Source organism: Pseudarthrobacter sp. 01T43 (genome assembly GCF_056398665.1).
On the sequence record NZ_JBFTPV010000018.1, the window covers coordinates 1 to 57,671 of the forward strand.

The 57,671-nt window shown below is 65.3% G+C and carries 46 protein-coding genes and 1 rRNA gene (1 of these 47 running past the window's edge); 22 read left to right on the forward strand and 25 right to left on the reverse strand.

Features of this window, described 5'->3' with window-relative positions; all coding sequences use genetic code 11:
* Positions 1-170: 170 nt before the first annotated feature.
* On the reverse strand, positions 171-1,805 hold the full coding sequence (locus tag AC1DIM_RS14950) for an IS1634 family transposase (RefSeq protein ID WP_477711284.1): 1,635 nt from the start codon (positions 1,803-1,805) through the stop codon (positions 171-173).
* 329 nt (positions 1,806-2,134) lie between these two features.
* On the opposite strand from AC1DIM_RS14950, the gene rrf reads away from it, so the two are divergent.
* The 4 genes from rrf (at position 2,135) to AC1DIM_RS14970 (ending at position 7,217) form a co-directional block, all read left to right on the forward strand.
* Positions 2,135-2,251, forward strand: a 5S ribosomal RNA gene (rrf, locus tag AC1DIM_RS14955).
* Positions 2,252-2,653: 402 nt separating this feature from the next.
* Complete coding sequence (locus tag AC1DIM_RS14960; protein ID WP_056341443.1) at positions 2,654-2,941, forward strand: HU family DNA-binding protein; 288 nt, start codon at positions 2,654-2,656, stop codon at positions 2,939-2,941.
* Between the two features lie 110 nt (positions 2,942-3,051).
* Positions 3,052-5,199, forward strand: a complete 2,148-nt coding sequence (locus AC1DIM_RS14965) for a bifunctional copper resistance protein CopD/cytochrome c oxidase assembly protein (protein ID WP_477711285.1) — start codon at positions 3,052-3,054, stop codon at positions 5,197-5,199.
* Positions 5,199-7,217 (forward strand): NHL domain-containing thioredoxin family protein, encoded by a 2,019-nt coding sequence (locus AC1DIM_RS14970; protein ID WP_477711286.1) that lies wholly within the window; start codon positions 5,199-5,201, stop codon positions 7,215-7,217. The genes AC1DIM_RS14965 and AC1DIM_RS14970 overlap by 1 nt, the downstream gene beginning before the upstream one ends.
* Before the next feature lie 129 nt (positions 7,218-7,346).
* On the opposite strand, the gene AC1DIM_RS14975 is transcribed toward AC1DIM_RS14970, so the two are convergent.
* From AC1DIM_RS14975 to catA, 4 genes are all read right to left on the reverse strand, one after another.
* Positions 7,347-8,339 carry a hypothetical protein gene (locus tag AC1DIM_RS14975; protein ID WP_477711287.1) on the reverse strand — a complete coding sequence of 331 codons (993 nt, stop codon included), beginning with the start codon at positions 8,337-8,339 and terminating at the stop codon, positions 7,347-7,349.
* A gap of 129 nt (positions 8,340-8,468) precedes the next feature.
* Entirely contained in the window at positions 8,469-10,178 is a 1,710-nt protein-coding gene (locus tag AC1DIM_RS14980) for a helicase HerA-like domain-containing protein (protein ID WP_477711288.1), read from the reverse strand.
* Positions 10,179-10,187: 9 nt separating this feature from the next.
* Positions 10,188-11,525, reverse strand: coding sequence for a benzoate/H(+) symporter BenE family transporter (locus tag AC1DIM_RS14985; RefSeq protein ID WP_477711289.1), 1,338 nt, complete (start codon positions 11,523-11,525; stop codon positions 10,188-10,190).
* Positions 11,526-11,631: 106 nt separating this feature from the next.
* Positions 11,632-12,528, reverse strand: coding sequence for a catechol 1,2-dioxygenase (gene catA / locus AC1DIM_RS14990; protein WP_477711290.1), 897 nt, complete (start codon positions 12,526-12,528; stop codon positions 11,632-11,634).
* Positions 12,529-12,848: 320 nt separating this feature from the next.
* On the opposite strand from catA, the gene benA reads away from it, so the two are divergent.
* The 5 genes from benA to AC1DIM_RS15015 all read left to right on the forward strand — a co-directional run bounded on the left by benA (position 12,849) and on the right by AC1DIM_RS15015 (position 20,218).
* On the forward strand, positions 12,849-14,231 hold the full coding sequence (benA, locus tag AC1DIM_RS14995) for a benzoate 1,2-dioxygenase large subunit (RefSeq protein ID WP_477711291.1): 1,383 nt from the start codon (positions 12,849-12,851) through the stop codon (positions 14,229-14,231).
* A gap of 35 nt (positions 14,232-14,266) precedes the next feature.
* A complete protein-coding gene (gene benB, locus AC1DIM_RS15000; RefSeq protein WP_477711292.1) occupies positions 14,267-14,803 on the forward strand; it encodes a benzoate 1,2-dioxygenase small subunit in 537 nt (178 codons plus the stop codon).
* A 123-nt stretch (positions 14,804-14,926) separates the two neighbouring features.
* Positions 14,927-16,498 carry a benzoate 1,2-dioxygenase electron transfer component BenC gene (gene benC, locus AC1DIM_RS15005; protein ID WP_477711293.1) on the forward strand — a complete coding sequence of 524 codons (1,572 nt, stop codon included), beginning with the start codon at positions 14,927-14,929 and terminating at the stop codon, positions 16,496-16,498.
* The gene (locus tag AC1DIM_RS15010) at positions 16,498-17,325 is read left to right on the forward strand and encodes a 1,6-dihydroxycyclohexa-2,4-diene-1-carboxylate dehydrogenase (protein ID WP_477711294.1); all 828 of its coding nucleotides are present in this window, start codon (positions 16,498-16,500) and stop codon (positions 17,323-17,325) included. The genes benC and AC1DIM_RS15010 overlap by 1 nt, the downstream gene beginning before the upstream one ends.
* Positions 17,326-17,386: 61 nt before the next feature.
* On the forward strand, positions 17,387-20,218 hold the full coding sequence (locus AC1DIM_RS15015; RefSeq protein WP_477711295.1) for an AAA family ATPase: 2,832 nt from the start codon (positions 17,387-17,389) through the stop codon (positions 20,216-20,218).
* Positions 20,219-20,258: 40 nt separating this feature from the next.
* Here the strand turns inward: AC1DIM_RS15015 and catC are convergent, their stop codons facing one another.
* The 4 genes from catC to AC1DIM_RS15035 all read right to left on the reverse strand — a co-directional run bounded on the left by catC (position 20,259) and on the right by AC1DIM_RS15035 (position 24,119).
* Positions 20,259-20,537, reverse strand: coding sequence for a muconolactone Delta-isomerase (gene catC, locus AC1DIM_RS15020; protein WP_477711296.1), 279 nt, complete (start codon positions 20,535-20,537; stop codon positions 20,259-20,261).
* Between the two features lie 24 nt (positions 20,538-20,561).
* Positions 20,562-21,665, reverse strand: a complete 1,104-nt coding sequence (locus AC1DIM_RS15025) for a mandelate racemase/muconate lactonizing enzyme family protein (protein ID WP_477711297.1) — start codon at positions 21,663-21,665, stop codon at positions 20,562-20,564.
* Positions 21,662-22,606: a LysR substrate-binding domain-containing protein gene (locus AC1DIM_RS15030; protein WP_477711298.1), complete on the reverse strand. Its 945-nt coding sequence runs from the start codon at positions 22,604-22,606 to the stop codon at positions 21,662-21,664. Before AC1DIM_RS15030 ends, AC1DIM_RS15025 begins: the two co-directional genes overlap by 4 nt.
* A gap of 127 nt (positions 22,607-22,733) precedes the next feature.
* Positions 22,734-24,119 carry an MFS transporter gene (locus AC1DIM_RS15035; RefSeq protein ID WP_477711299.1) on the reverse strand — a complete coding sequence of 462 codons (1,386 nt, stop codon included), beginning with the start codon at positions 24,117-24,119 and terminating at the stop codon, positions 22,734-22,736.
* A 281-nt stretch (positions 24,120-24,400) separates the two neighbouring features.
* On the opposite strand from AC1DIM_RS15035, the gene AC1DIM_RS15040 reads away from it, so the two are divergent.
* Positions 24,401-25,099 carry a maleylpyruvate isomerase family mycothiol-dependent enzyme gene (locus tag AC1DIM_RS15040; RefSeq protein ID WP_477711300.1) on the forward strand — a complete coding sequence of 233 codons (699 nt, stop codon included), beginning with the start codon at positions 24,401-24,403 and terminating at the stop codon, positions 25,097-25,099.
* Here the strand turns inward: AC1DIM_RS15040 and AC1DIM_RS15045 are convergent.
* Both AC1DIM_RS15045 and AC1DIM_RS15050 read right to left on the reverse strand, forming a co-directional pair.
* Positions 25,085-25,561, reverse strand: a complete 477-nt coding sequence (locus tag AC1DIM_RS15045; RefSeq protein WP_477711336.1) for a GNAT family N-acetyltransferase — start codon at positions 25,559-25,561, stop codon at positions 25,085-25,087. The two genes, AC1DIM_RS15040 and AC1DIM_RS15045, sit on opposite strands and share 15 nt — an antisense overlap.
* 123 nt (positions 25,562-25,684) lie before the next feature.
* Positions 25,685-27,712 carry an FAD/NAD(P)-binding protein gene (locus tag AC1DIM_RS15050; RefSeq protein WP_477711301.1) on the reverse strand — a complete coding sequence of 676 codons (2,028 nt, stop codon included), beginning with the start codon at positions 27,710-27,712 and terminating at the stop codon, positions 25,685-25,687.
* Positions 27,713-28,048: 336 nt separating this feature from the next.
* On the opposite strand from AC1DIM_RS15050, the gene AC1DIM_RS15055 reads away from it, so the two are divergent.
* The 9 genes from AC1DIM_RS15055 to AC1DIM_RS15095 all read left to right on the forward strand — a co-directional run bounded on the left by AC1DIM_RS15055 (position 28,049) and on the right by AC1DIM_RS15095 (position 37,003).
* On the forward strand, positions 28,049-29,197 hold the full coding sequence (locus AC1DIM_RS15055; protein ID WP_477711302.1) for an amino acid ABC transporter permease: 1,149 nt from the start codon (positions 28,049-28,051) through the stop codon (positions 29,195-29,197).
* Positions 29,194-30,051 (forward strand): amino acid ABC transporter ATP-binding protein, encoded by an 858-nt coding sequence (locus AC1DIM_RS15060; RefSeq protein ID WP_477711303.1) that lies wholly within the window; start codon positions 29,194-29,196, stop codon positions 30,049-30,051. The genes AC1DIM_RS15055 and AC1DIM_RS15060 overlap by 4 nt, the downstream gene beginning before the upstream one ends.
* A 10-nt stretch (positions 30,052-30,061) precedes the next feature.
* Positions 30,062-31,150 carry a transporter substrate-binding domain-containing protein gene (locus tag AC1DIM_RS15065; protein ID WP_477711304.1) on the forward strand — a complete coding sequence of 363 codons (1,089 nt, stop codon included), beginning with the start codon at positions 30,062-30,064 and terminating at the stop codon, positions 31,148-31,150.
* Positions 31,147-32,280, forward strand: coding sequence for an LLM class flavin-dependent oxidoreductase (locus AC1DIM_RS15070; protein WP_477711305.1), 1,134 nt, complete (start codon positions 31,147-31,149; stop codon positions 32,278-32,280). Before AC1DIM_RS15065 ends, AC1DIM_RS15070 begins: the two co-directional genes overlap by 4 nt.
* On the forward strand, positions 32,264-33,094 hold the full coding sequence (locus AC1DIM_RS15075; protein WP_477711306.1) for a DUF1684 domain-containing protein: 831 nt from the start codon (positions 32,264-32,266) through the stop codon (positions 33,092-33,094). The genes AC1DIM_RS15070 and AC1DIM_RS15075 overlap by 17 nt, the downstream gene beginning before the upstream one ends.
* Positions 33,091-34,194: an LLM class flavin-dependent oxidoreductase gene (locus AC1DIM_RS15080; protein WP_477711307.1), complete on the forward strand. Its 1,104-nt coding sequence runs from the start codon at positions 33,091-33,093 to the stop codon at positions 34,192-34,194. Before AC1DIM_RS15075 ends, AC1DIM_RS15080 begins: the two co-directional genes overlap by 4 nt.
* 9 nt (positions 34,195-34,203) lie before the next feature.
* Positions 34,204-35,577 (forward strand): NtaA/DmoA family FMN-dependent monooxygenase, encoded by a 1,374-nt coding sequence (locus AC1DIM_RS15085; protein WP_477711308.1) that lies wholly within the window; start codon positions 34,204-34,206, stop codon positions 35,575-35,577.
* Positions 35,577-35,711, forward strand: a complete 135-nt coding sequence (locus AC1DIM_RS15090; protein ID WP_477711309.1) for a hypothetical protein — start codon at positions 35,577-35,579, stop codon at positions 35,709-35,711. The genes AC1DIM_RS15085 and AC1DIM_RS15090 overlap by 1 nt, the downstream gene beginning before the upstream one ends.
* A gap of 527 nt (positions 35,712-36,238) precedes the next feature.
* Positions 36,239-37,003 (forward strand): GntR family transcriptional regulator, encoded by a 765-nt coding sequence (locus AC1DIM_RS15095; RefSeq protein WP_477711310.1) that lies wholly within the window; start codon positions 36,239-36,241, stop codon positions 37,001-37,003.
* A 159-nt stretch (positions 37,004-37,162) separates the two neighbouring features.
* Here the strand turns inward: AC1DIM_RS15095 and AC1DIM_RS15100 are convergent, their stop codons facing one another.
* The 7 genes from AC1DIM_RS15100 to AC1DIM_RS15130 all read right to left on the reverse strand — a co-directional run bounded on the left by AC1DIM_RS15100 (position 37,163) and on the right by AC1DIM_RS15130 (position 44,564).
* Positions 37,163-38,371, reverse strand: a complete 1,209-nt coding sequence (locus AC1DIM_RS15100; RefSeq protein ID WP_477711311.1) for an alpha-hydroxy acid oxidase — start codon at positions 38,369-38,371, stop codon at positions 37,163-37,165.
* Positions 38,372-38,443: 72 nt separating this feature from the next.
* Positions 38,444-39,361, reverse strand: coding sequence for an ABC transporter substrate-binding protein (locus tag AC1DIM_RS15105; RefSeq protein WP_477711312.1), 918 nt, complete (start codon positions 39,359-39,361; stop codon positions 38,444-38,446).
* A 126-nt stretch (positions 39,362-39,487) separates the two neighbouring features.
* Complete coding sequence (locus tag AC1DIM_RS15110; protein ID WP_477711313.1) at positions 39,488-40,639, reverse strand: NAD/NADP octopine/nopaline dehydrogenase family protein; 1,152 nt, start codon at positions 40,637-40,639, stop codon at positions 39,488-39,490.
* 60 nt (positions 40,640-40,699) lie between these two features.
* Complete coding sequence (locus AC1DIM_RS15115; RefSeq protein WP_477711314.1) at positions 40,700-41,878, reverse strand: NAD(P)/FAD-dependent oxidoreductase; 1,179 nt, start codon at positions 41,876-41,878, stop codon at positions 40,700-40,702.
* The gene (locus tag AC1DIM_RS15120) at positions 41,871-42,668 is read right to left on the reverse strand and encodes an amino acid ABC transporter ATP-binding protein (RefSeq protein ID WP_477711315.1); all 798 of its coding nucleotides are present in this window, start codon (positions 42,666-42,668) and stop codon (positions 41,871-41,873) included. The genes AC1DIM_RS15115 and AC1DIM_RS15120 overlap by 8 nt, the downstream gene beginning before the upstream one ends.
* The gene (locus AC1DIM_RS15125; RefSeq protein WP_477711316.1) at positions 42,665-43,636 is read right to left on the reverse strand and encodes an amino acid ABC transporter permease; all 972 of its coding nucleotides are present in this window, start codon (positions 43,634-43,636) and stop codon (positions 42,665-42,667) included. Before AC1DIM_RS15125 ends, AC1DIM_RS15120 begins: the two co-directional genes overlap by 4 nt.
* Positions 43,637-43,646: 10 nt before the next feature.
* A complete protein-coding gene (locus tag AC1DIM_RS15130; protein ID WP_477711317.1) occupies positions 43,647-44,564 on the reverse strand; it encodes an ABC transporter substrate-binding protein in 918 nt (305 codons plus the stop codon).
* 420 nt (positions 44,565-44,984) lie between these two features.
* Here AC1DIM_RS15130 and AC1DIM_RS15135 point away from each other — a divergent pair, with 420 nt between their 5' ends.
* Positions 44,985-45,830 (forward strand): fumarylacetoacetate hydrolase family protein, encoded by an 846-nt coding sequence (locus AC1DIM_RS15135; protein WP_477711318.1) that lies wholly within the window; start codon positions 44,985-44,987, stop codon positions 45,828-45,830.
* 200 nt (positions 45,831-46,030) lie between these two features.
* Here the strand turns inward: AC1DIM_RS15135 and AC1DIM_RS15140 are convergent, their stop codons facing one another.
* From AC1DIM_RS15140 to AC1DIM_RS15170, 7 genes are all read right to left on the reverse strand, one after another.
* Positions 46,031-47,116, reverse strand: coding sequence for a PEP/pyruvate-binding domain-containing protein (locus tag AC1DIM_RS15140; RefSeq protein WP_477711319.1), 1,086 nt, complete (start codon positions 47,114-47,116; stop codon positions 46,031-46,033).
* Between the two features lie 10 nt (positions 47,117-47,126).
* A complete protein-coding gene (locus AC1DIM_RS15145) occupies positions 47,127-49,007 on the reverse strand; it encodes a PEP-utilizing enzyme (protein ID WP_477711320.1) in 1,881 nt (626 codons plus the stop codon).
* Entirely contained in the window at positions 49,004-49,861 is an 858-nt protein-coding gene (locus AC1DIM_RS15150; protein WP_477711321.1) for an HAD-IIA family hydrolase, read from the reverse strand. Before AC1DIM_RS15150 ends, AC1DIM_RS15145 begins: the two co-directional genes overlap by 4 nt.
* Positions 49,858-51,339: a pyruvate/oxaloacetate carboxyltransferase gene (locus AC1DIM_RS15155; protein ID WP_477711322.1), complete on the reverse strand. Its 1,482-nt coding sequence runs from the start codon at positions 51,337-51,339 to the stop codon at positions 49,858-49,860. Before AC1DIM_RS15155 ends, AC1DIM_RS15150 begins: the two co-directional genes overlap by 4 nt.
* Entirely contained in the window at positions 51,336-52,688 is a 1,353-nt protein-coding gene (locus AC1DIM_RS15160; RefSeq protein ID WP_477711323.1) for an acetyl-CoA carboxylase biotin carboxylase subunit, read from the reverse strand. Before AC1DIM_RS15160 ends, AC1DIM_RS15155 begins: the two co-directional genes overlap by 4 nt.
* Positions 52,685-53,254 carry an acetyl-CoA carboxylase biotin carboxyl carrier protein gene (locus AC1DIM_RS15165; RefSeq protein WP_477711324.1) on the reverse strand — a complete coding sequence of 190 codons (570 nt, stop codon included), beginning with the start codon at positions 53,252-53,254 and terminating at the stop codon, positions 52,685-52,687. Before AC1DIM_RS15165 ends, AC1DIM_RS15160 begins: the two co-directional genes overlap by 4 nt.
* 131 nt (positions 53,255-53,385) lie before the next feature.
* On the reverse strand, positions 53,386-54,165 hold the full coding sequence (locus AC1DIM_RS15170; protein WP_477711325.1) for an IclR family transcriptional regulator: 780 nt from the start codon (positions 54,163-54,165) through the stop codon (positions 53,386-53,388).
* 205 nt (positions 54,166-54,370) lie between these two features.
* Between AC1DIM_RS15170 and AC1DIM_RS15175 the strand changes: the two genes are divergently transcribed.
* Positions 54,371-55,723, forward strand: coding sequence for an MFS transporter (locus tag AC1DIM_RS15175; RefSeq protein ID WP_477711326.1), 1,353 nt, complete (start codon positions 54,371-54,373; stop codon positions 55,721-55,723).
* 43 nt (positions 55,724-55,766) lie between these two features.
* Positions 55,767-57,671 carry the 5' portion of an acetoacetate--CoA ligase gene (locus AC1DIM_RS15180; protein ID WP_477711327.1) on the forward strand. Its footprint extends 84 nt past the window's final position, so the window shows 1,905 of its 1,989 coding nt (coding positions 1-1,905); its start codon is at positions 55,767-55,769; the stop codon falls past the right edge of the window.

A 57,671-nucleotide genomic window follows, 5' to 3' on the forward strand; every position in this document is an offset into this window, starting at 1 on the left:
TTCTTCAGGTCGAGACCCCCTGACACACACGTGTCAGGGGGTCTCCCACTTTAACCAGACACACCAAAAACCCAGACCACCACCCAGCCCCACAACACCCACACCCAGCGACGTTCCCGTGGACCTTCACCAAATCCAAGGAACCCTCTGTCCTGACTTGGCTCATTTCGTTAGTGCGTGAGTTTTGGGTTGCGGATGGCGTCGAGAATGGCCTGCTGCTCGGCGGCAATATCGGGGGCGAATGTCTGCGTGGTGCCGTTGATGGCGATGGTCGCTGAGCGTAAGGGCCGGAGTTGTCGGATGACGTTACGCACCGCCAGCCCTGTCCGGTTCTGGACAGTCCGGGAGACCGCAAGCGCGGTGAACACGATGGTCAGGTGCGCCTCGATCGCGTCTCGGGTGCGGTGAAACATTGGCCTGGCGCGCAGGTCAGTTTTGCTCATCCGGAACGACTGCTCGACATGCCACAGGTCGTGGTAGGAGCCGATTACTTCCCCTGCGGGCATGATGTTTGCGGGGATATTTGTCACGTAGCCTTTCAGTCCGACGAGTTGCCGGGCACGCGCTATCGAGGCCTCGTCCAGGCTCGGTTTGCCGCCGGCGGTCTTGACGAACCGTGGGGTCCGGGCTGATTTCTGTCCCTCGATGACCTCCCGTGCCCGGTTCTCCTGGGCCGTGAGCGTTGTGTTGTCATGAACAGCTCTCTTGCGGGAGTAGGCCCACACCGCCCGCCAGGATCCCGGGTGCACGGCAGGGTCCCAGACGGGTTCGGCACGCAGATCAGGGTTGTTCTCGTTCGTGTGGCCGGTCCTGGGGGTGACCGTATCGATCAGCTGCCCGTCGCTGAACGCGTCACCGTGCCAGCGGAAATGTGAGGCCAGGTCATTCGGCGCTTTCGTCATCCGGGACCCGACAATGAACCGCAGGTTCGCCTCGTCCAGCTCGCGCAGATTGCCGGCTGAAAGCATGCCTGCGTCGGCGACGACGACCATGTCGGCCAAGCCGTGGCGGACCTGGAACTGCTTGATAATCGGGATCATGGTTGCCGTCTCGGCCTTGTTGCCTTCGAAGCAGCCGATCTCCAACGGAAACCCGCCGCGATCCACCAGTAGACCGACAACGATCTGGGGATCAACGCGACGTTCCTTGGAGTACCCGACTTTCCGCAGCTCGTCTTCCTTCTCCGCCTCGAAATACAAGGTGGTGACATCGTAGAGGACCAGTGAGACGTCCCCGTCGGTCCTGGCGTGCTCGAAGCACCAGGTCGCGACCCGGTCGCGGTACTTACCCGCAGCTGCCCGGGCAAGGGTCCGCTTCATAGTCGCGTAGCTGGCAGGACTCTGGCCGAGGTCCCGCAGGACTCTGCCGGCATCCAGAAGTGAAGTTGGTTCCACGACCCGGGCGATCACCAGATCCCGGAACACCTCGTCACCGAGGCCATCGAACTTCAACGACGTGAACGCCCAGGCCAACGCATTGAACAGCAACCGGGAGTCCGTGCCCACCACGCGGGCAGGGCCCTCGCGCCCAGGAATTGCTGCCGGGCGGGCAATATCGAACAGGCCCGGATTATCAGCAGGAGCAACCAGATTCTTCACTGGAGGCGTGCGCTCGACACCAAGCTCAAGGACGCCCTGCGCCGGATTCTCCAGCAACTCGCGCGCACGCTCCAGCAGGACACCGAGTTCGGCTTCCGTATGCGCCGAACCGACGTGCTCCACTATCCGCTGACGGCCCCGCACATACTCCGCGATCTGCACACCGGTCGCCCCCGAGGCCGTCCGCACCCTCCTGATGAATGCCACACCGTGACACTAGAACAAATCCCATTAGTGCGTGAAAAACCATGAAGCAGCCCGCATCACCGCAGGTCAGCGCGATACGCTCCCGAAATATCCCGGCCCGTGAGCCAAGTCAGGCGTTTGCACCCAAAGGGGTGGTACAAAGAAACAAGACTGCTTGCGTCCACTATGTGGTTCCCAAACAACAAACCAAAACTGTTGTCACGGAACAAAAAAACACAACACAATAATCAACACCACACCTGCCACAACCTGGCAGGAAGCATGTTGTAACCACAGATTTCCCRCCCGGGACGGTCCTCACAGGCCATACCAGGGTGCGGACATAAGGTTACGGCGGTCATAGCGTGGGGGAAACGCCCGGTCCCATTCCGAACCCGGAAGCTAAGACCCACAGCGCCGATGGTACTGCACCCGGGAGGGTGTGGGAGAGTAGGTCACCGCCGGAACACCATTAAATGGTTGAGAGCCTCCAGACACACTCTGGAGGCTCTCCCACTTTAACCAGACACAAACAGCCGGGCAGCAGCAAACCCCCACGGGGCACCAAACCTACGCACCGCCGTCGAACCCGCACCCTGCCCCGCACCGCCGTCGAACGCCAGCATTCCCCGGAAACCCCGCATTGAGTGCGAGAGCGTTCCCCGGAACCTTGCATCAAGCGAGAGAGCGTCCGCTGTGGGCGCAATTCCCCCGGAAATGCCCCGGAATCCCGTGATTTAAGTCAAAAAGTCGCGGAAACACGCGGAATTTGCGGACCTCGGGGCCCCAAGCTGGTAAGTTTTCGAACAGTGGTTTGCACGCATGCCGCGTTCAGGCTCCAGAAATCGTGACCGTCCAGGAGGACATCAATGGCTAAGAACCGTAGCGAACTTGTTTCAGAGGTAGCAGGCAAGGCCGGCACCAGCCAGGCAGCCGTCAACTCCGTCCTCGATGCACTGTTCGAGGTTTTCGAGACGTCCGTCGCCGCCGGCGAGAAGATCACCATCCCGGGCTGGCTCGCAGTCGAGCGCACCGACCGTGCAGCACGCACCGGCCGTAACCCGCAGACCGGCGAGACCATCCAGATCGCAGCAGGCCACAGCGTCAAGCTGACCGCCGGCTCTAAGCTGAAGGCTGCGGTCGCCAAGAAGAAGTAGTCTTCTTCAGCACCAGCTTAAGGGGCGGCAACCTTCGGGTTGCCGCCCCTTTGCTGTTTCCCGCGGAGGCCGATTCGCCGCCGCGGCGCGGGGTAGCGGACAATGGATAGGTGCCTTCTGCAGCAAAGTCCCGTCCAACAGCGCCCCAGCCGACCCCCGGCAGGGGCGCCAGCACGCCGGGTCCCGGTATCGTGGGGGTTTCCCGGCCCTGGCAGCTTCTGGGTCTCGCAGCGCTGCTCCTGGGTCTCGCTGCAGCCCTCCTCTTCTCCGGCGCCGCAGCAGCCCGTGCGGTCTCCGACCCCGGGGCGCTGGCCCGCTGGGGACTGCCAATCAGCAAGGCCATCCACAACGTATCCCTGGCAACGGTCATCGGCGGGCTGATCTTCGCCGTCGGCATCCTGCCCAGGACCGCTGGTCCACGATCCCGGACCAGTGGCACGGACACTCCTGAGCACCCAGCGTTTGCAAAGGCGCTGGCCATAGCCGCCGCGGCCGGTGCCGTCTGGACGCTGTCGGCGATTGCCGTGCTGGTCCTCACCTACTCCGACGTCGCAGGCCAGGGACTTTCCGGGGACGCAGAGTTCACCCGGGCTCTGGTCTACTTCATGACCGACATCGGCACCGGGCGGGCGTGGCTGGCCGTAACGATTATCGCGGCCGTGGTGACCACCGCGCTGTTTGGCGTCAGGTCCCTCGGCGGCCTGGCGCTCACGCTGGTCCTGGCGCTGGTCGGGCTGGTTCCGGCAGCACTGATCGGACACTCGTCAAGCTCGTCGGACCACTCTGCGGCCGTCAACTCCCTGGGCCTTCACCTGGTGGGCGTGAGCGTCTGGGTGGGCGGCATCATCCTGCTGGCGCTGCTGTCGGGCGTACTGGCCGGATCGAAGCCGGGTACGGGCGCAGACATCACCGAACCGACGCTGCGGCGGTTTTCGGCCCTGGCAGGTTTTGCCTTTGTTCTGGTGTTTGCCTCAGGCGTCATCAACGCCAGCATCCGCGTCACCACCTGGGCTGACCTCGTTGGATCTCCCTATGGCCAGCTCATCCTGGCCAAGGCGGCAGCAACCGTGGTCCTCGGCGGTATCGGTTTTATGCACCGGCAGTGGGTTATCCCGCAGCTGGGCCGCAAAGGCTCGGCACTGTCTTCGCGCCGCGTGCTGTGGCAGCTGGTCATCGTGGAACTCCTCGTCATGGGAGCCACCTCGGGTATCGCCGTCGCCCTGAGCCGTTCGGCGCCGCCCGAGCCCACCACCTTCGCGCCCGACGCATCGCCGGCTTTCATCCTCTCGGGCTACGAGCTGCCGCCGGAACTGACCCCGGAGCGCTGGCTGACGGAGTGGCGCCTCGACTGGCTCTGGGTGGCCGTGGCGCTGTTCGCGCTGGTGGCCTACTTCCTCGGCGTGGCCAAGGTCCGGCGGCGCGGTGACAAATGGCAGTGGTTCCGCTCCGTGAACTGGGTGATCGGACTCCTGGCGCTGACCTACATCACGTCCGGACCGCCGACGGTCTACGGCATGGTGCTGTTCTCCGCCCACATGATGGGCCATATGGCGCTGACCATGGTGGCTCCGCTCTTCCTGGTGCTGGGTGCCCCGGTGACCCTGGCGCTGCGGGCCCTCCCGGCCCGTGCCGACGGCTCCAGGGGACTCCGTGAGTGGGTGCTGGTCTTTGTCCACTCCAAGTTCTCGCAGGTGGTCACGCACCCCCTGTTTGCTGCAGCAAACTTCGCGGGCTCCATTGTGCTGTTCTACTTCTCGGACGCATTCGGCTATGCGATGCGGGACCACGTGGGCCACGAGCTGATGAACCTGCACTTCCTGCTCACCGGCTACATCTTCGTGCTGGGCATGATCGGCACCGATCCGTTGCCGCGCCGCGCGCCGTACCCCATGCGCCTGCTCCTGCTGCTGGCCACCATGGCCTTCCATGCCTTCTTCGGCGTCACGATCATGGGTGGCACCAGCCTGTTGGCGGCGGACTACTTCGGCAACCTCGGCCGCCCCTGGGGACCGTCCGCCCTCCTGGACCAGCAACTGGGTGGTGCGGTGACCTGGGGCATCGGCGAAGTCCCCACCCTGCTGGTGGCTATAGGCGTCGCCATCATGTGGTCCCGCTCAGACGAACGGGAGACGCGCCGCACCGATCGGGCGGCGGACAGGAATAACGACGCCGATCTCACCGCTTACAACGATATGTTTGCCAAATTGGCCGAACGCGACGCCAGATTGGCTGAACGCAACAAGCTGGAAGGACGCTGATGAGCGAAACCGTACGCACCCAACTCCGGGTCCGCGCCTCCGAACTGGTGGGCCGTAACTGGCTCAACACCGGCGGGAAGTCCCTGGACCTCGAAGCCCTGCGCGGCAAGATCGTGCTCCTCGATTTCTGGACTTTTTGCTGCATCAACTGCCTGCATGTCCTCGATGAGCTGCGCCCGCTCGAAGCGAAATATTCCGACGTCCTGGTCACCGTGGGTGTGCACTCGCCCAAGTTCGAGCACGAGGCAGATCCAGTAGCCCTCGCCGCCGCGGTTGAGCGCTACGAGATCCGCCACCCCGTCCTGGACGATCCTGAGCTGGACACCTGGAAGGCCTACACCGCCCGCGCCTGGCCCACCCTGGTGGTCATTGACCCCGAGGGGTACATCGTGGCCCACCTGTCCGGCGAAGGCCACGGCGACGGCCTTGCTGTGCTCATCCCCGAACTGATCGCCGAGCACGAGGCCAAGGGCACCCTGCACCGGGGTTCCGGCCCGTACGTTGCGCCGGAAGCCACGTCGGGCACCCTGCGCTTCCCGGGCAAGGCACTCTTCCTCCCCGCCGGGCGTGGAACCTCCGAGGCGGGCACCCCTGGCGCCGAAGCGTCCGACGCCGAAACGTCCGACGCCGGCACCTGGCTGGTGACGGATACCGGCCACCACCGTCTCGTGGAGCTGGGCACCGACTTCCAGACGGTGCTCCGCACCTACGGCTCGGGCACCAAGGGCTACGCCGACGGCCCCGCAGCGGACGACGGCTCCGTCACGCCGACCGCCCAATTCAACGAACCTCAGGGCCTTGTGCTGCTTCGGGAAGACGTGGCAGCGACGGCGGGCTACGACGTCGTGATTGCCGATTCAGTCAACCACCGGCTGCGCGGGCTGTCGCTCGCCGACGGAACAGCCACGACGATCGCGGGCAACGGCGTCCAGCGGCTGCTGGAGACGGGCCCTGCACGCGTGGACGAAGACGCCGCAGGCTTCACCGGCCAGCTCAGCGGGCACCCGCTCGAGGTCTCGCTCAGCTCGCCGTGGGACGTTGTCTGGTCCACCAAGCTCAAAGCCGTGGTGGTGGCCATGGCCGGCACCCACCAGATCTTCAGCTTCGACCCGCTGACCGGCGCTGTGGCCATCGTGGCCGGCAACGGACTGGAAGGGCTCCTGGACGGCAAGGCCCACGAGGCATGGTTCGCCCAGCCCTCAGGCCTTGCCGAGGACGCCGACGGGAACATCTGGGTTGCGGACTCGGAAACGTCCGCCCTCCGCAAGCTGGCAATTGACGACGCCGGCACGGTCACTGTGGAAACCGCCGTCGGCAAGGGCCTGTTCGACTTCGGTTTCCGGGACGGCGAGGCGGCCGAAGCACGGTTGCAGCACCCCCTGGGCGTCACTGTCCTGCCGGACGGCTCGGTGGCCATCGCGGACACCTACAACGGTGCCGTGCGCCGCTACGACCCCGTGGCCGGTAAGGTCTCCACCCTCGCGAGGGGCCTCTCCGAACCCTCGGACGTGATTGTGGACCACACCCATGTGGCCGGCGCTGAACCGCTCCTGGTGGTGGTTGAGGCAAACAAGCACCAGCTGGTGTACGTGCCGATCCCCAAGGAAGCGCAGCAGGTGGATGAGGGCGCGTCGCAGACCCAGCGGCCCAAGAGCCCGGTGGCCCCCGGCCTGCTGGAGCTGACCGTGCGTTTCAGCGCGCCCACGGGCCAGAAGCTCGATGACCGCTGGGGCGACCCCACCCAGTTGAAGATCTCCTCCACGCCGCCGGAGCTGTTGGTGGCCGGCGGAGGCACCTCTGTGGGCCTGCTCCGGACGCTGGAGCTGGCCTCCGGAATCCCCGAAGGCGTCCTGCACATCACCGCCCGTGCCGCGGCCTGCGACGGCCCCGAAAACGAGGACGGCGAGATTCCGGACCATGCCGCCTGCCACCTGTACCAGCAGGACTGGGGCATTCCGGTCCTGCTGACGGACGACGGCGACACCGAGCTGGTCCTGGACCTGCGCGGCATGGACTAATCACCGCCGTCGCACTTTATTGAAAGGCTGCCTCCCGGGACATTCCGTCACGGGAGGCAGCCTTTTGAGTGAGCGCGGGGGCCGAGAGCAGGCAGGCAGGCGTGCAGCCATCCGACGACCCCCTGCTGCTTAGTAGCTCAGGAGCGGGGTGACCTTGATGGTGTCGCCAGCGACGTCCAGGCGGGTGGTGAAGCTGAAGTCCACCTCTTCGTTCAGCGGGAACCAGGCACCGGTAAAGGAGCTCTGCTGGACGGCCTCCACCTTGGCCTTGCCATCCAGGGGAGCAACCACCCAGCGGCCGCCGAAAGGCTCGATGGAGATTTCCGGGTACTTCGTGATGGTCCATTTGATGGTGCCATCGTCCACGTTGTTGGTGCTGGAGAAATAGAACGGGCAGTCGGGCTGCAGCCGCTGCTGCTTCACGGCTTCGGCGGCGCAGCCGTCCAGGAACTCCTGCACCCGCTGCCCCACGTCCTTCCGGAGCTGGTCGGTGGCCTGGGTCAAGAGGTTCAGCGGGGCCACCGGCGCATCGCGGGAGGTGATGGTGGCGCGGGTGGCGGGAGCGGCGAAGTACTCACCGTTGAGGGAGGCCTCGTATTCGCCGGGGTAGAAAACGGCAAAGGAGTTCCGGCCCGCCGGCATGTTCACCGGGACACCGTTGACGTTTGCTTCGCTGGCGTTCACTACCGTGATGCCCAAAGTGGGCAGCCGTGATGGCACAAAGGCCCAGGTCTTAAAGAACAGCCATTCCGTGCCGGTCTGTTCCAAAAGGAACTCGGTGCGCAGCCGGCTGCCGTCGATCGTGTACTGCACCGGAACCATGACCTGGCCGCCGGGGCGGTCCTCAGGCTCGCCGATGGTGACGTTCGCCAGGCGCGAGGCGGCGGTCTTCAGGGCCGTCCCGTCAAGCATGGCGGCGTTGCTGGGTGGCACGGTGGCCCGCAGCAAACCAAGAGCCTTGCCGCCGTCGCCATCCTGCAGCGCGGCCAGGTATTCGCGGACCGGCTGCTGCGGGCTTGCCGCAGTTTTGTTCACCACGTTCACGCCAACGATGGAAGCAGCCACGGCAAGCATGAGGCCTAGCAGCCACCCGGCCGCTATCCTCACTAACGCTTGACTCATCTGCACGCCCCTTACGTTACCTGCAAGCCCGCTGAACACTGGAGCCGGGGCGGCCGGGAGTGGGGTAGGGCAGCGCCTTCGTTAACGGCCGACGGCGGGCGTACAGCGGGTGGCATCGTCCGGTTTTGCCTACCGGCGGCGCCGGGACGAGGTGCCGAACACGCCGCGGAGCAGCTCGCGGCCGAGCTGCGTGCCCATTGACCGGACCATGCTCTTGAGCCCGCCGCCCAAAGCTCCGCCGAGGGCGCCGGCGAGTTCGCCCGCGATCCCGCCGCCCGCCGGTGCCGCCGGTTCGGGGGCGCGCGGTGCCCGCGCCCGCTCGGGGACGCTGTCCGGGGCGGGGGCAGGACGGCTGCTGGGCCGGCCCAGGATCTCCTCTTCGATCCGGCGGGCCTCCGCGTCGACGTCGGACTGGCTGCCACCTGCCTGGCCTGCGCTGGCGGGAGCGGGCGGCTCACCCGGGGCCACGCCGCCGGTGGGCGCGGCACCCTTGCCGGCGAGTTTCTCGTAGGCGGAGATGTTGTCCACGGCGGTTCCGTACTTGGCGAGCAGCGCTGACCCTGCCACGGTGCTCTTAACGAGGTCGTCCGTGCTGGGGCCCATGACGGACTCCGGGGCGCGCAGGCGGGTGAGGGCAACCGGCGTCGGAGCGCCTTTTTCGTTCATGACGGTGATGACCGCTTCGCCGATCCCGGCGGACGTGAGGGTTTCCTCGAGGTCGTAGTCGCTGACGGGGAAGGTGGAGACAGTGGCTTTCAGTGCCTTGGCATCTTCCGGCGTGAACGCGCGGAGTGCATGCTGTATCCGGTTGGCCAGCTGGCCCAAGACGTCGGCGGGCACGTCTTTGGGGGTCTGGGTGACGAAGAAGATGCCCACACCCTTGGACCGGATCAGCCGGATGGTGGTGGTGATGGCGCTCAGGAAGGCCTTGGACGCGCCGTTGAAGAGGAGGTGGGCCTCGTCCAGGAAGAACACGAGCTTGGGCTTGTCCAGATCGCCGGCTTCCGGGAGATCCTCGAAAAGGTCCGCCAGCAGCCACATCAGGAATGTGGAGAACAACATTGGCTTTGTCTGCAGCGTGGGCAGTTCCAGGCAGGTCACCACGCCGCGGCCGTCCGGGGCGGTCCGGAGCAGCTCGGCCGTATCGAACTCCGGCTCGCCGAAGAACTTCTCCAGGCCCTGGGCCTCAAGGTTCACCAGTTCGCGCAGGATAACGCCGGCGGTGGCTTTGGACAGGCCGCCCAGTTCCGCCAGCTCGTCCTTGCCTTCGTCGGAGGTGAGGAACTGGATGACGGCGCGGAGGTCCTTGAGGTCGATCAGCTCAAGGTTCTTTTGGTCCGCGAAGTGGAAGACCAGCTGCAGGCTGGATTCCTGGGTGTCGTTGAGTTCCATGACACGTGAAAGCAGGATGGGGCCAAAGGACGTGATGGTGGCACGGACGGGAATGCCGTTGCCATCGCCGCCCAGGGCGAGGAACTCCACAGGGTAGGTCTTGCCGGCCCAGGGCTGCCCGATGCTGTCCGTGCGTGCCTTGAGTTTCTCGCTGCCGGCAGCGGCCGTTGCCAGGCCGGAGAGGTCGCCCTTGATATCGGCGAGGAACACCGGAACCCCGGCTGCCGAGAGCTGCTCTGCCATCATGTGCAGCGTGACGGTTTTGCCGGTGCCGGTGGCGCCGGCCACCAGGCCATGCCTGTTCATCATGGACAGCGGCAGCCGGACCTGGGCCTCCTTGTGAAGTTCGCCGTCGACAATGGCGGCACCCAGCTCAATGGTGGCACCTTCCAGGGTGTAGCCCTGCTGGATGGTGGCGAGCTTTTCTGCAGTGGTTTTGTTGGCCATGCCGCTAGCTTAGTTGGCGGATGCCTTGAAAAGTGGTGCAGACGTGCGGCTTTTCAGGTTGCCGTGAGGGCCGGCATGATCCGAGTGCTCCAGCACCCGGGACACCGCGTAGCCGATGACCAGGCCCCAGAACGCCGGATGGATGTTGAAAAGGCTCATGCCGGACATGGTCACCACGAACGTCACCAGGGACCCCAAGGTGAACGTGGTGGCGAAGGCGGTCACAAAGGCCTGCTGGAGGGCCCGCAGCATGGCAATGCCGCCCAGGGCGAGGATGAATTCCGTCGGCGTGGCGAGCATGAGCCGGGTGAGGGCGGGAGCCAGGAGGGCGCAGGCTATGGCCAGGACGCCGAACACCACGGCCGCCGTGTACTGGCGCTGCCTGGTTCCTGAAGACGTCATGAGGGCGTTGGTAGGGCCGGTCACGCACGCCGACACAGCACCGCAGCCCGCATTGAGCAATGAAAAGGCGCCCGAAACGATGGCGAAGACGTTGACCGGCGGATTGTGGCCGGCGGCACGGAGGACGGCGATGCCCTGGCCGTTCTGAACAAAAAGCACGGTGACGGCCAGGGGAACAACGAGCTCGAGCTGGGCAGCCCAGGTGAACTCGGGAAGGGTGAAGACCGGGGTGGCCAGAATCGGTCCGCCCCCGTGGAACGAGAATTGACCGCTTGCCGCCACGGCTAGGCACCCCACCGCAAGGGTGCCGAGCACCGGTGGAAGGAACCTGCCAAGGGCAGGCACGGCCGTGAGGACCAGGAACGCGACCACCATGGGGGCGGCCACCACCGGATTTGCCTGGGACGAGGCGACGATGTCCGTGCCGAATTTAAGGAACACGGCGGCCACCATGGACATCACAATAGGCATCGGAACCACTGCCATGATTCGCCGCACCACTCCGGTGGAGCCCAACGCGAGGACGAGGACGCCTGATGTGAAGAAGGCCCCCACCACTTCCGCAAAGGACAAGTGCTGCAGGGACGGACCCAGGAGCACCGTCCCGGGAATGGACCAGGCGAAGCCCAAAGGCTGCCGATAGAGGAGAGACATGACCAACGTGGCTGCCCCGCCCGAAAAGAGGATGCCAAACACCCAGGACGCGAGCTGGGCTTCGGTAAGTCCTCCCGCCGCGCCCACGGCCAGGGTAACGGCTATCGGGCCCGAGGCGGAGAAGATGAGGCCGATCACCCCGTTGGAAATGTAAGGAAGGCCCAGGTCCCGGAAGACCTGGCGCACGCCTGCGGGGCGGACACCCGGGCGTTCCAGCAGCGGCTGGCGTACCTGGGCCGCAACAGATCCTGCCTGGGGGACGGCGGGCGGGTCCTGACGGGATGGCTGCATTCTGGCTCCTGGGAACGGGTGCAAAAAATACAGGCGCCCCGGAGTTTGCACTCCGGGGCGCCTTTGGTGCCGGGCCGGGGCGCCGGCACCTGATGAGCGGTGCTTTTTACTTGTGCTGGCCCTCTTTGGCGAGAACGTAGTCATAGACCACTTCTTCGCCTGCCCCGCCGTCGGTGCGCGTCGAGGGATCGAGCATGAGCTCGGGCTTGACTGCCGAGGCGATGTCGTCCGCGTTGTGCGGGTCGCCGGGGAAGTACAGCTGCTGGGTGACGGGCTGGAAGCCGGGCGCTGAGACCTTGATGTGGATGTGCGCCGGACGCCAGGCGTGCCAGCCTGCGGCGTCGATCAGCTGCCCGCAGGCCCCGTCCGTGGGAATCTGGTAGGGCGCCGGGCGCATCGTGTTGATTTCGAAGCGGCCGTCGTCATCTGCCTTGACCGTGGCCCGGAAGAGCCAGTCGGGCAGGCCCGGCGCGTACTGGGAGTAGAACCCTGCGCTGTCGGCGTGCCAGATTTCCACCTGGGCGTTCTGGATCGGGTTACCGTCCGTATCGGTGAAGCGGCCGGTGAAGTGCAGCGGGGTGCCCTCCTCGTCCTCACGCATTTCGACGGTGCCCGGGGTCTGGAGCACCGGGGAGTCCGGCACGTAGTAGGGCCCTTCGATGGTGCCCACGGTGCCGGGGCGGTCCTGGGAGTTGACGTCCTCCACGGTGTGTTCCAGCCACACGTCGAGGAACAGCGGCCATTCCCCGTCAGTACCTACCTTGATGAGCCACGCTTTGAGTGCGTTGTATTCCTCGTAGGTGACCTGGTGCTCGACAACGATGTCGTTGGCGGCTTTGATGAGTGCCCCCGCCAGCAGGCTCACTCTTTCCTTCGGCACATCCAGGCGGGCGAGCTTGCCGGAGGCGGCGAAGCGTTCGGTGGCCTTGGAGCCGGCTTCAACGGCAGTGCCCTCGTCCTCTTGGCGGGTGTCTGCTTGGGTCTCGGTCATGGTGATGTCCATACTCCTCTTTGAATAGGGGACAGGAACTGCTCCTGAACCCGTGCGAACCGGTGGAGGGGCAGGATCTGAACCTGTCGCGACGCAGTTCGCGTGATGACCGTCTCATCGTAGGCCGCAAATAAGGACGCTACAAATATCGATTTGGCCTGTTTTCAGTCATGAAGAAGACATAAAGGCACCCTTGGCCAAACCTAGGTGTTTGCCTGATGTGAGAGCGATCACGGTAGGGAAGACTGACGTGACAACGTCCCCCTGGGCACCGCGGGTTGGCCCGGACCTCCCGCTCATCCGTCCAGCACCCTCCAATGAAGGAGTACGCCATGACCGAGAACCTGGCCCATGTCCGCGAGGTCCTTGCCGACGCCGTGATCGACGACCGTGAGAACGGCGTCATCCGTGCCAAACGCGAAATTTTCACCAATGAAGAGATCTTCGAACTTGAAATGAAGCACATCTTCGAAGGCAACTGGGTTTACCTCGCACACGAATCCCAGATCCCCAATGTGGGGGACTACTTCACCACCACCATCGGCCGCACGCCCGTGATGATCACCCGGGACAAGGACGAAAACCTCAACTGCCTCGTCAACGCCTGCTCACACCGGGGCGCCATGCTGTGCCGCCGCAAGACGGACAACCGCACCACCTTCACCTGCCCGTTCCACGGCTGGACGTTCAAGAACTCCGGTGAGCTGCTGAAGGTGAAGGACTCACGCAATGCGGGCTACCCGGAGACCTTCAACAAGGAGGGCTCCCACGACCTCACCAAAGTGGCCCGCTTTGAGTCCTACCGCGGCTTCCTCTTTGGGTCCCTGAAGGCTGACGTGCTCCCGCTCGAAGAGCACCTGGGTGATGCCACCAAGGTGATCGACTCGATCGTGGACCAGTCCCCGGAGGGACTTGAGGTGCTGCGCGGCTCCTCCACCTACACCTACGACGGTAACTGGAAGGTGCAGGCCGAAAACGGCGCAGACGGTTACCACGTCACCGCCGTGCACTGGAACTATGCGGCCACCACGGCCCGCCGCACCGCCGGCGACTCCGCCAACAAGACCAAGGCCATGGACGCCGGCAAGTGGGGCAAGGTCAAGGGCGGTTTCTATTCCTACGACCACGGGCACCTGCTGCTGTGGCAGGAATGGACCAACCCGGAGGACCGCCCGCTGTGGGACCGCCGTGACGAGCTCGTCGCGAAGTATGGCGAGGAGATGGCCAACTTCATGATCAACATCTCGCGGAACCTCTGCCTGTACCCGAATGTCTACATCATGGACCAGTTCTCTTCGCAGATCCGCCATTTCCGGCCCATCTCCGCGGACCAGACCGAGGTGACCATTTACTGCATCGCGCCCAAGGGTGAATCGCAGGAGAACCGGTCCAAGCGGATCCGCCAGTACGAGGACTTCTTCAACGCCACCGGCATGGCCACCCCGGATGACCTCGAAGAGTTCCGCTCCTGCAACAAAACCTACTGGGCCACCTCGGCACCCTGGAACGACATGACACGCGGGTCCACCCATGAGATCGCCGGCCCCGACGAGCAGGCCAAGGCACTGGGGATGACCAAGGTCATCGCGTCCGGGGTGCGCACCGAGGACGAGGGGCTCTACCCCATTCAGCACGGGTACTGGAAGGAAGTCATGGACCAGGCATTGGCGGAGGCGGAGACCTCCGCGCTGGACTCTATTCCAGTCACAGCCTGACCCGTCCACGTGGAACCAGAGAGAGTGCAGAACCCATGACCAACCTGACAAAGCCTGCTGTGGCGCTCAAGAGCGCCGAGGAGATCGCCACCCTCGAAACCGTCCGCGCCTTCCTTTATAAGGAGGCCCGCCTGCTGGATGACCGCCAGTTCGATGAGTGGCTTCAGTGCTACCACCCGGACTCCGAGTTCTGGATGCCCGCATGGGACGTCGATGACCGGCTGACCGAGGACCCGCAGAACGAGATCTCGCTTATTTACTATGACAACCGCGGTGGCATCGAGGACCGTGTCTTCCGGATCAAGACGGACCGGTCCTCGGCCACGTCCCTGCCGGAGCCCCGGACCGGGCACAACATCACCGACGTCGAGATCATGGAGCACAACGGCGACCAGGTGAAGGTGCGCTTCAACTGGTTCACCCTGTACTTCCGCTACAACACCACGGACACGTACTTCGGGACCAGCCACTACACGATCGACCTCGCCGGCAGCGAGCCGGTCATCATGAAAAAGAAGGTTGTCCTCAAGAACGACTACATCCACCACGTAGTGGACGTCTACATGATCTGACGGACCCGCGCCGGTGCCCGGCTTTTGCCCGGCACCGGCCTTGGCCGTTTCACAACCCGTGCCCGTCGGGCACATCCGCACTACCCCGGGTCGCGTCGACGCGACCCCAGCCAGGAGGAAACCATGGGCCACAAAGTAGCCCTCAGCTTCGAGGACGGCGTCACCAAAGTCATCAAGGTCGGCGATTACGAAACCGTGATGGACGCCGCGTACAAGGCACGCATTAACATTCCGTCGGACTGCCGGGACGGTGCGTGCGGCACCTGTAAGGCCTTCTGCGATTCCGGCTCCTTCGATCCGGGCGATTACATTGACGACGCGATGACGGAGGAGGAGCTCGAAAAGGGCTACCTGCTCACCTGCCAGGCGGTTCCGGAATCGGATCTGGCCATTCAGATTCCCGCCACGTCCGAATCCGCGAAAACCTCCGCCACCACCTTCACCTCCACCATGAAGGAACTCAACAAGCATTCGGAAACGACGGTTTCCTTCACCCTGGAGGCGGAAAACCGGGACGCCCTGGCCTTCCTCCCGGGCCAGTACGTCAACATCAAGGTCCCCGGAACCGACGCGGAGCGCTCCTACTCGTTCAGCAGCGGCCCCGAGGTGCAGGAGGCATCGTTCATGGTGCGGGTGACGCCGCAGGGTGCGATGTCCGAATACCTGCGCGACCGGGCGGCGGTGGGCGACACCATCGAGTTCACCGGCCCCTACGGCTCGTTCTTCCTCCGCGAGCCTAAGCGGCCCCTGCTCCTCCTCGCGGGCGGCACGGGCCTGGCCCCGCTCCTGTCCATCCTCGAGAAGCTTGCCGAGAACCCGCCGGCCGTGCCGGTCCATCTGATCTACGGCCTGACCAGGGAGGCGGACATTGTCGGCCTGGACTGGCTGCGCGAGTACGAGGCGAAGCTGCCCGCCTTCACGTGGGATTACATTGCCTCCGAACCGGGGACGTCCGCCCCCCACACGGGCTATGTCACCCAGATCATCGAGCCAAAGCACCTGAACGACGGCGACGTTGACATTTACCTCTGCGGCCCGCCTCCCATGGTCAACGCCGTGTCGAAGTGGCTGGATGCTGAGGGCATCAAGCCCGCCAACTTCTACTTCGAGCGCTTTGCCCCGAAGGAAACCACCGGCGGCGACGCGGAAACAGGGGCACCCGCACCCGCAGAAAAGATTGAAGCCGAAGGCGACACGATGAGCCGCAGCGAGGCGGTCTCCTCCCTGGAGACCGGCCGGCTGGACTTCCGCAAGGAGGACAGCTTCGCCCAGCTGGATGCGCGCATGGGCCTGGAACTCGCGGTGAGCGAGCTGATGCTGGGCCGCCTCAGCGAGGAACAGTTGCACCAGTTCCGCCGGCTCGCCGAAGCCACCACCGGCTCAGTAGCTGCCGGCAGCATCCAGGAACCGGACGAGTTCGCGCGCACCAACGAGGAATTCCACGAATACCTCTTCTTGGTCTGCGACAATCCCATGCTGCTTGAGTCCTACCGCCGGCTCGACGTCCACGCGCAGATGGCTGCGGCCTTCGAAGCAGGGACTCCGATCTTCGAGCGGGTCACACAGGACCATCTTGATGTGGTTGACGCCTTTGAGCGCCAGGACAAGGCGCGGGTGCGGGAGGTCATCATGGCCCATGCGCACGATGCCAAAGAAACCATGGCCGGAGCGATCGACGCCAAGGCGGCCCGCTGATGACGCAGCCATATGCCGGACAGTTCGTTACACCGGGCCGGTACGCCGGCAAGGTGGCGCTGGTGACCGGTTCCGCCCAGGGCATTGGCCAGAAGGTGGCGGAGCGCATCGCGGCCGAGGGCGGCGCCGTCGTCCTCGTAGACCGGGCCGAGTTGGTCCATGAGGTGGCACAGGGGATCCAGGAGGCCGCGCAGGCTACCGGTTCAGGAGGCTCGGCCACTTCCGTGACCGCAGACCTTGAGACATTCGCCGGTGCACAGCAGGCAGTGGAAGCAGCCCTGGCCGCGCACGGTCGCGTTGACGTGCTGGTAAATAATGTCGGCGGCACCATCTGGGCCCGCCCCTACGAAGAGTATGACGAGGAAAAGATCGAGAAAGAGATCCGGCGCTCGCTCTTCCCCACCCTCTGGACGTGCCGCGCCGTGCTGCCGGCCATGCTGGAACAGGGTTCGGGCACCATCGTCAACGTTTCCTCCGTGGCCACCCGCGGCATGCACCGCGTGCCGTATGCGGCGGCGAAGGGCGGGGTCAACGCCCTGACCCAGTCCTTGGCGATGGAGGTGGGCGGCCGCGGAATCCGCGTGGTGGCCGCAGCCCCCGGCGGCACCGAGGCGCCGCCGCGCAGGGTTAAGCGGGGCCCGGAGGTCGAATCGACCACGGAAAAGGCCTGGTACCAGGTGATCGTTGACCAAACCGTGGATTCGTCCTTTATGAAGCGTTACGGGACCCTGGACGAACAGGCCGCACCCATCGTGTTCCTCGGATCTGATGAAGCGTCCTACATCACCGGCAGCATCCTTCCGGTCGCGGGCGGGGACCTGGGCTGAGGACGCCGTGATGGACGGCAGCCGCCGGGTCCGGCAGGCTGGCTCCGGTAGAGTTGCGGCCATGACGGCGGCCTCCATACACGGTGACATGGCGGAGGACTTACCGCTGGTCGGCCGGTCGGGGGTCTTTGAGGAGCTGTTGGGGATTTTCCGGACCGTCCGCAAGGGCAAAGTGGGTGCTGTGGTGCTTACCGGCCCCTCCGGGTCCGGGAAGACAGCGGTGCTGGAGTTCTTTCTTGAGCACTGCCGGACCGGGGCCCGTGGTGTCCGGGTGCTGTCCGCCATGGGCGATGAATGGGAAGCGCAGTTTCCCCTCGCCGGCTACTCCCAGCTCATGCTCACGTCGCCGCTGCGTTCGGTAAAGGACCACGACGGCGGCCCGGTGCTCCCCGCGGGTCCCGTCGCGGCTCTTACCCCCGACCAGGTTGTTAATTACGCTTCCACCCTCAGCAGCCACCTGGAAGGGTTGCAGTCCCACGGCAGCGTTGTTGTCGCCGTGGATGACGTCCACAGACTCGACGTGGAGAGCCTGCGCATCCTCACCTTCGTGATGCGCCGGCTGCACGGAAAACGGATTCTGTTTGTGCTCACCCTTAACCCCGACGACGCCTTACGCGTCCCGACGGGTGCGTTGGACTTCCTGACGGGCCACCAGGTGGCCACGATCCCGCTGGATCCTCTCAGCCCGCAGCAGGTGCAGGTCCTCGCCAGGCGGATGCTCGGCGTTGATCTGAGTGCGACGGCAGCCCACGGCCTGGTCCGGCACACCGGAGGGCTCGCGCAACCGATCGTGGAGTTGCTCCATGAGCTGCCGGCGGAAACCTGGCAGACGTGGTTTCCCTCCCTCCCGCCGACATCCCGGGTGCGCGCCCGGGTGCGTAGTGTCCTGGGGGCAGCGTCCCCCGCGCTGGTGGCCGTCGCGGAGGCCGCGTCATTGCTCGGCAGTGCCGCAAGCATGGCAGAGGTTTCCGAGGTCAGCGGGGTGGGGTCCGTCATGGCGGCCCTCGATGAGGGACACCGTGCCGGGCTGCTGGGGTTGACCGTTGACCAGGCGCGCTCCGCCGTCGTGTTCTTTGAACCAGGCACCGCAGAGGCCATCTACGAGCAAATCGTTCCCAGCCGGCGCATTGCGCTTCATCGGCTGGCCGCCAAAGCGGTGCAGCCCGAGGGTGAACGGCTCGGTCACCTCGTCTCCGCCACACCAGGTGCTGACGAGGCCCTGGCGGAGGAATTGGAGGAATTCGCCCGGCGCCAGGCCAGGGTAGGAGTGTGGCAGGATGCTTCAACAGCTTTGTTCTCCGCATCCCGGCTTTCCCTGGACATCCGTTCCCGGAACGACAGGCTCCTGAGGGCCGTGGATGCACTGGTGGGTTCCGGCAACATTGCCCAGGCCCAGATGTGGACTGCAGCGGTGGACGCCTTGCCGCCGTCGCCGCTTCGCTCGTCCGTCCTGGGCTACCTTTCCACCGCGTCGGGACAGAACGACAGCGCACAGTCGCAGTTGGAGATGGCCTGGCGCACCTCCAACCCCCAGCGTGATCCGGGCGCCGCCGCGCAGGTGGCGCAGCGCTTCGTCCTGCACGGGGTAGCGTCCTGGGACGGACCCATGATCACCACCTGGGCAGAACGGGCCATGGCACTTACGCAGCCGGAATCCCCTGCCCACATTGAATCAGAAGCCATTTACGGCCTGGGCCTGTATGCACAGGGCCGGATTTCGGAGGCGGAGGCCTCCTATCACCGGGCCTTCGAACATGCTGCCGAGAACGCGCAGAAACAGCGGGTCCAGATGGGCGCTGGCTGGCTGGCACTGCGCCTGGACAACGTTGAGACGGCGCTGGTGAACTTCGAGTCCGCGGCTCCCACCGAATACCGGGGAGGCTCGATGCGGATTTCCCTCTGGGCCGAAGCCTGGCTGGCGCGCACCCACCTGGTACTCGGCAATTGGGATGCTGCGGCCGCCACCGTGGCGCGCGCATCCGTGCGGCTCGAGACCTCGCGAATGCCGCTGATCCGCCCGCTGCTTTACTGGACTGCGGCGGAGCTCTGGTCCATGCGGGGAGACTGGGAGCGGGCCCGGTATTACGTCTCCCAGGCCGCAGTGCAGCCCGGAACGTACCGCGCCATGCAGGTGCCGGCGAGCCTCGCCCGTGCCCGCTTCCACGAGGCAAGAGCCGACTACGAAGGCGCCTTGGCTGTCCTGCAGCCGCTGACGGAGCTGGACCCGTGGACCGAGCACCGGGTGTCCTTCTGGCCCTGGCAGGACACCTACGTCAACGCCCTGGTGATGACCGACCAGCTCGACGCCGCCGATTCGTTCCTGACGGCGTTCGAGCGTGTGCCGCGCGAACGGGAAATACCCTCGGATATGGCGAGGATGGCCTGGGCGCGGGGCCGGCTCGTGGCCGCGCAGGGAGACCCGGACACTGCCCGGGAACATTTTGAGGCGTCCTTGGGCCACCTCAGGGGGCTCAACCGGCCGTATCTGCGGGCACGGGTCAGTTTCGCGTTCGGGCAGAGTATGCGCCGGGCAGGCAAACGGCGCTTGGCGTCGACCGTCCTGCGCGCGGCCCGCGACTTATACGACTCCCTGGGCGCAGCGACCTACGTGGAACGGTGCGACCGGGAGCTCAAGGCGACAGGGCTCGACGTCGGGAACGTGCCGGACCCTGCCGACCCGGTGCTCACCGCCGTCAGCAACCACCACCTCCAGCTCACAGCGCAGGAACGGGCGGTGGCCGAACTGGTTGCGGGGGGCGCCACCAACAAGGAGGCGGCCCGGGCGCTGTTCCTGGCGGAGAAGACGGTGCAGTACCACCTGACCCGGCTTTACCGGAAAATGGGAATCCGCTCCCGCAGCGAGCTCGCGGCCGTGTTCCGGGCCAAGGACTGACCCCGTACACGGCCGGCCCTCAGGTCTTTTACGCCGGTGTTTACTTGACGTCCGAGGGGTGCTTTGCGAGCGGCACCACCGAGATGTCCATGTAGGGGAACAGCGGCAGGTTCTGCAGGAGCTCATGGAGTTCGTCGTTCGAATCGACGTCGAAGATCGAGTAGTTGGCGTATTCGCCCACCACCCGCCAGATTTCCGGCCACTTGCCGGAGCGCTGCAGCTCCTGCGAGTAGGCCTTCTCCGTGGCCTTGATCTCCGCGGCTTCATGGGCAGGCAGGTCGGCGGGCAGGTTTACGTCCATGTGGACCAGGTACTTCATGAATGTCCTTTCGGTAAAGCGTTGCTATCTGTCGGTGCGGTAGAGGGCGAGCTTGTCTTCGTCAACTGCGGTACCGACGCCGGGGCCCTCAGGAACGTGGATCCGTCCGCCGGTGATGACCAAAGGCTCAGCCAGCAGGTCGTCGGTCATGTCCAGGTAGTTGGAAAGCTCCGCTGCACGTTTGGCTGTGTGGGCGAACGCGGCGCCGAAGGTCACCGAGGCAGCCGTGCCGACCTGGGTGTCGATCTGGTTGCCGATGTAAACATCAATGCCCATGCCCTCGGCCATCCCGACGATTTTGGCCGCCTCGGTGAAGCCGGACCGCGCCGTCTTCACTGCCAGGAGGTTGGCGCCGCCGGTGAGGATTTCCCGTGCGGCCTCACCGAGGTTGGCGGCAGATTCGTCTGCGGCGATGGGGATGGGGGAGTTCGCCACCAGGCGGCGTCGGCCCAGGACCTCACGCGCGTCGTCGGGCTCTTCAAGGAACTGCAGACCCAGATCCGCCGTGCGGCGAAGCACTTCAGCCGCCTCGTTGGCAGACCAGCCCCGGTTGGCGTCCATGTAGAGCTCGGCATCCTCGCCCAGGCCCTCACGCAAGACCCGGGCGGCCTCGACGTCGAGGTGGAGGGGACGGCGGCCGGTCTTGAGCTTGAATGTGTTGATGCCGTATGTCTGGCGGAACTCCAGCGCCAAGGCCAGCAATTCCTGTGCGGGTTTGAAGCCGAGCATGTGGGAGACACGCAGCGAGTCCGTGTAACCGCCCAGCAGTTTTGTCACCGGCTGCCCGAGGGTCTTGCCGATGACGTCCCAGAGGGCGATGTCCACAGCCCCCTTGGCGGTCTGGTTGTGCACCGTCCGGTACAGGATTGCCTGGACCTTTTCGCGGTCAAAAATGTCGACGCCGACGAGCTGCGGAGCAAAAATGTCCTCCACCACCGCGACGATCGACTTCTGCGTCTCGCCGTAGGTGTAGGGACGCGGCGGGGTGTCAGCGATGCCCACTACGCCCTCATCCGTGCGAAGCCTGATGAGCACATGGTCTGCCTCGTGCACGGAACCGGACGCGAAGTGAAGGGGATGAAGGTAAGGGATCGAGTAGGGAATCGCCTCAATGGCTGCGATCTTCATGCGTGGGTAAGCCTTTCATCAAGGGGAAACGGCGCAGGGCCGGGGGCCGGTGCAGGCGCCGCGGCTCCCGCAGTTGCGGTCACCACGACCTCCAGGAAGTTGTGCAGCAGCGCGGATTGATGCCCGCGCAGCCAGGCGACAGCGAGTTCGACTTCAGGGACGTTTTCAATCTCCCGGTAGGCCACGCCTTCAAGCTGGAAGGCCTGCACGCTGGACGGCATGACCGCCACCCCGCCGCCCGCGGCGACGAACGCCAGCATCGTCGAGGTTTCCCCGACCACCTGGGTGATGCGCGGCTGGAAACCCGCCTGGCGGCAAAGGTCTGCGGTGGTGCGGTAGAGCACAGAGTCGGGCCCGTAGGCGATGAAGTCCTGGTCCTGCAGTTCGTGCATTGCCACGGGCCGGTCCACGGCCAGGGCGCTGAACGAGGGAAGCGCGACAACGAGCGGCTCCCGGGTCACAGTCTTGTAGTCGATGTCCTGCGAAGCGACCGGGGGGCGCAGCAACGCTGCGTCCAGGGTGCCGTCCCGCAGCCCCGCCTCCATGGATGGCGTGAGTAGTTCGCCATGCAGCGCAAGGGACAGGCCCGGCAGGACCTGTTTCGCAAGGCGGGCGATCCGGGGCATGACACCGTACGTGGCGGACCCGGAGAAGCCCACCCGCAAGACGCCGGTGGCGCCCCGGCCCACCTGATAGACATCGGCCTGAAGCGTCGCGACGTCGTTGACGATCTGCCGTCCGCGGTCCAGCAGGAGTTGGCCCGCCGCTGTGAGGTCAACCCTGCGGGTGGTCCGGTTGAGCAGCTTGACTCCAAGCTGATCTTCCAACTGGCGGATCTGCTGCGAGAGAGGTGGCTGCGCCATATGCAGGCGCTTGGCGGCGCGGCCGAAGTGCCGCTCCTCAGCAACCGCGATGAAATAGTTCAACTGGCGGATGTCCAAGCTGGCCCCGTCCTTCCGCTAACCGGCGCCGATGCTGCCCCGGGCTCGTGATTGATTCAAAGAATAACCATAATAAGCCCTACTAGGATAATTTACAGGCGTAATATGCCCGGGGCAGCTGTACGGACTATTTGAGCTGCTCAGCCGGAATGCTGTTCTCTGCGCGGCCTTCGGCGAGCTCCTCGACCTTGTATTCGGCCTCCTCCAGCTTGCGCTGGCGGGGCACCAGGACGGTGACCAGGGCACCGACCAGGGCTACGGCCCCGTAGATATAGAAGGCCGTGGATCCGCCGATGCCCGCGGCGGCCAGCCACCCGCCGATGATCGGACCGAGAACCCCGCCCAGCCGCCCCACGCTGGCGCACCATGCAACGCCCGCGGCCCGGGCATTGGTGGTGAAGTAATTGGACTGGAACCCGTAGATCAGTACCTGGGTTCCCAGGGTGCCCACGCCTGCGAGGGCGATGAAAGCAAACAGCAACGGCAACGGAAAGCTGAAGGTCATCAGCGCCAGTGAAATGGTCGCCAGTGCGAAAGTGGCCGCGATGACCCGTTGGGGGCCGCTCTTGTCCGCCAGGCGGGACGCGAGCAGGCCGCCCGCCACTGCGCCGAGGTTCAGCGCCAGTGGGAAGAACAGGGAATACGTCCGCCCGTAGCCGTAGCCTTCCATGATTTTGGGCAGCCAGGTGTTGAGGCCGTACGTCAGCAGAAGACCGCAGAAGGACATCAGGCCCAGCAGAATGGCTGCCACGGCGAACTGGCGGGAAAACACGGCGGCAAAGCCTGATTTCTGCGGCGCGGCGCCAGCCTGCATGATGACCTGTTCTTCGACGAGCGGGACGCCGGTACGCTGTGCGGCGGCCAGGGCCTCCTCTTCACGGCCCCGGGACAGCAGCCACCGCGGCGATTCGGGCAGCTTGCGCCAGGCAATCGGCAGGAGAATGACCAGCGGCAGGGAGCCGATGATGAACAGCCCGCGCCAGCCGATGCTGTCGAGGAAAAGGATGCCCAGGATGGAGGCCAGGACGCCGCCTGCCGGGATGCCCGAATACACAATGGCGTTGTAGAACTGCCGCCGTCCCGCGGGTGCGAATTCAGCCATGGTGGCACCGGCGCTGGCGATGACAATGCCCAGGCCGAGTCCGGTCGCAAACCGCAGGGCACCGAACGCAGGGACACTGGCGGCGAATGCGGTGGCGAACATGCCGACGGAGAACCAGGCTATGCCCAGGAGCATCAGCCGGCGGCGGCCGAAGAAGTCACCGATAGCGCCGCAAACCAGTGAGCCTACAAGCACCCCGATGAGGGCCCATGATCCGAGGAGGCCGGCGGTGACTGCATCAAATGCTCCTATCTGGCCCGGGTCTGCGAGCAATCCTGGCAGGACGGTGCCGTAAATGACGAGATCATACCCATCAAACAAGAGGGCTGCGCAGATGATGAAGGCCACCCAGTTGGCAGTGCGCGCCTCCTTTTGTGGATTTTCGGCGATGACGGCATGCGGTTGTGACATGGGCCCAAGTCCTCTCTGACTTAAGGGGAGGCTTGCGGCACCGGGAGAATCCGAGGGGCCGTCCTCCGAGTGCTTTCAGCCTGACAGAGGTGTGATTCACAACATATGAGGGGAATGCCCGGCTTTCCGCCCGGGGGGTATTCATATGCTGGTGATCTCAAACTGAAGCTTTTGGTAGTTAAGCACTCGGCAGTGCTGCCCGTCTCAGTCGAGACGATCTGGATATGGACTGCGGGGCCGGAACGGTGGTTTGAAAACTGGCCCGTGGGTAGGCTGGCCAAATGATCAACCCTGCACGCCTTCACTCCGACCTGTCCCGCCTCGGCAGGGAAACAGACATGTTCCTGGCCACCGTTGAGTCCCTTGCCGATGACGAGATGACCGTCCCCTCCCTGTGTGAGGGATGGAGCCGGGCCGACGTTATTGCCCACGTCGCCTCCAGCGGCCGTGCCCTGGTTAATCTCATCGACTGGGCAACCTCCGGCCAGGAACGTCCCCTGTACGCCTCGCCTGAGGCGCGCTCGCAGGAGATCGCCGCCTTGGCGGCCCTGCCGCGGCAGGAGCTCATTGGGAAAGTGCGGGAGTCCGCCCGGAACTTTGCCGAACAGGCACAGCGGCTCAGCGGGGAACTCGCGGCCACCGAAGTCCAGGTCGGCGGCAAGGCGGTCCCCGCCACGTCCATCGTGGCGCTCCGGATTGCCGAGGTGGTGGTGCATCACCATGACCTCGACACTGCCTGGACCGTCGAGGAGGCCGATCCCGATTCGCTGCTGAACGCCCTCGAGGCCGTGGTGCGGTCCCTCCGCGCCAAGGGCGCCCCCGGCATGACGCTGGTGACCGAAGAGCGTGATGAGTGGGTGATCGGCGACGGCGGACTGCGCGTTGTGTCCGACCGCGAGGGCCTGCTCCAGTGGCTGGCGCGCGGGGACGCCGAACACATCGATGTTGACGGCCCGGTGCCGGCGCTACCGGCCTGGTGAGCCCGCCGCCGGCAGATTCTTGGTGAAGGCGAGGGCCCCGATGAGTTCGGGGTCCTGGTCCAGATCGAACTGTGGCTCGTATCCCGTGGTGAGGTAGAGGTGTTTGGCTTCGGGCTGGCGCGGACCGGTGGTGAGATAGACGCGCCGGTAGCCCCGTTGGGCGGCCAGTGACTCCAGCTCTGCCAGCACCAGGCGCGCAAACCCGCGGCGGCGGTGTCCCGAGTGGGTCCAGATCCGTTTGAACTCAGCCGTGTCCGCGTTGTACCGGCGGAAGGCGCCGCCGGCCACGGACTCGCCGTTCTCCTGGATTACCAGCAGCGCCCCGCCTTGCCCCTCGAACTCCGACGCCGGGTAGCGGTTGAGTTCCTCGGCCGCGGCACCGCGGCCAAAGCGGTCGCCGTAGCGGGAGTCGTACTCCACGGCCAGCTCGTCCAGGAGGGGACGGACCCGCGGATCGTGCATGGGCAGGAGCAGGACCGCCAGTGCCGCGGGGTGAGGGGCCACTGGGTTAAGTGCCGCGGGGTCGGGCAGCGCCGGCTTCAGCGTCCCGGGACTGACGGTATTGCTGGTTGTCACGTTCATCATTCAGGCCTTTACGACGGCGGCGGGTCCGGCAGGTGCGGCCTGCCCGGTTGAGTGGGTGGACGTTGAGTGGGTGGACGCTGTGTGCGCGGACGCGGAGCAGGAAACTAGTTCCGCCGCCACTTCCAGGACAGTCCTGGCCAGGGCGTCGTTTTCGCGGAACGGGGCGGCGTTGGTGCGGGGCCTGGCAAAGGCCCCGGCACCCCAGCCTGACGTCCCAGGGCCCACGCCGAAGAGCCGGCCGTGTGCCCGGCCCTGCCCGTCCACGAGTTGATGGCCGTCCGTGACGAGCAGCTTCCCGGTCGAATGGATGCCGTCCGCGGTGAGCAGCTGCTGTTCGCTGCCCAGGCCCGAGGTGTGGAGCGATGCCAGCAGCGGGTTGAGCGAACGGGCCACAGACGTTGCCGGCAGCCGCGCTTCAATGAACGCCTTGGCCCGGACGCTGAAGCCGGCCTGTGCGGAGCCGGCCACAAATTCCCCGGTGGACTCGTCCGCCGTGACGCCCAGGCCCGGGCCCAGGAAACGCAGCAGCCCTGCCCGGTGCAGGGCCAGCATCTCGCGCAGCCGGCGCGGGGGCGGCCCGGAGTCCACGAAGCTGAAGAATCCGTGCCACCAGCCGTGGACGGTCTGCTGGGAACCGGCGTTGAGGCGTTCGGCCGGGACCAGCCGGCCAAGATCCATGTACACCTTCAGGAGTGCAATAAAGAGGGCCATCGTCTCGGGGTGGTCCGGACTGTCGCGAAGTTCGAGATCGTGTTCGATGTAGCGAGCCACGGCCGCCTGGATATCGGCCAAGCCCCCGAACGATTCGCCGGCAAACGGCCGGTCCAGGGCTTCGAGGTCGAGGCGTTGGGCAGGGTCGGCGACCGCCGAGGCGACGAGCTCCTCCCGCGCCGCGCTGTACCAGTCCAGCCCGGCGAAGCGGGCGGAAAATTCCGCCCAGCCGGTGCTGACCCGGTCCGGGCTGCCGGTGAACAGCTCCCGGTAATAGCCATACCCGGCTTCCTTAGCGATGAGCGGCCACAAGTGCGCCTGGAAATCCAGCTCGATGTGGCGTTCCAGCAGGGCACCCACGGCTTCGGCAGTAAAGAAGCGCAGCCCGCCGGGAGCCTCGCCGCGCAGGGAAGCGGAAATCTTGGAGTGGTAGGGCACACCGCGCCGCGATCCCGCCCAGAGCCGCGGTTCCCTGCCGGATGCCCGGTACCGCAGGCCGCCGTCGGGGGTTTCTTCGAACCGGCCGCCGCGCCCTTCCATCAGCAGCACCAGCAGGTCCACGAACGCCAGCCCCATCCCGGCAACAATCACGTCCTGGCCGGGGGCAACGGCTGAATAGTCGACGTCCGTGGTGTAGCTGGGTGCCGCATGGAATCCGCCGTGGCGGGCGGCGAAGCCGGACCAGGCAGCGGACGCGGCGTCCGGCCGCGAGTCCGTGTGGCCAAGCGCGGTGATGACGACGTCGGCGGCCAGCGTCCCGCCGTTGGCCAGCTGCACGAGGTGCTTGCCGGCGTCGTACGCCGGATTGGTAGGGACCGCGGCAGCCGCGACGTTTGCAGGCTCCACCGCGATGGCAGTGGTGCGGTGGACCGTGACGCTGCCGCCGAGTTTGGCTACGGCGCGGCGGAAGAACCACTCAAGGTACTGGCTCTGCAGCTGCCGTGTGGGGAAGGTCGCCCCGGTCAGGGACTGCAGCTGCCCGCGGAGGGCCAGCGGAAAATCGGGGACGTCCGTGATGGACCCGTCCAGCACACCCGCGGCCCACTCGGCGAGGCCCGGGCCGTCGACGGCCGGCCCGCTGCAGGCCACGGAGGCGTCGGTGAACATGGTGACGTCTGCGGCTGCAGAGTTGAGCATCAGGCCGGGGTGCTGGTCGTAACGCCAGATCCGGCCGGAGCCTGGCTCATAGGGTTCCACCACATGGATATCCAGCGCGCCCGGGAACAGCGCATCCCGGTTGGCGGCAAGGCGTTCCAGCACCCCTGCCGTCCGCGGACCGCCGCCGATGAACACCACGGAAGGTACGTGCGCTGGCATGGGGGCTCCTCATCGGGGGATGGTTCGGGCGTGGGCTGGCGGCTCGGGCAGCCTGCTGACGGGACGGCGGCTGAGTGCCCATGCTAGGCAGCCCGCACGACGGCGGTCGAGGGCCTGGTCACGCCCGTTAACTCCGCGTCACAGCACGTCAAGCGGCGCAAAGAACCGACTCATGACGCTGCGCTAAGCCGCGTGAAGCAATGCAACCTGGCGCCTTGCTGCCCCTTTCCGGGCGGCCCTAGATTGGCAGCCAGAACGCGAGGTTTTGCCCCGCATCACGGTCCCGGCACACCAGCGCCGGGGTGCCCCAATCCAACAGATGAAACGAGGTGGCGCATGAGTTCAGCAGTCAGCAACGAGACTCGACCGGCAGGGTCCGGATCAGCAGGGTCCGGATCAGCAAGGTCAGGATCGGTAGGGTCGGTTCAGGCGGAAGCAGAGTCGGCACAGGCACTGCCGGCTCCAGGACCGGCGTCCACCGCGGCGGGAATTTCCGGCCCGTCCGGCAGAAGTACGAGGACCACCACCGAGGGAACCACCAACCCGGCCCCCCGCGGCCCGGCCACCGACTACTCCGGCTACCCCTTAGTTGGCTCCAAGCATCCCTGGCGCTGGGTGGGAACGGCGGCAGTGGCACTCGGCGTAGCCGCGGTCGCGTGGTCGCTGGCCACCAACCCGCGGTGGGAATGGGGGGTGGTGGCGCAGTGGTTCACCGCCCAGTCCGTGGTCAACGGGCTTTTGGAGACGCTGAAGCTCACGGCCATTTCCGGGATCCTCGGGTTCGTCCTGGGGTTCATCCTGGCGCTGATGCGGCTGTCCGCCTCACCGCTGCTGGTCTCCGTCTCGTGGACCTTCTCCTGGATCTTCCGTTCCACGCCGCTCCTGGTCCAGATGCTGCTCTGGTACAACCTGGGGTACCTCTACGAGAAGATCAGCCTCGGCATCCCTTTCACGGACGTCCGCTTCTTCGAAGTGCAGACCACCACACTGATCAGCCAGTTTGCGGCAGCAGTGCTGGGGCTGACCCTGAACCAGGCCGCGTACTCGGCGGAGATCATCCGCGGCGGGATCCTGTCCGTGGACCAGGGGCAGCTCGAGGCGGCAGCCGCACTGGGCATCCCGGCGTGGCGCAGGTCCACGCGGATTGTCCTGCCGCAGGCCATGCGGGCCATCCTGCCCACGGCCTTCAATGAGATCATCGGCCTGGTCAAGGGCACGTCCATTGTGTACGTGCTGGCATATTCGGAGCTGTTCTACACCGTGCAGGTCATCTACAACCGCACGCAGCAGGTCCTGCCGCTGCTCCTGGTGGCCACCCTCTGGTACGTGGTGATCACGTCCGTGCTCAGCGTGTTCCAGTACTACATCGAACGGCACTACTCCAAGGGCGCCGTGCGGACGTTGCCGCTGACGCCGCTGCAGAAGGCCCGCAAATTCTTCGCCACCCACGCCGTGGCCCCCAACCGAGCAAGGAGGCTGCGATGAGCGCCGCCACTGCCGCCCAGACCGCCACCCAAACTGCCACCGATGCTGGCGTCCGCACTGAAGCCGCAGCACCCACCCGTGGACTCGTGGAGATCACCAAGGTCCGCAAGTCGTTCGGCGCCACCGAAGTCCTGAAGGGCATCACCCTCACTGTTGAACCGGGCGGAGTGGCCGTGATTGTGGGCCCGTCCGGCTCGGGCAAATCCACCCTGCTGCGCACCATCAACCACCTGGAAAAAGTCGACGGCGGCCACATCGCCATCGACGGCACACTCGTCGGATACGAGGTCCGGGGACGGCGGCTGCACGAGCTCCGCGAGAAGGACATCCTGAAGCAGCGCACCGAAATCGGCATGGTGTTCCAGAACTTCAACCTCTTCCCGCACCTCACCGCCCTGGAAAACGTGGCCGAGGCGCCGGTGGTGGCCCAGGGCCGCTCCAAGGAGGAATCCCGGAAGCGCGGACTCGAACTCCTGGACCGGGTGGGCCTGAAGGACCGTGCGGGCGCCTACCCCCGCCAGCTGTCCGGCGGGCAGCAGCAGCGCGTGGCCATAGCCCGCGCCCTTGCCCTGAACCCCAAGATCCTGCTGTTCGACGAGCCCACCTCTGCCCTCGACCCCGAGCTGGTCAACGAGGTGCTGGACGTCATCCGCGAACTGGCGAAGTCCGGCACCACGCTGATCATCGTCACGCATGAGATGGGCTTCGCCCGCGACGTCGCGGACACGGTGGTGTTCATGGACGAGGGCCAGATTGTGGAACAGGGCAGCCCGGAACAGATTTTCGCCAACCCGCAGGAACCCCGCACCCGGAGCTTCTTCTCCAAAGTGCTTGAACCGGCTTTCAACATCTAAAGGATCCATCATGGCATTTTTCACTCGTCCTCACCGCACCCCAGTCCGCGTGCGCTCGCTGGCGGTACTCCCCGCCGTCGTACTTCTCGGAACGGCCGCACTCGCCGGGTGCTCAGATCCTGGCGCTTCCGCCTCAGCGTCCGGCGGCGCATCCGCGACGGCGGCACGCAACGGCGTGGTCTACAACACCGCCCCTGACCAGCAGCGCATCCGGGCGGAGAAGGACGCGGCGCTCGCCGCCAAGGTCCCTGAGCTGATTGGCAAGGACGGCAAGCTGACCGTGGCCACCACGGCAGGATCCATCCCGCTGACCTTCCACGCCACGGATGACAAGACGCCGATCGGTGTGGAACTTGACCTCGCCCAGCTCGTGGCGGACAAGCTGGGGCTGGAACTTGATGTCCAGGTCACCTCCTGGGAGAACTGGCCGCTGAAGACGCAGTCCGGCGACTTTGAGGCCGTGTTCTCCAACGTGGGCGTCAACAAGGACCGCGTGAAATTGTTCGATTTCGCCACCTACCGGGCGGCGTTCATGGGCTTCGAAGCCAAGAAGTCGGCCACCTACAACATCAAGGGCGCTGACGACATATCGGGCCTGAAGGTCTCCGTGGGTTCGGGCACCAACCAGGAGAAGATCCTGCTGGCCTGGAACAAGGAGTTGGAGGACAAGGGTAAGGCCCCCGCCGTCCTGCAGTACTACTCCACCGACGCCGACACCATCCTGGCGCTCTCCTCCGGCCGGACCGATCTCAACATCGCCCCGTATCCGTCCACCGCGTACCGGGAAAACACCCGGGATGACCTGAAAGTGGTGGGCAAGGTCAACGCCGGCTGGCCGTCCGAGACCCTCGTGGCCGCCACCACCCTCCGTGGCAACGGCCTTGCTCCCGTCCTCACGGAAGCCCTCAACTCCGCCATCCAGGACGGGTCGTACGCCGAGGTCCTGGAACGCTGGGGCCTCTCTGAGGAAGCCCTGCCGGAATCCAAGACGGTCACCGCGGAAAGCTTCGCGGCCGCCCAGGCCAGCGCCACCCCGACCAGTGCCACCCCGGCCGGAGCCGCCCCGACCAGTTCCACCCAGGCCGGAGCGGCAAAATGAAGTTCCAAATCCTGGACATCATCCCGCACCTGAAGAACCCGCTGACGGGCGAAATCGTCTCCACGGCGGACCGGCTCAATCAGGTGGTGGAGACCGCGCGCCGGGCCGAGGAACTTGGCTTTGACAGCTTCTCGGTAGGGGAGCGGCACGCCGGCGAGTTCATCTCTTCCTCGCCCACCACCGTCCTGGCCGCCATCGCGGCAGTCACGGACCGGATCCGGCTGCAGAGCGGCGTGACGGTGCTTTCCGTCCTGGACCCGGTGCGGGTGGCGGAGGATTACGCCACCATCGACCAGCTGAGCCGTGGGCGGCTGGAACTGGTGATCGGCAAGGGCAATGAAGTCCTGCAGTACCCGCTTTTCGGTCTGGACCTTGCTGACCAGTGGGACCTGCTGGCGGAAAAGTACGAGCTATTACGGCGGCTCTGGCGCGAGGAAGAGGTCACCTGGTCCGGCCGGTTCCGTGCGCCGCCGACCACCACCACTCCACGGCCCTTCGCCGGCCCGCTCCGGATTTGGCACGGGTCTGCTACAACGCTGACGTCGGCTTCGCTTGCTGCCCAATGGGGCGACCCGCTCTTTACGGCCAACGCCATCCAGCCGCGGGAAAACTACCAGGTGTTGATTGACCATTACCGGCAAGAATACGAACGCCACGGCCACGATCCGAAGCAGCAGTACCTCGGGTCGGGCAGCGGTGCCGGGGGAGTGTTCATCGCGGACACCACCCAGGAAGCCATCCGCCAGTACGGCCCGGTCTACGAGGCGCTCACCGCGAACCGCAACGTCCCGGGTAACAACTCGCCGTTCCGCGACATCCAGCACGCGGTGGCCGAGGGGCCGGCGCTGGTGGGCAGCCCGGAACAGGTGATCGACAAGATCCTCAGCTACCACTCGCTGTACGGCCACGATCTGCAGTCCATTTCGCTGCCCACCACGCTGCCGTTCGAACAGCAGCTGGACATCCTGGAACGGTTCGCACTCGAGGTCATCCCCGCCGTCCGGGCCGCAGCGCCCACCACGCTGTGGGAGGCCGAAGACCCGTACGGCAGCCGCCCGGAGTCCGCCCGCCCGACCGCCGACTCGACCGCCCACCCGACCAGCAGGAGTACACATGCCCTCGTCCACTGAGACCGCCCTTGAGTCCTTCGACGCCGACTGGCAGGACTGGCACGCCGCCCACGAACGCAACCGCGCCCACCCGCACGGCTTCCTCGCGGTGACCCACCTGCACTGGCTGGGCGCGGAAGCTACCCCGCTGGAAGGTGCCCCCGGCACCTGGAGTGCGGAGAACGACGTCGTCCGCGTTGTCCTGGAACCGGGTGAGAGCCTGCAGCGGGACGGGCAGGAACTGAACACCGCAGGGGGAACCCTCGAGTTCGGCCCCATTGAAGAGCGCGGCGGCATCAATCTGGTGGCAGGTGAGACGGTCATCGAGGTGGCCAAGCGCGGCGGCGAGTACATCGTCCGGCCGCGGAACCCCGGCAACCCGCTGCTGCAGGAGTACCAGGGCACACCCGCCTATACGCCGAATGCCGTCTTCGCCGTGGCCGGAACGTACGTGCCGTTTGAGGTGCCGCGCTCAACCACGGTGGGCGCCGCCGTCGAAGGCATCCAGCACGTGTACCAGGCGCCGGGTGAGATCCGGTTCAAGCTGGCCGGCCAGGAGCTGGCGCTGACCGCGTTCAACGGCCACGCCCCGGGCTCGCTGTCGGTGCTGTTCACGGACCAGACCTCCGGCAAAACCACCTACGAGGCGAACCGTTCACTCTCGGTGGTTCCGGCAGCGGACGGCGCCGTGCACCTGGACTTCAACCGCGCCGTGAACCTGCCCTGCGCCTACACCGACCTGGCCACCTGCCCGCTGCCGCCCGCCGAAAACCGGCTGCCGGTGCCCATCGAAGCAGGGGAAAAGATTCCCTACGAACGTCAGGACCAGAAGTGAGCACTCCAAAACACCGCACCGCGAAGGCGGGCAGAGCCGGTTTCCTGGCCATCGAACTGGACGGTGCGGGCTGGGGCGGTACCGGCTTTGGCAGTCATACCGGGTTCGGCAGCCTCGCCGAGGCCGTGCTGGCCGCTGAATCCGCAGGGTTCCACGTGGCCACTTTCGCGGACGCGCCGGTTCCGGGCCGGGCCAACGCCCTGCAGCGTGCCGCCTACGCCGGGCCGCTGACCCGGACCATCGCGCTGGTTCCCGAAGTGGACACCGTGTACACCGAGCCGTTCCACGTCTCCACCCAGCTCGCCAGCCTCGACTATGTCTCCGGCGGCCGTGCCGGATGGATCGCCACCGCAGCGGAATCACCCGAGGCAGCCGCCGCCGTCGGACGCTCGGCTGTGACTGGCGGTGCGCTGGCGCAGGAAGCCGCAGCCTCCATCGAGGTGTCCCGCCGGCTGTGGGACTCGTGGGAGGACGACGCCGTGATCCGCGACGTCGCCACGGGCCGGTACATCGACGTGGACAAGCTGCACTACGCGGACTTCGAGACCCCGGCCGATTTTGCCGGTCCGGCCTACTCGGTCAAGGGCTCGTCCATCATCCCGAGGCCGCTGCAGGGGCAGCTGCCCGTGCTGGCCGCGGCCTCCGTAGTGGGCGCGGGGCAGGTTGCGGCAGATGCAGTGGACGCTGTCCTGGTCACCGCACCCACGCCCGAACTGCTCGCCGCAGAGGTCCGTGACGTCCGGGCCCGGGTCGGTGCCGCCGTGGCGGTCATCGCCGAGCTCGACGTCGTCCTGGACTCGCGCGGGCAGGGTGCGGCTGAGCGGGCGGCCGGCGCCGGAAGCGGCCGCGCGCGATACACCGGCACTGCTGCCGGGCTCACGGGCCTCCTTGCGCTGCTGTTGACGGAGGCCGACGGCGTCCGTCTTCACCCGGCGTCGCTCGCCCTGGAGCTGGACGAGCTTTCACGCCTGGTCCTCCCGGAGCTGAGGCGCCGGGGCGTCCTTCGGGCGCCGGTGCAGGACGGCACCTTCCGTGACCTGCTGAGGCTGACCCGTCCGGCCAGCCGCTACACATCCGCCGCCGTCGGCGCCGGAAAGTAAGGGAAAACCATGACACAGCACAGCAGTGCTAAATCCGCAGTTTTCACGCCTACTGGGAAGATCCAGTTCGGCATCTTCTTCCAGGGGGTCAACTCCGGCACCATCTGGAAGGCTGCCGAATCGGGCTCCCAGACCGACTTCGAATCGTTCCGCCGCATTGTCCAGACCGCCGAGCGCGGGCTGTTCGCGGCGTTCTTCCTGGGCGAGGGACTCCGCCTGCGGGAGCACCTGGGCAGGCCGCACGCGCTGGATGTGGTCGGCAGGCCTGACGCGCAGACCATGCTCGCCGCCCTGGCGTCGGTGACCAAAAACATCGGGCTGGTGGCCACCCAGAACACCACGTACAACGACCCCGCGGACCTGGCGCACAGGCTCGCCTCGCTTGACCTGATCTCCGGCGGCCGTGCCGCTTGGAACATCGTGACCACGGACAACGCCTGGACCGGCGCGAACTTCCGCCGGGGCGGATACCTGGACCACGCCGACCGTTACAGGCACGCCGAGGCGTTCGTCCAGACGGCCAAGCGCATCTGGGATTCCTGGGAAACGCCGTCCGGTCCCGCCCGGCGGGTGCTCCACGAGGGCCAGCACTACACGGTGGATGTAACCCCGGTACTGCCGCGAAGCGCGCAGTACCGGCCGGTGCTTTTCCAGGCCGGCGACTCCCCGGAAGGGCGCGACTTCGCCGCCCGCCAGGCGGACGTCATCTTCTCGGCCCACCCCAAGTTTGAGGCCGCCGTCGAGTTCCGCAAGGACCTCGTGGCCCGCTCGCTTGCCGCCGGTCGCGGCGCCAACGCCGTGCAGATCATGCCGGCCAGCGAATTCATCCTCGCGCCCACCGCCGAGGAAGCTGCCGCAAAGAAGGAGTGGGTGCGCAGCCTGCAGATCGGCCCGCAGCAGGCCGTGGCCTACCTGGAGCAGTTCTGGGGCCGCGAGCTCTCCGAATACGACCCCGACGGGCCGCTCCCGGAGATCGATCCCGTGGTGGAGGAGACCTCCGAGACCCGCGGCAGCGGCTTCCACGGTGCCAAGGCGCGGCAGCTGGCGGACCAGTGGCGGGCGGAGGCCAAGGACAAAGGCCTTTCCATCCGGCAGTTCGTCACCTCGAAGACGGCCCGCATTGATGCGACCTTCACGGGTTCCTACTCCGCGGTGGCCGACCAGCTGGCTGAATTTGCACGGGTGGGCGCCGTGGACGGCTTCAACATCTCGCCGTGGCTGATTCCCACGGGTCTGGACGACATCGTGAACCACCTGGTGCCTGAGCTGCAGGAACGGGGCGTCTATCCGACGGAGTACGCGGGAACGACGCTGCGGGAAAACCTGGGGCTGGAGACACCGGTTCGTACCGCGGATGAGGCCGCGGAGACGGTCCGCGCCTGATGCATGTGGCGGGTTTCGGGGGAAGGGTCGACGATGGCGGCGAGGAGAGCGCCGTCGTCGACCCTTCCGCTGATGGTGCCGGGAGCCGCGGTACCGTCATGCTGCAGCTGGCGGTGTGGGAGCAGCGCCTGTAGGGTTTCTGGCGTGGCCGCCGGGTTGGCGTTACTCGTTCTGATCCGACTCGCTGTCCGCACGTACTCGAGTCCTCCAACCCGCACATGTCAGTGTGACATCTATGACCGTCAGAGCGAGATGTTCGGAATGCACGCATTGGACTCCATCCTGACGCTGTTGGGGCCAGGACCTGACGTCAGGTTGGGGTGTAGTTCAGCCTGTTGTGGTCTGAAAGACGATGTTGTGCAAGGGCTTCAGCGAACTTGCACAGACGGCAACGATGGCGCCTAACCTCGCCGGCCGCTGCCTTAGGTACTGGCAGTCAGTCAACGTTGACGCCGCCAGGTCATTCTCCGTTACTTCTGGTACCGACATTGTCTGGTGGGCCGCATCGGGATGTAAGCCAACAGTCCTACCGAGCCGGACTTGTGGAAGATCGCTTGAGGTCCCACAAGCTATTCGCTAAAGTGTAGACACTCTAGAAGCTGACCATGTTGACTGTAACATGCCCATGTCACAGTCGTGTTGATGAACGAAGGCCAATTCCATGCACCAACTGAGATCCCTAGATGATCTACCCGTTCCTCAGTTGACCGACCCTCGCCGCACGAGTTTAGAAGTGCATACTCATTTGCGCAATTTGATTATCGACAGCACTTTGGCTCCCGGTACTGTTTTGAAGCAGGCGGAACTGGCGCGGCATTTTGGGGTTAGCCGGACACCCATGCGAGAAGCATTCCGCATGCTGCAGGAGGAGGACCTGATCCAGGCCGATCCGAACCAACGAGCAGTGGTGCGCGGTATGGACGGCGAAGAGTTGGACCAGCTCTACAGCACCCGCATCGCCTTGGAATCGCTCGGGGCCCGTATCAGCACCGGGCGGCTTGAACAGCAGGAGATCGATGAAGCCCGCCAGTGCCTCGATGACATGCGTACCCATCTGGCCTCCGATAACCAGACAGCGTGGATGACGGCCCACCGCCGTTTTCACGACTTGTGTATGGCGAGGGCCGGCCAGCCCATGCTCCGGGTCATCCAGTCATACGCTGAACGCAGCGAACGCTACATCCGCCTGTATTGGCTATGGCATCCCCAAGACCACGCGCATGCGAAGAACGAACACGAGGCGATCCTCGAAGCCGTGCAGGGAACAGACTCAGCCCTGACCGGAGCCCTTATGGCGGGTCATCTAGCCCACACCGCGCTGACAGTTCTGAACGACGTCTCCGTCGAGGTCCGAGGGCACGCCATCCAGGAGGCACTCGGCATGGCTATCGGCAAGAAGTCCGGCAAGACGCGACGCACGTCGTAGGAGCACCCATCCACGGTGACGGCACCGCGTTCACTGCGCGGAGCGGCCCCGGTGTGTCGCTGGGTGCCGCGCCCACTCTCGTGGCACACGGCACAGTGGCCGTTCACCAGTGTCGGTGAACGGCCACTGTGTTGTTAGGCCGGAGGCTCTGTGAGCCGGTTAGACGCTGACGGGCACCGCCGGTGCCGGCCACTCGTGGCTGGAGTCGGACCATGCAGTCGATTTCCGTGCCAGCACGGAGCGGTCAATCTCGTCAGCGGTGGAAGCGCCCACCGACTTCATCGCTGCGACGAACTCGTCCTGGAGCGTTTGTAAGACCTTCCCGACCCCTTGCTGCCCGTAGGCTGCGAGGGCGTACCCTACGGGCCGGCCTACCGACGCGGCATTGGCCCCCAAAGCCAGCGCGCGGACGACGTCACTACCCCGACGCACGCCGCTGTCGATGTATATCTCCATGGTGCTGCCGATGCCGCGGACCGCCTGCACAATGTCCGGAAGAACACTGATCGTCGATGCCTGGCCGTCGAAGTGCCGGCCTCCAAGGTTGGACACCAGGATGGCGTCGGCTCCAAGCTCAGCGGCAAGCAACGCGTCTTCCGGAGTGGCGATGCCTTTAAGCACCAAGTTGCCGTCCCAGGAATCGCGAAGCCGCTGAACCCCGTCCCAGGCAGGCCGCCCGTACTGGCCCATGAACCCGTACATCTCGCTCATCTTGACCGGACGCCCGTCGATCTGATGGTCGGCGAAAGTGCAAGCAGGACCGGTGAGCCACCGCAGGACCCATCCGGGGTGGAGTGCGAAGTCGATGAGTCCCTTCAGGGGCGGACGGGGCGGCATGGAGGCGAGCCCGTTGTGCAGGTCGCGTTCGCGCTTGTCCGAGGCCACGGTCTCAGCGCCAATGATCAGCGTCCTGATGCCCAAGTTGGATACCCGCTTTAGATAGGCCTCGTTCTCCTCCGCGGAGCGCAAGGTGGTCTGCGCCCACAGCCGGTCCGGAGCGATTACTTGAGCGGTGTCTTCGAGGGTGATGCCCGAGACGTAGCTGTGCATGAAGATGCTGCCCATCTTCATTACCTCGCGGGCGACGGCGACGTCCGCCTTGGGATGGAACATGGTCAGGGTACCCATGGGCGAGATCATCAGCGGGAACTTCAACGTAGTCCCCAAAGCGGTGGTGCCCGGATCAAAATCCTTTAGGTGGGCAAGTGACTTCGGGCGAAGCTCGATGCTCCTGAAATCGCGCTCGTTGGCGTTCCGCGTGTACTCGTCGAGGACCCCACCGTCCATGAAGTCGAACACGAGCTTTGGCAGGCGCCGCCGGGCGATGCGGCGGAAATCTTCGACATTGACGGCCAGTTTGAGGCTCATTTAATACTCCTTGTCGTCACTGGTTGGACAGGACCGGGGCGGTTAGTCTCTGCGGCACGGTCACGGCTTTTTCTATTTCCCCAGCAGGGGGCCGGTGTTCAGCGGCAGCTCCGGCATCGCGTATTCCTGCTGTCCCCATGCCTCCACCAGCTGGTTGTAGGTGCCGTCCTCGACAAGGCTCAGCAAGGCCGCGCGAAGCGCGTCGCGAAATTCGGTGTTGTCCTTGTTGAGGCCAATGCCGTACGGACCGGCGACGTCCTTATAGACCACCTTGTACAGTTCGGGGCTGGTCTTGGCGTTGTACAGCATGGACTGGGCGTCGCCCCAGAACGCGTCGGCCTGGCCGCTCTTGACCGATAGCAGGGCGGCACCGCCGTCCCCGTACGCCGAAGTGGCGATCTTCTCCTTGCCGGCGACGACACAGTCCCCGGAGGCTTTCTCAAGCAGTCCCTGCTGGACGGTACCGCGGCCGAAGCCGACGCGGAGCCCGCAGAGGTCGGCAGGAGTGAGGTTGTCCTTGTTGAAGCCGGTGGAGGCTAGGATCGCGGTGCCGGTCTTCAGGTAGTCAATAAAGTCGATTGATCCCTGGCGCTCCTTGAAGTCATTGATGGAGCCGATGACCTCGAACCTCTTCCCTTCGATTCCGGGGATCATGGCGTCGAACGTGCCCTTCTGCAGGTCGATCTTCAGGTCCATCACGGCTGCGGCCGCTTTCAGCAGGTCCGGCACCAGCCCCGCCAGTTCCCCGTCAGGGTTCACGAATTTGAGCGGTGCGACGTCTGGGTTGATGGAGACCGTGAAGCTGCCCTTCCGGCGGATGTCCGCCGGGACCATGCCTGCGATCTTGTCGTCCTTGACCATTTTGAGGGCGGGGCCGGACTGGCTTGCCGGCGCATTGGATCCCGCGGCCGTTGGATTGGCGCAGGCTGTCATACCGGCCAGCAGGCCGGCGCCCAGCGCCAGGGTCATTCCGAGTCGGAACGTTTTCATGCCACTTCTCTTTCTCTACTGCCTGTGGAAGGTTCACTACCTGTGGCGTGTTCCTGGGGTTGGTGCGCGGCTAACTGGTCGACGCGGCGATCAGGCGCACGCCGGCCAGCTGGCACCCGCTGGTGCCTAAACGCCCGCGGCCACCGAAGCGGTGCGCTGCTTCCAGCCATGAAGGGCGGAGGCATCGTTCACGAGGTTTTTCATGTCCTCGGCGGTGTAGCCGCCGAGGCTGAGGTTGGCGGTGGTGCGGCCTTCGGCGACGAGGTTGCGGTTAAGCAAGGTGCTGGCGGCGGTGATCATTGCTTGGTGCATGGGCACCGGGACCCCCGCGATTTCCGCGAGGGCCAGCAGCGGGACGACGGCGGCCAAGGCGTCCTCCCACAGGAAGCGGTGGTCCAGGGTATCCGGTGCGGGCATGGACGCGTACATCGCGACGCCGTGGATCGTGTCGTTGAGGTTGCCGGCCGGCGCGCCGAGAGCGTTGACGAGGTAGTCGTGCAGCGAGGTGGGTTCGTAGCCGAAGGCGGCGGCAACGGCGAGGCGTTCGTCGTCGATCTGTTCAACGGCGGCGGCCACGGCGGGCGTGACGCCCTCCTGGTAGTAGAGGAAGTTCTCCCCTGACTCGATCCGGCCTGCGTTGAGGACCATCGGGACGACGTGCAGGGCTGCGCCGGTGTTGTTGAAGCCGGAACTGAGAACGTCGCCGCCCACCGCGAGGTCGAATTCGGGGATGAGTGCGGCCAGCTCGGCCTCACGCCCGCGCGGGAGGGTGGAGAGCTTGACGTTCTTTTTCTGGCCGGCGATGTCGACGACGGCGGGGGCGTTGGCGCGGCTGCCGAAGATGGTGCCCGGTGTTTCGCCGATGAGCAGGTTTCCGGTAAAGCCGCCGGCGGTCGCGCCCTGCAGGAACTCAATCGACCCGAGGGTACCGGCGGCCATGAGGATGACCGGCTGGTCCTCGGACAGGAGAGATCCCAGCTGCCGGGCGATGGCCGGGTAAGCATCCGTGGTGGTGTTGACAAGGACCGCCGAGGAGTCCTCGACGGCACTGGCGAGGTCGGTGGTCACGAGGTGGATCGGCGCGAAGCCCTCGATCTTGCCCCTAACCTCGATGCCGCCGCGTTCGCTGATCGGGGTCAGCCAGCGTTCCACTTCGGTCGCGTCGTTACGGTTCCAGAGCTTGATGGTGTAACCGGCGAGCGAGAGGAAAGCCGCGACGGCTTGCCCGCTGCTCCCTGCGCCGATGACGGTGATGGTGCGTGCCTGTGTCTGTTCCATGTTTCAATGCCTTTCGGAGTTCCTGTTGTTCGTTTTGTTCGTGCGGCGGGAGGTTCGGTCCTATGAATCCGCCGTGGTCTTTAGGTGGCTGAAGCGGTCCATTCCGAAGGTGGCCAGCGAGGCGTGGCGTTCACCGGTCGCGATTTCCTGGGCGACCGTTTCGGCCAGGTGCGGTGCCAGGGTGATGCCGCTGTGCGTGGCAATGGCGTAGTAACGGCGGTCCGGATTCAACCAGTCGGCGATCGTGACCCCGTCCTCGGGCAGGATCCGGTGGCCGACGTTCACCGCTGCGATATCCGCCCCGTTGAGGGCCGGGCATAACAGGCGGGCACGGCGCAGGAGGTCCACCGGTGCGGCCCAGAGGCCGGCGCCGCTGGAATCCCAACGGCTCGCCGTCGGATGGTCGGTGATCATGACTCCGCCATTGGGGCTGGGCCGCAGTGACACGTCGTCGGTCTGGACCATGTGCCGTGGCAGGCCGGCCGCCGGCCCTGTTGTGCATACCATGCCTACGGTCGGGTGGTCACCTGGGACGTCCCCCTGCTGGCTGTCGGCGGCGGTCGGCAGGGTCGGGAAGTTCAGTCCCAGTCCCTTCACCAGCGGGCGGATCCCGTTCCCTGCGCTGAGAACGGTGACATCCGGGGCGAGCCGTTGTGTGGCACCGTCAGGTCCGTGGAGTACGACCTCGGAGTCGGTCAACTGGGTAACCCGGTGGTACGGGAGGAACTTGGCGCCGTGGGAGAGAGCATCGTCCATCAGGACCGAGCACATCAGTGTCATGTCCGCCCAGCCCTCGTCCGGGAAGTAGGCTCCCCCGACAACGTCGTCCTGGTTGAGGCCCGGTTCATGTTCAGCCACTTCCTGCGCGGTAAGTAGCCGGGCAGGGTATCCCGCTTCCTGGTAGCGGGCGACTTCCCGTTCGACGCCGGCCATGCGTTCCTCGTTGTGCACGATCTGCAGGTTCCCGGTCTGGTGGAACCAGGGCCGCGTGTGCCGGGCCGACCAGCGTTCGTGGGAGCGCAGGCCGAGCAGGTTGAGTTCGGCGTAGGCGGCGGGTTCCTTGCTGTTCGAATTTACCCAGCCGTAGCTGGCCGCCGTCGTTCCCGTCCCTGGTTCCCCGCTGTCCACGACGGTGACGGGGTGTCCGCGGCGCGCGAGCTCACTGGCGAGCGAGCAGCCGATCGCCCCGGCCCCCACCACCAGGACAGACTGCTTTGAGGCCGTGTTCTGTTCAGGCATCGGAGCGCTCGTTCTCACGGGCCACCGAGGAGAAGAACTTCTTCGCGCGCTCGGTCTGCGGGTTGCGGATCAGTTCGCGTGGTACGCCGCGTTCGATGATACGGCCGGCGTCCATCATGACCACCTCGTCGGCGACGTCCTGGGCGAAGGCCATCTCGTGGGTGACGATAACCATGGTGGAGCCCTGCTCCGCCAAACCTCGCATGACTGTGAGCACCTCCCCGACAAGTTCGGGGTCCAAGGCGCTGGTTGGCTCATCGAAGAGCAGGACCCGGGGTTCCATCGCCAGGGCCCGGGCGATGGCTACGCGTTGCTGCTGTCCGCCGGAGAGTTCACTGGGGTAGTTGTTCCGCTTCTCTAGCAGGCCGACCCGTCGAAGCGTCTCTTCCCCGATCTTCACGGCGTCGGCTTTGCTCCGTCCGCGCACCGACATCGGTGCCAACGTCACGTTCTCCAGGGCCGTGTAGTTCGGAAACAGGTTGAAGTTCTGGAAGACCATGCCGAAGTTCAGCCGCTGCTTGCGGGCAACCGCTTTGGAAACGGGGGTGCGGTGCTGGCCGCGGACCGAGTGTCCGATCATGCCGCCCTCGAAGTAGATGGCACCGCCGTCGATGCTTTCCAGCATGTTTATGGTTCGGAGCATGGTGCTCTTACCTGAGCCGGACGGCCCCACGATACAGGTCACCGAACCGCTGGCGGCTTGGAAGCTCACGCCGTCGAGGGCGCAAAAATCGCCGAACTTCTTCGTGACGTTGACGAGTTCGAGGATGGGCTGTGCTGACGTGGTCATAACAGGTCCTTTACGGCCGGTACTTCAGGGGGGGTGATTGTTGTGGGCCCGGGGCGGACGGATCCCTTTCGCCTGTTGAAGCCGCGGCCAAAGCGCCGTTCCAGCAGGGACTGGCCCACCATGGCCAGGCTGGTCAGCACCAGGTACCAGATCACCGCGACGGTGAGCATCGGGATGGTTTCAAAGCTGACGGCGTAGACGTTCTGCACCGTGGTCAGCAGCTCGGTGTAGCCGATGACCGAGACCAGCGAGGTGTTCTTGAAGATGGTGATGACTTCGTTGGCCAGGGACGGGGTGATGTTGCGGACTACCTGCGGACCCAGGACCTTTACATACGCCGCCGTTGGCGTGAGGCCCAAGGCCGTGCACGCCTCCGACTGCCCGGCCGTCAGGGACTGCACGCCGCCGCGGAAGATCTCGGCGGAGTAGGCTCCCAGATAGATCGAAAGGCCGATGACGGCCGCACTGTACTGGGACACCACCGCGTTCGCCGGGATGCTGGCGAATGTTGGGCCGAAGGGGATGCCGATCGAGAAGGTCGGGACAAGGGCGGCGACGAAGTAGATGAGCAGGAGCATCACCAGTGGCGGCATGGCGCGCATGACCCAGATGTAAAGGACGGCGAAGGTCCGCAGGACCACGAGGTTCGACATGCGGCACCATGCCAGGATGACGCCGATGATGAGACCGAAGACCGTGGTCAACACGGTCAGCTGGATGGTGTTGAGCAGGCCCGAGATCACAATTTGGCTGAACAGGTAGGACCCGACAATGTCCCACTTCCAGTTCTCGTTGAAGAAGAACAACTGGATGAGGACCAGACCGGCGTAGACCGCGATGGTGTAGGAGATCCACTGTTTGGGGCTCACCCGGGACCGGATCGGCAGGGCCGCAAGGGCCGTACTGTCGGCAGGCGAGTCTCGGCGTTTATTTACTGGCACCGGCGTGCCGTTCGTTGTCAGCGACATCTGTGCACCCCTATCCCTTCAGGCTCGCGCCGGTGTTCAGCGGAAGCTCCGGCATGCCCAGATCCTGCTGCCCCCACTTTTCGAGCATCTGGCCGTAGGCGCCGGACTCCACCAGGCTGAGCAGCGCTGCACGCAAGGCGTCCCGGAACTCGGCGTCGTCCTTGTTGACGCCGATGCCATAGGGGCCGGCGACCTCGTCGGAAACCACCTTGTAGACGTCGGGGTTGGTCTTCGCGTTGTAGAGCAGGGACTGGATATCACCCCAGAAGCCAACCGCCTGACCGCTCTTCACGGACAGCAGGGCCGCGTTGGCGTCCCCGAAACCGATGCCCTCCACCGGCTCCTTGCCGCCAGCGGCGCAGTCTTTGGTTACGCCTTCGATCTGGCCCTGCTGGAAGGTGCCGCGGACATAGCCGAGTTTAAGGCCGCAGAGCTCGCTCAATTCCAACGCATCTTTCTCGTAGCCGGCTGCCACGATAAGTGCAGAACCGGTCTTTAGATAGTCGATGAAGTCGATCTTGCCTTGGCGTTCCTTGAAGTCCCCGATGGAGGCGATGACCTCGAAGCGCTTGGCTTCCAGGCCCGGCACCAAGGCGTCAAAGGTGGCCTGCTGCATCGTGACGTCCAGACCCATCACGGTGCCGGCAGCCTTCAGCAGCTCCGGGTTCAGCCCGGCGACCTTACCGTCACTGTCGAGGAACTTCACCGGGGCAATGTCCGGGTTGACGGCCACGGTGAAGCTGCCTTTGGCACGGAGCGCCTCGGGAACCATCGCCGCAATACTGTCGTCCTTGACGATCGCGACGGCAGTACCAACGTCCTTGGCCGCCGCGTTTGCCCCACCGGCGGTGGGGTTGGCGCACGCCGACATGCCTGCCAGCAGGGCCGCGCCCGCCGCGAGGGTGATTCCAAGACGGAACGATTTCATGCCACTTCTCCTTGTGTCTTGCGGGTGGGCCGTACACCGGGTCTTTGAAGCTTGGGAGTTTGGATCCACGATGGGACCTTTCGATTTGAGTGCCCGAGGGAATGATCCGGCCACCGGTGCTTCCTCGCACCGGCGGTCGCGAATCTCCCTCTGTTTGCGTTTGCTACCGGAAAACCGACAAGTGCTCGTAGTCAAGTGCACCGGGTGACGATCATCATAACTGTACACACTTCGATAGGTGTCGTGTCAAGAACGAGACACCGCTCGCTCGGTGATTCTCTATATGAAAGGCAAATCTCTACGGCGGTTAGAGCGCAAAGCGCCTTGGTGATGAAAAATCAATCAGAAGTGTATACACTTATTAGCGACCTCCCTCAGCCTTACTCAGGCTCGGCGACCCCAACCAAAGGACATAACACCGTGAAGCTCGCAACCCTTCGTCTCAATGGACATACTGCAGCGGCGCGTCTCGATGAGGACACCTACATGTTGATTGAGGGATACCGCGATGTGGGTGAACTCCTCGCCGCTCCCAACTGGAAGGACATCGCGGCGCAGGCTTCCGGCATGACTGTACGGAGCGAAGCAGCAGATCTGGCGCCCGTCGTGACGCACCCGAGCAAGATCGTGTGCGTTGGAATGAACTACCGGAGTCACATCCTTGAGATGGGATCCACACCCCCGGAACATCCCACGCTGTTCTCAAAGTTCACCGATACCCTAATCGGAGCTAACGATGATATCGAGTTGCCGCTGGAGGACACATCCGTGGATTGGGAGGCCGAGCTTGCCGTCATCATCGGCAAGCCGGGCCGCCGGATAGCAGAATCTGAGGCAGCTGAATACATCGCGGGCTATGCAATCTGTAATGACGTCTCAATGCGTACCTGGCAGTTTCGTACTGGCGAATGGTTGCAGGGGAAAAACTGGCAGAACTCGACTCCGCTCGGCCCCTACCTGGTTACCACGGATGAGTGGACCCCGGGCGGGGCCATCCGAACCGTCATCGACGGCGAGCTGATGCAGGAAGCCGCCACCGACGACCTGGTGCACGGCCCCGAGTTCCTGATCTCCTATATCTCCACAATGATCGACCTGCATCCGGGAGACGTGATTATCACCGGCACACCCGGTGGCGTAGGCATCGCCCGTGACCCCCAGCGCTTTCTCACCGATGGACAGCTCGTACAGGTTTCGATAGAGGGCCTGGGCACCCTGAAAAACCGTGCCGCTGTCGCCGATGCAAGCATCATGGCGTCGAAATAGAGCGCCTCCCACCATCACCGGAACGCGGTCCATGAACTGGGCTGACATAACTTCGTCGGTAGTCGTTATTTCTCCGTGGTGCTGCATTTAGCTCCCGCTGTATCACCTATCCCGGATCCCACGTAGGGATCAGGCATAGGAAAGACCGGTCCAGTCACCTTTTGTGACTGGACCGGTCTCTCAATGAGTAAAGAGAAGCCCTAGTGCTGGTGTGAGGCGCCGTGCGCGTGCGCAGGGGGAGTGGCTGCTCCGGAGATGCTCCCGGTAATCCAGGACATCATGCCCGCCGTGGCGTCGAATGCCGGCTTGCGGTTGGCGTTGGACCAGACGGTTTCGGGCCGGCACTGGAGGAGTATCAGGTTGCTTCCTTCGGGGAGTTCTTCGTCCACGGCGAACTCGATGTCCTGGGGTGACCGGTGGATCCGCTCGAGCTTCTTGCCTAGCGTCGCCAGGGCCACCACCTCATCGTCCTGCAGGCACAGCACGTCCCGGCGGTCTGCTGGAACGTCCACCGGTGCGTCACCGCGGCGGTATTCGATGATCTTGTTCCCCACGACCCGGTCTGCGATGCCGAGGCCCACCTTGTCCACCACAAAGCGGTCCGGTGTGACCTCGCCGCCGACCACGGACAGGCCCAGTCCCCAGCTGGCTTCGAGCACAATTTTGGACCGGTCTCCGCTGGTGGGGCTGATGGTGAACATGACGCCTGCGGCCCGGGCACGGACGGTCTTCTGGATCACCACGGCCATTTCGATGGCGTGCGGATCGATGTCCTTCTCGGCAAGGTAGGACAGGACCCGGCCGGCAAAGACGCTGACATAGCACTCATGCACGTACTTCAGGACCTCGTCCGCCCCCACGATGTCCACCCAGGTTTCGAACTCACCGGCGAAGCTGGCGCCCACGGAATCTTCCGCCGTTGCGCTGGAGCGCACGGCCACAGCGATGTTCTCCACACCGGTTTCGGTGCACAGCTTCGCGTAGGCCGCACGCACTGCGTCCGCCACTGCTGCCGGGATCGGCACCTCGGTGAACCGTTGGCCGATCCGCTGCCCGGCGTCGTCGAACGCTGCCTGGTCACGGCCGGTGCCCAGCCCCTCCAACAGGCTGCGGGTGTACTCCTTCAGGCCGTCCGCCTCGAGGTAGGCGCGGTAGGCCGCGGCGGTCACGGCGAAGCCGGGTGCAACGGGCAGTCCCTCGGCGGTCATCTGGGCCAGGCCGGCGGCCTTGCCGCCGACTTCCCGGACGTCCTGGCAGCCGGGGTCGTTGAATTCTCGGATGTACACGGTCAATCTCCTAGCTGACCGCTGCTGCGGTGTCAGTGGCGTGGGTGGTTTCGGGGGCGGGTTCAAGCACGACGACGGTGCCTGCCTTGCCGTCGATCCGGACCCTTTGGCCGGTGGTGAGGCGGGCGGTGGCGAAGCCGGTGCCCACCACGGCGGGGATGCCGTATTCGCGGCAGACGATTGCGGCGTGGCACATCATGCCGCCGATGTCGGTGATCACGCCGGTGGCGACGGCGAAGGCCGCAGCCCACGACGGCGCGGTGATCGGTGCCACGAGGATTTCGCCGGGCTGCAGCAGCGGCAGGTCCTTTTCGGAACGCAGCACCCGGACGGGACCTTCGACGATGCCGAGGGAGCCCGGGATGCCGTTGAGCTTGTCCGTGGCGCCATCGGACGCGCCGAGCCAGTCCTGCACGCGTTCTGTGGTGACCCCGTAGTTCATCACGGCGAACGGGTCCGTGACCTGCTGCGGCGGAATGCCGTAGGCGGGCGGGGCGCTGGCGGCCTGGAGGGCTGCGACGATGGGCCGGCGGCGGGCGATCTCGGCCTGCCAGCGCTTCTTGCCGCGGGCAGGGACTCCGATGGCCCAGGAGTCCACGACGTCGAAGAGAGCGGTGTCCAGCTCGAAACGGTTCAGGTAGAACATGTCCTCGGCGGTCTCGAGGAACCCGGCGTCAACGAGGAAGCGGGCCAGGTCCCAGGCCTTTTCCCAGAACACCTTGTGGGACCAGTGCTCCACGTAGATGTTGTGTTCTTCGATGTACGGGAAGACCTTCCGGGCGAGGCCGAGCAGTTCGTCGAACTGGCGTGCCTCATCGCCGGTGAGCAGGGCGCGGTATTCGTCCACGATCTCGTCGCGTTCGTCGCGGAGCCGCTCGATGGGCCGGGAGATGTCTTCGCCGTTGGCGATCTTGACCGCGTAGCGGGAGATGCCCTGCAGTGGGATGGAGAGGTCGCTGGCCCAGGTCTCCTGGTCGTGAGTGAAGCCGTACTCGGCGAAGTAGTTGAACCAAGGGTCCTTGGCCTCTTCGAACGCGGCCAGCCAGGTCCGGCCGTTGGCGGTTTCGGCCAGGGCAGTCAGGATGGCGTCTGGGCCGCCGTCCCCGGTGATGATGGCGTTCAGGTCCAGCTCGTGGGAGAGGGCGGCGAGCTTGCGCAGTTCGTCGTCCGGGCGGAAGGCCAGGACATCCACGCCGGCCACCATGCGGGAGATGGATTGCTCGCTGATGAGTGGGAACGCCTGCTTGCAGAACTGGAAGAAGGTGATGTAGCCGCCGTAGCCCAGGTTCAGGAATTCGAAGTGGTACTGCCAGATGGAGAAGAATTCATCGATCAGGCGATGGTAGTTCTCGATCACAGCCATGGCGGATGACCGGCCGCGTGCTTCGGTGACCACCTCGGCGGGGTCGTATTCGCCCAGCCGGGGGAATTCGATGGTGCGCAGGGAATCGATGGCGCCTTCCATCTTGGTCTTCCACTTGCCGTAGAGCTCGTCCCAGTTGGCGTAGTAGTAGCCGGCCCGCTCCTGGAAGATGGCTACGCGCTCCTGGATCCGGGCCGGGTCCTCAACGCCCAGCGGCGAGATGTAGACGTACCCGTTGACCACCCGGACGTCCAGGCCCAGCGACACCGGGAGGGCGAAGATACGGGTGCTGAACGTGCCCACGCCCAGGTACACGGCTTCGGCGCCGATGCTGTCGAACGGGTGGCAGCCGCGGGACCAGTGCATGGTGTCAGCGAACCAGAACTGGGCATTTTCGTGCTCGGTGGTCTCCTCGGAGGGGACGAGGTAATAGGGGTACATCGACTCCCAGCCCTCACCGCCGGCCGGGGTGGTGGCTTCGTTGAAGAACGGGAAACGTGCTGCGCTGCCCGGGGTGGTTTCGGTCATGATGTGGCTCCTTGCGACAGTGAAAGGGAGGGGGTGAGGAATTCAAGCAGTTCGGCGACGTCCGCCAGGGCGAGATCCGGCCTGGCGGCGCCTTCGAGCGCGGCAAGCAGGTCGGGGGACGTGGCGCCGGAGAGGACCACGGCGCTGTTGGCGCCCATGGAGCGGGCAAGGTCGATTTCGACGGTAGCGTCGCCCACCACAGTGACCTCCCCGGCGGGAAGGCCCAGCCGGCGGAGCAGGGTTTCGCCCAGGGCGGCAGAGGGCTTTCCGACGACCTGCGGCATGGCGCCGGCCGCCCAGCCGATGGCGTTGGCGACGGCTGCCGACACGCACACCGATTTGCCGAGGCCGCCATGGAACCAAGGCACATCCACGGTGGTGTAGAGCGGGGCTCCCGCGTCGACCGCCAGGCTGGCCGCATTGATCTGCTCCGTGCTGTAGCCGTTTGCGGCCCCGACGACTACGACGTTGGCCAGTTCCGGCTGCGCGGGGTCGGCCAGGTTCACGCCCAGGCTGCGCAAAGGGGCGCTCAGACCTTCCGCTCCGAGCGCCAGCACCCGGGCCCCGGGGTGACGGTGTGCGATGTATTCGGCGGCTGCGCTGCCGGCGGTCACGAAGTCCTCGTCGCGGATTCCGATTCCCTGCGAGCGGAGGTGGGCGGCGTATTCGGCCGGGGTCTTCTCCGAGGCGTTGGTGCAAACAACCACGGCGTGTCCGGCAGCGTAAAGCGCTGCCACCAGCTCCGCGGCGCGCGGCATGGCTTCGCCGCCGGCACCGCCTGCGCGCTTGGTGCGCATCAGGCAGCCATCGACGTCCAGTACCCAGCCGCGGGAATTMTGTATCAGCTCGTTCATGCTGTGGCCCCTTGTGCGGCGTTTTCGGAAGGTCCGCGTTGAATGGAAAATTTTGTGGTGCCGTCGCTGACGGACAACGAGGTGGAGGGCCGGTCATCCACTGCTGCGAGCAACCGCTGCAGCGTTGACGTGGCCGAATTCTTCTTCGCGGCGTACATGGTGTCCACCTGCTCGGCCGGCATGACCGCCCGGAGCAGCAGTTCCTCGTCGCTGATGGTGGCCCCGAAGCGCCGCCGCAAATCAGCGATGGTGACCTCGCCGCCGTCGTTGACGGGCTGTTGTCCGCGTTTGGTGGCCATGGCCCGGTCCATCAGTTCCGGGTTGACGGCCCCGGGCAGGGGCCCGAAGTCGCCGCGCAGGAGGTCGATGACCTCATCGGAGATCTGTTTGTACCGCTCACCGGTGATGACGTTGAGGGTGGCCTGCGTGACGATGTACTGCGCAAACGGGGTCATGACGATCGGCCAGCCGAGGTCTTCACGGACCTGGACGGACTCCTCGATCACCTGGTCAAACAGGTCGGCGCGTCGGATTTCTCCGAGCTGCCGCCGGGTGGTGGACTGCACCCCGCCCGGAATGGTGTGCCGGTAATAGGCCTCGTCGTATTCATTGGGGCTGCCGGCGGGCAGGTTCTTGATCCGCCCCTGGCGTTGCAGGTAGGCGGACGCTTTGGCCATGGCATCCAGGTCCACGGTGACGTTGTGGCCGCGGGCCCGCAGGTTATGGACCAGCCGCTGGGCTTCCGGGTGCGAACTTCCGTTGGCCAGCGGCGGCAGGGCGCAATGGATGGTCTCAATGCCGAGGTCCGCCGCGTCCAGGACGGTGATGGGGGACAGGCCCGTAGTGCTGTGCGAGTGGATCTCGTTGAGAGGGGTGGTGTTGAGGCTGGACCGCAGCAGCGGCACCAGGCTCTTCACCCGGTCCGGTGTCAGCAGCCCGGCCGGGTCCTTCAGGTAGACACTGTCGATGGCGTCGCAGTCGTCGAGTTCCTTGGCTTTGGTAGCGAAGTATTCGTCGGTGTGGACGGGGCTGGTGGTGTAGCAGATCCCGCCGATGACTTCTTCGAAACCGACCCGCTTGGCCATCTCGGCTGTGCGCTTGGCCCCCTCCATGTCATGCATGGGGTCGATCACCCACAGGCGTTTGACGCCGTTGCGGACCAGCAGCCGGAAGGCAAGCTCGAAGACGGCGTCCGGGGTGCGGTGGAACGAGATGAATCGTTTGCCCGTGGTGAGGAAGCCGAGCTGGGTGTTGGGCATCAGGTCGCGGGCGGCCCGCAGCCGCTCCCACGGATCCTCCTGGTGGTACCGGACGGCAGTGGCCATCAGGGTGCTGGAGACCAGCTCGATGGCGTGGTAACCCACCTGGTCCAGCAGGGGTGCGACGCCCTGGACCATGCGGGTGGTGACTCCGGTGGCACCCCAGATGCTTTGGTTGCCGTCCCGCAGGGAGACGTCGACAAGTTTGACGTCGGTCATGAGTTCACCCTTTCCATCATCAGTTCATTCAGCCAGTGGGTGGTCACCGTGTTGTCCTGGAAAACCGGATGGGCCAGAATCCGGCGCAGCAGCGGCAGCGAGGTGGTGACACCTTCGATCACGAAGGCTGCCAGGGCCTGTTCCATCCGTTCGACGGCGGCGGCACGGTCCGGTGCCCAGGCGATCTGCTTGGCCATCAGTGCGTCGTAGAACGGCGGGAAGCGGTAGCCCTCGTAGATATGCGTATCGAGTCTGAGTCCACCAGCGGCAGAAGGGCGCCAGCGGGTGACCGTTCCCGGCGAGGGCCGCAGATCGTTCTCCGGGTCCTGGGCGGTGATGCGGCATTCGATGGCATGTCCGGCAAGGGCGACGTCTGCCTGGGTGAAGGACAGAGGTTCGCCAAGCGCCGCCAACAGCTGTTCACGGACAAGGTCGACGCCGGTGATGGCCTCGGTAACAGGGTGCTCCACCTGCACGCGCGGATTCACTTCGAGGAAGGCGAGCGAATCACGCTCCACGTCGTAGAGGAACTCCACGGTTCCCAGGCCCACGTAGTCCAGGGCCTCCGCGATCCGGAGGGCACTTTGATAAAGGAGTGTGCGGGTGGCCTCCGGCAGGGCGGTGCAGGGCGCCTCCTCCACGACTTTCTGGTAGCGGTACTGCACCGAACATTCCCGCTCGCCGAGGTGGACGCGGTGGCCGTGGCGGTCTCCGAGGATCTGGACTTCCACGTGCTTGGCGTCCTGGACGAACCGTTCCAGGAATACGGTGCCGTCCCCGAAGGATGCCTCCGCCTCGGAGGATGCAAGTTGCCAGGCCTCGGCCAGTTCCGTGGTGCTCTCCACGAGTTTCATGCCGCGGCCGCCTCCGCCGTGGGCGGCCTTGATGAGCACCGGGTAGCCGATGCGTTCGGCCAGTTGCTGGACCTCCTCCGCCGTTTGCGCGGTGCCGCCGGCGGAGACGGGAACGTCCACGGATTCGGCCAGTCGCCGCGCAGTCAGCTTGTCGCCCAGTGCACGCAGCGCCTCAGGTGACGGACCCACAAAGGTCAGGCCGTTCTCAGCGCACAGTTCGGCAAAGGCCGGACGTTCGGAGAGGAAACCGTAGCCAGGGTGGACCGCGGTGCACCCGGTAGACAGGGCAGCCTGGACCACGGCGTTCATGTTCAGGTAGCTGTCGGCAGGCCGCGGCCCGCCAATAGTCACCACCCGGCCGGCCCGCTTGGCAGCAAGAGTGTCTTTGTCCGCCGTGGAGACCCCGAGGACGGTGTCGTACCCCAGCCGGTCGCAGGCCTCAATGATGCGGACCGCGATCTCGCCGCGGTTGGCTACGAAGATCCGGTGGTTCATGAGGTGGCCCGGATAGCGAACAGTGGCTGCTCGAACTCCACCAGGTCTCCGTCCTTAACGAAAACGGCAGCAACTTCGCCGGCTGCGCCCGCGGTCACGGAGTTCATGAGCTTCATGACTTCGACGATGCACAACACGGCGTCGGAGGATACGGCATCGCCCACCTGGACGAAAGCGGGCTCGCCCGGCTTGGGTGCCCCGTAGTACGTGCCAAGCATCGGCGCGGTAACCAGGATGTGTCCCGCCGGAAGGGCGTCAGGGCTTATGGCGGGGGAGTGGCCATTGGACGCGGGGGAATTTACGACGGCGGGTGCTGGCACCGGGGGTTGGGGTGCGGCCGCGTCTGGTGCTGGCTGACTGGCCACCGGTGGTGCCGCAGGTGGAGTGGCCACGGGTGGTGCGGCAGCCGCGACGGCAGCCGCAGGCGAGTGGATTGCGCCGTCCAGAATATGGCCGCCCCTGCGTACATGCAGCCGCAGGTCACCCTTCTCATACAAAAAATCCGTGAACTCGGTCTTATCCAGCTGCTCGATAATTGCCGCAAGTTCTTCCAGGTCGATGTCCATGTGCGGAATGTCCTTCTGTAACGCCTGTCCTCGTTGATCAGGGCCAAATGTGGTCTATGCCACTTGTTTACAGCGTAGGAAGGCATCCCGGTGTCCGCAACGGAATCGGAAGAGATTCCGCTGTGCGCAATCTAGCCCCTGATGTCCAGTCCTGCCAGCAGGCCCTTTTCTGTCATCGATGCTGCCTCGTGGAGCGCCTTCACGTGGTCAGGAACCATCGACTTCTGGAACCGTGCAGTGGGGATGGCTGTTGTGTAGGCGGCGATGGGCTTGCCTGCCGTGTCCCTGACGCACACGCCAAGGCCGCTGACGCCCTGCTCTGTCTCCTCGAAGTTTGTTGCGTAGCCCGCCTTGCGCACTGCCGCGAGTTGCCGCTTGAGTGCAGGCAGGGCGTGGATTCTGGCGGTGGGCCAGGGTGTCAAGCCGCCGCGGTAGATTTTCTCGAGCTCAATGTTGCCGAGTTCCGCGAGGATCGCCTTGCCGCCGGCCGAACAGTAGGCCGGCATCAGATCGCCCATCCTGGCCTTAACGTGGAGGGCTGCTTCGGACTCGATGCCGTCGATGAAGCGAATGTGGGGGCCTGTCAGGATCATGAGTTGGACGGTGTCATTGATGTCGCCGTAGAGCTTCTGGAGGGCCGGCCGGCCAACCTGCCGCAGTTGGTTCACGGAGAAATTGGCCTCGCCGTGGGGCGAGAGCTGCGGACCTGCACGGTACCGCCGTTCGCGGTCCTGGACGGCAAAGTCCCTGGCCACCAGTGCGCCAAGGAGCCGGTGCGCGGTGGACGGTGCCACGTCCAGGCGCTCTCCGGCGGCTTTGACACTGATTGATTCACCGCCGCGCAGGATGATCAGCAGTTGCAGCGCCCGGTCAACGGATTCGAGCCTGGAAGGACTTTCGGAATTTTGCATAGCAGAATACTGACACGCTCCAATGACGCGTGACTAGCCTTTGATTGCTCGCGGCGTGTAGCTAAAGTGCTGCCAATCTCGGCCCGAACGAGTTCCCGCGAGAATTTCGCTAGACGAAATCTCTAACATTCTTGTGGACGGTCGTAGGGCGTGTGACTAGGCTCACTGCAAACACCCCACATCTTTAGGCACCAGGAAAGAAGACATGGACGTCTTAACCCAAATCCGTCAGTCGCGGATGACCCGTTTCCAAGTGATGGCAGTTGCGATTGCCCTGACGCTGATCCTCATTGACGGATTCGACGTGGCGGTGATGGCCTATGCCGCGCCCAGTCTCTCAAGGGCGTGGGGGCTGGACCCCGTCACACTCGGCTTTCTCCTCAGCGCCAGCCTGTTCGGGATGGCCGCAGGCTCCATCTTCCTGACTCCGCTCGCGGACAAGATCGGCCGCCGCAAGCTGGCCTTGATCTCGCTGGTCATCATCAGCATTGGCATGGTGCTCTCCGTTTTCGCCGGTGATGCCATGCAGCTGATGGCGTTTAGGATCATCACCGGCCTGGGTGTTGGCGGCATGATGGCCAACCTGAACGTCCTCGTCTCCGAGTACTCGTCGGACAAGCGGCGCGGCACCATTATCGGCATTTACGCGGCCGGCTACCCGATCGGTGCCACGGTGGGCGGCCTTGTGGCAGGCCCCATGATCCCCGTGTTCGGCTGGCATTCCGTCTTTATTGTCGGGGCGGCCCTGACGGTCCTGATGCTCCTCATCTCCTGGCGTTTCCTACCGGAATCCCTTGACTACCTGCTCACCCGCCGCCCCGAGAATGCCTTGCCGAAGGTCAACGGCATCCTCGCCAAGATCGGGCGTCCGGCCCTGGCGGACCTCCCCGCCCTCCCGGCAGCCGTGCACCAGCAGGGTGCCGTGGCCGAAATCCTGAGCCGCCCCACCCGCTTCCGCACGCTGGCACTCTGGATCGGTTATGCCTGCCTGGTGGCGGCCTACTACTTCGCCAACACATGGACGCCCAAGATCGTGGCCGGTGCCTCCGGCGATGATTCCCTCGGCGTGACCATCGGTGTGATCGCCAACGCCGGCGGCATCCTGGGCTGCTTCATCTTCAGCGGCCTCGCTATCAAGTACCGCAGCCGCCCCCTGCTCGTCTGGGCACTTGGCCTCGCCGCCGCCGCATACCTGCTCTTCGGCGTGGTCTTCACCCAAATCAGCGTCGCCGTCGTCGTTGCCCTCTTCCTGGGCATCCTCACCACGGCCGGGATCGCCGGCTTCTACGCTGTGGCTCCCGACGTGTACACCGCCAGGGCGCGGGCCACCGGCATTGGCTGGATGATCGGCCTGGGCCGCCTGGTGTCGATCGTGGCCCCCATCCTCGTGGGCTACCTGATTTCAGGCGGCTGGCAGCCGGAGCGGATCTTCTTCCTTTTCGCCATTCCGCTCGCAGCCTCCGCCCTGTGCATAGTGTCGCTGGGTGTATCGCTGAAGCGGACACAGCCTCCGGCCGCCGCAGATACCGCCCTGGCGCCCAGTACACCTGCCGCATAAGCGGAATCCGCACCCTCCCCGCCAAGAACTAGAAGGAAAACACATGCGATCAGTTGAAACCGGCACCCTGCTGCGGGCCGCCCCCCAGCGCGAGGAATGGTCCGGATCCCGGATGGGCCGCTTCCTGGCCGATGTCGAGCGGAAGACCGGCCGGACGTTCGCCGAGTACGAGGACGCCTGGCAGTGGTCCGTGGACAACCTCGAAGAATTCTGGGCAGAGGTTTGGGACCATTTCGACATCATTTCCCACACGCCCTATGAGGCAGTCCTGGGCGACCGCAGGATGCCGGGGGCGGAGTGGTTCCCGGGGGCCACGATCAACTACACCGAACACATTGTCCGTGCGGTCCGCGGCCGCCGGGATGACATCATGGTCAAGGCCCGGAGCCAGACCGCCGGCAGTTCCGACTGGACGGGCGGCCGGCTCCTGACGGAGATCGGGCGCATCCAGCGGGGGCTGATCCGCCAGGGCATCACGGCGGGGGACCGCGTGGCCGGCTATCTGCCCAACATTCCGCAGACCCTCGCCGCTTACCTGGCTACGACAGCCCTGGGTGCCATCTGGTGCTCGGTGCCACCTGAAATGGGCCCCAAATCCGTGGTGGACCGGATCAGCCAGCTGGAACCGAAACTGATCATCGCCATCGACGGCTACCGCTGGGGCAAGAAGGAGCTGTCGCGGGCAGACGACCTGGTGCGGGTCCGGATGGAGCTGCCGGACACGCAGGTGGTGCTGCTGCCGTACCTAGACCAGGACTGCCAGATGCCGCCCAACACCATTTCCTATGCCGACTTCACGAGTGAGAACGCCGACATCCGCTTCGAGGCCGTGCCGTTTTCCCACCCGCTGACCGTGCTCTTCTCCTCCGGAACCACGGGCAAGCCCAAAGCAATCGTGCACTCGCACGGCGGCCTGCTGCTTGAGCACTTCAAAGCCATGGGTCTGCACTTCGACATGGGCCCGAAGGACACCGCGTTCTGGTTTACCACCACCGGCTGGATGGTGTGGACCCTGGGCATCTCCACCCTCCTCACCGGCGCCGCCGTCGTTCTTATGGACGGCGACCCCAACTGGCCAACGCTGGACGGCGAATGGTCCCAGTGGGCGGTGCTGGCCGAGACGGAAGCCACGTACCTCGGCACGGGATCGGCCTACCTGGCCGCTTGCGCGCACGCCGGACTGACGCCCGGTACCACGTGGGACCTCAGCAGGCTCCGCGAGATCCAGTGCTCGGGCTCGCCGCTCGCGGCCGACGTTGCGGCCTGGGTGTACGACGCCGTCAGCCCTGACCTGGTGCTCGCCCCCACCTCCGGGGGCACTGATATCTGCGCCGCGTTCCTGGGCGCCAGCCCGCTCACCGGCGTCTACGCGGGCGAAATGTCCTGCCGCCCTCTGGGCGTCTCCGTGGAGTCCTGGGACTCGGAGGGGCACCCCCTGCACGGCGCCGCGGGGGAGTTGGTTGCCACCCAGCCCATGCCCTCCATGCCGGTCTTCTTCTGGGGGGACAAAGACAATGAGCGTTACACCGACAGCTACTTTGGCGCCTACCCCGGCGTCTGGCGGCACGGCGACTGGCTGATCGAGACGGAGCGCAAGACCTGGGTGATTTCGGGCCGGTCGGACGCCACCCTGAACCGCGGCGGCGTACGCCTGGGGACGGCAGAGTTCTACGCCGTACTCGACGGTCTGCCGCAGGTCAACGACAGCATGGTGCTGCACTTTGAAGACCCGGCCGGCGGAATGGGTCGACTGGCCCTGCTTATCGAAGCCGAGGAAGGCGCCGATACTGCACAGCTGGAAGCGGCTGTCCGCCGGGCGCTCCGCACGGAACTGTCGCCCCGCCACGTACCCGACGACATCGTTTTCGTCCCCAGTATTCCCCGTAACCCCTCGGGCAAGAGGCTCGAAATCCCGCTGAAGCGTGTTATCCAGGGTGCCGTGATGGGG

Bases quoted from the DNA above. Each gene is read 5' to 3' on its own strand.
- AC1DIM_RS14960 (WP_056341443.1), top strand. From the start codon at position 2,654: ATGGCTAAGAACCGTAGCGAACTTGTTTCAGAGGTAGCAGGCAAGGCC.
- AC1DIM_RS14970 (WP_477711286.1), top strand. From the start codon at position 5,199: ATGAGCGAAACCGTACGCACCCAACTCCGGGTCCGCGCCTCCGAACTG.
- AC1DIM_RS14975 (WP_477711287.1), bottom strand. From the start codon at position 8,339: ATGAGTCAAGCGTTAGTGAGGATAGCGGCCGGGTGGCTGCTAGGCCTC.
- AC1DIM_RS14980 (WP_477711288.1), bottom strand. From the start codon at position 10,178: ATGGCCAACAAAACCACTGCAGAAAAGCTCGCCACCATCCAGCAGGGC.
- AC1DIM_RS14985 (WP_477711289.1), bottom strand. From the start codon at position 11,525: ATGCAGCCATCCCGTCAGGACCCGCCCGCCGTCCCCCAGGCAGGATCT.
- catA (WP_477711290.1), bottom strand. From the start codon at position 12,528: ATGGACATCACCATGACCGAGACCCAAGCAGACACCCGCCAAGAGGAC.
- benA (WP_477711291.1), top strand. From the start codon at position 12,849: ATGACCGAGAACCTGGCCCATGTCCGCGAGGTCCTTGCCGACGCCGTG.
- benB (WP_477711292.1), top strand. From the start codon at position 14,267: ATGACCAACCTGACAAAGCCTGCTGTGGCGCTCAAGAGCGCCGAGGAG.
- benC (WP_477711293.1), top strand. From the start codon at position 14,927: ATGGGCCACAAAGTAGCCCTCAGCTTCGAGGACGGCGTCACCAAAGTC.
- AC1DIM_RS15010 (WP_477711294.1), top strand. From the start codon at position 16,498: ATGACGCAGCCATATGCCGGACAGTTCGTTACACCGGGCCGGTACGCC.
- AC1DIM_RS15015 (WP_477711295.1), top strand. From the start codon at position 17,387: ATGACGGCGGCCTCCATACACGGTGACATGGCGGAGGACTTACCGCTG.
- catC (WP_477711296.1), bottom strand. From the start codon at position 20,537: ATGAAGTACCTGGTCCACATGGACGTAAACCTGCCCGCCGACCTGCCT.
- AC1DIM_RS15025 (WP_477711297.1), bottom strand. From the start codon at position 21,665: ATGAAGATCGCAGCCATTGAGGCGATTCCCTACTCGATCCCTTACCTT.
- AC1DIM_RS15035 (WP_477711299.1), bottom strand. From the start codon at position 24,119: ATGTCACAACCGCATGCCGTCATCGCCGAAAATCCACAAAAGGAGGCG.
- AC1DIM_RS15040 (WP_477711300.1), top strand. From the start codon at position 24,401: ATGATCAACCCTGCACGCCTTCACTCCGACCTGTCCCGCCTCGGCAGG.
- AC1DIM_RS15045 (WP_477711336.1), bottom strand. From the start codon at position 25,561: ATGCACGATCCGCGGGTCCGTCCCCTCCTGGACGAGCTGGCCGTGGAG.
- AC1DIM_RS15050 (WP_477711301.1), bottom strand. From the start codon at position 27,712: ATGCCAGCGCACGTACCTTCCGTGGTGTTCATCGGCGGCGGTCCGCGG.
- AC1DIM_RS15055 (WP_477711302.1), top strand. From the start codon at position 28,049: ATGAGTTCAGCAGTCAGCAACGAGACTCGACCGGCAGGGTCCGGATCA.
- AC1DIM_RS15060 (WP_477711303.1), top strand. From the start codon at position 29,194: ATGAGCGCCGCCACTGCCGCCCAGACCGCCACCCAAACTGCCACCGAT.
- AC1DIM_RS15065 (WP_477711304.1), top strand. From the start codon at position 30,062: ATGGCATTTTTCACTCGTCCTCACCGCACCCCAGTCCGCGTGCGCTCG.
- AC1DIM_RS15070 (WP_477711305.1), top strand. From the start codon at position 31,147: ATGAAGTTCCAAATCCTGGACATCATCCCGCACCTGAAGAACCCGCTG.
- AC1DIM_RS15075 (WP_477711306.1), top strand. From the start codon at position 32,264: ATGCCCTCGTCCACTGAGACCGCCCTTGAGTCCTTCGACGCCGACTGG.
- AC1DIM_RS15085 (WP_477711308.1), top strand. From the start codon at position 34,204: ATGACACAGCACAGCAGTGCTAAATCCGCAGTTTTCACGCCTACTGGG.
- AC1DIM_RS15090 (WP_477711309.1), top strand. From the start codon at position 35,577: ATGCATGTGGCGGGTTTCGGGGGAAGGGTCGACGATGGCGGCGAGGAG.
- AC1DIM_RS15095 (WP_477711310.1), top strand. From the start codon at position 36,239: ATGCACCAACTGAGATCCCTAGATGATCTACCCGTTCCTCAGTTGACC.
- AC1DIM_RS15100 (WP_477711311.1), bottom strand. From the start codon at position 38,371: ATGAGCCTCAAACTGGCCGTCAATGTCGAAGATTTCCGCCGCATCGCC.
- AC1DIM_RS15105 (WP_477711312.1), bottom strand. From the start codon at position 39,361: ATGAAAACGTTCCGACTCGGAATGACCCTGGCGCTGGGCGCCGGCCTG.
- AC1DIM_RS15110 (WP_477711313.1), bottom strand. From the start codon at position 40,639: ATGGAACAGACACAGGCACGCACCATCACCGTCATCGGCGCAGGGAGC.
- AC1DIM_RS15115 (WP_477711314.1), bottom strand. From the start codon at position 41,878: ATGCCTGAACAGAACACGGCCTCAAAGCAGTCTGTCCTGGTGGTGGGG.
- AC1DIM_RS15120 (WP_477711315.1), bottom strand. From the start codon at position 42,668: ATGACCACGTCAGCACAGCCCATCCTCGAACTCGTCAACGTCACGAAG.
- AC1DIM_RS15125 (WP_477711316.1), bottom strand. From the start codon at position 43,636: ATGTCGCTGACAACGAACGGCACGCCGGTGCCAGTAAATAAACGCCGA.
- AC1DIM_RS15130 (WP_477711317.1), bottom strand. From the start codon at position 44,564: ATGAAATCGTTCCGTCTTGGAATCACCCTCGCGGCGGGCGCGGCCCTG.
- AC1DIM_RS15145 (WP_477711320.1), bottom strand. From the start codon at position 49,007: ATGACCGAAACCACCCCGGGCAGCGCAGCACGTTTCCCGTTCTTCAAC.
- AC1DIM_RS15155 (WP_477711322.1), bottom strand. From the start codon at position 51,339: ATGACCGACGTCAAACTTGTCGACGTCTCCCTGCGGGACGGCAACCAA.
- AC1DIM_RS15160 (WP_477711323.1), bottom strand. From the start codon at position 52,688: ATGAACCACCGGATCTTCGTAGCCAACCGCGGCGAGATCGCGGTCCGC.
- AC1DIM_RS15165 (WP_477711324.1), bottom strand. From the start codon at position 53,254: ATGGACATCGACCTGGAAGAACTTGCGGCAATTATCGAGCAGCTGGAT.
- AC1DIM_RS15170 (WP_477711325.1), bottom strand. From the start codon at position 54,165: ATGCAAAATTCCGAAAGTCCTTCCAGGCTCGAATCCGTTGACCGGGCG.
- AC1DIM_RS15175 (WP_477711326.1), top strand. From the start codon at position 54,371: ATGGACGTCTTAACCCAAATCCGTCAGTCGCGGATGACCCGTTTCCAA.